General features: G+C 65.3%; 50 protein-coding genes, 1 tRNA gene and 1 pseudogene (1 of these 52 cut by a window edge). 35 read left to right on the top strand and 17 right to left on the bottom strand.

The features are described from left to right. The 10 genes from ACFZCE_RS23170 to ACFZCE_RS23125 form a co-directional block, all read left to right on the top strand. Positions 1 to 677, top strand: the 3' portion of a protein-coding gene (locus tag ACFZCE_RS23170) for a TIM barrel protein (protein WP_390942871.1). It extends 187 nt beyond the left edge of the window; 677 of the gene's 864 nt are visible here — the last part of the coding sequence; its start codon lies beyond the left edge, outside the window; it ends in the stop codon at positions 675 to 677. Between the two features lie 41 nt (positions 678 to 718). After that, the gene (gene iolG / locus ACFZCE_RS23165; protein ID WP_390942870.1) at positions 719 to 1,714 is read left to right on the top strand and encodes an inositol 2-dehydrogenase; all 996 of its coding nucleotides are present in this window, start codon (positions 719 to 721) and stop codon (positions 1,712 to 1,714) included. A gap of 47 nt (positions 1,715 to 1,761) precedes the next feature. Then, complete coding sequence (locus ACFZCE_RS23160; RefSeq protein WP_390942869.1) at positions 1,762 to 2,847, top strand: Gfo/Idh/MocA family oxidoreductase; 1,086 nt, start codon at positions 1,762 to 1,764, stop codon at positions 2,845 to 2,847. Between the two features lie 96 nt (positions 2,848 to 2,943). Next, positions 2,944 to 4,011 carry a multiple monosaccharide ABC transporter substrate-binding protein gene (gene chvE / locus ACFZCE_RS23155; RefSeq protein WP_390942868.1) on the top strand — a complete coding sequence of 356 codons (1,068 nt, stop codon included), beginning with the start codon at positions 2,944 to 2,946 and terminating at the stop codon, positions 4,009 to 4,011. A gap of 69 nt (positions 4,012 to 4,080) precedes the next feature. Next, complete coding sequence (gene mmsA, locus ACFZCE_RS23150; RefSeq protein WP_390942867.1) at positions 4,081 to 5,616, top strand: multiple monosaccharide ABC transporter ATP-binding protein; 1,536 nt, start codon at positions 4,081 to 4,083, stop codon at positions 5,614 to 5,616. Positions 5,617 to 5,651: 35 nt separating this feature from the next. Beyond that, positions 5,652 to 6,803, top strand: a complete 1,152-nt coding sequence (gene mmsB, locus ACFZCE_RS23145) for a multiple monosaccharide ABC transporter permease (RefSeq protein ID WP_390942903.1) — start codon at positions 5,652 to 5,654, stop codon at positions 6,801 to 6,803. Positions 6,804 to 6,972: 169 nt separating this feature from the next. Continuing rightward, positions 6,973 to 7,521, top strand: coding sequence for a cupin domain-containing protein (locus tag ACFZCE_RS23140; RefSeq protein WP_390942866.1), 549 nt, complete (start codon positions 6,973 to 6,975; stop codon positions 7,519 to 7,521). A 74-nt stretch (positions 7,522 to 7,595) separates the two neighbouring features. Then, positions 7,596 to 8,654, top strand: a complete 1,059-nt coding sequence (locus ACFZCE_RS23135; RefSeq protein WP_390942865.1) for an Ldh family oxidoreductase — start codon at positions 7,596 to 7,598, stop codon at positions 8,652 to 8,654. A 118-nt stretch (positions 8,655 to 8,772) separates the two neighbouring features. Then, positions 8,773 to 10,095: an MFS transporter gene (locus ACFZCE_RS23130; protein WP_390942864.1), complete on the top strand. Its 1,323-nt coding sequence runs from the start codon at positions 8,773 to 8,775 to the stop codon at positions 10,093 to 10,095. 2 nt (positions 10,096 to 10,097) lie between these two features. Further along, positions 10,098 to 10,823, top strand: coding sequence for an SDR family oxidoreductase (locus tag ACFZCE_RS23125; RefSeq protein ID WP_390942863.1), 726 nt, complete (start codon positions 10,098 to 10,100; stop codon positions 10,821 to 10,823). A 72-nt stretch (positions 10,824 to 10,895) separates the two neighbouring features. On the opposite strand, the gene dapA is transcribed toward ACFZCE_RS23125, so the two are convergent. Then, entirely contained in the window at positions 10,896 to 11,768 is an 873-nt protein-coding gene (gene dapA, locus ACFZCE_RS23120; RefSeq protein ID WP_390942862.1) for a 4-hydroxy-tetrahydrodipicolinate synthase, read from the bottom strand. Between the two features lie 426 nt (positions 11,769 to 12,194). Here dapA and ACFZCE_RS23115 point away from each other — a divergent pair, with 426 nt between their 5' ends. The 3 genes from ACFZCE_RS23115 to ACFZCE_RS23105 all read left to right on the top strand — a co-directional run bounded on the left by ACFZCE_RS23115 (position 12,195) and on the right by ACFZCE_RS23105 (position 15,951). Then, positions 12,195 to 12,944 carry an SDR family oxidoreductase gene (locus tag ACFZCE_RS23115; RefSeq protein ID WP_390942861.1) on the top strand — a complete coding sequence of 250 codons (750 nt, stop codon included), beginning with the start codon at positions 12,195 to 12,197 and terminating at the stop codon, positions 12,942 to 12,944. Positions 12,945 to 13,035: 91 nt separating this feature from the next. Beyond that, positions 13,036 to 14,595, top strand: a complete 1,560-nt coding sequence (locus ACFZCE_RS23110) for a UxaA family hydrolase (protein ID WP_390942860.1) — start codon at positions 13,036 to 13,038, stop codon at positions 14,593 to 14,595. A gap of 72 nt (positions 14,596 to 14,667) precedes the next feature. Beyond that, positions 14,668 to 15,951, top strand: coding sequence for an MFS transporter (locus ACFZCE_RS23105; RefSeq protein WP_390942859.1), 1,284 nt, complete (start codon positions 14,668 to 14,670; stop codon positions 15,949 to 15,951). Here ACFZCE_RS23105 and ACFZCE_RS23100 read toward each other — a convergent pair. The 5 genes from ACFZCE_RS23100 to ACFZCE_RS23080 form a co-directional block, all read right to left on the bottom strand. Further along, positions 15,948 to 16,775, bottom strand: coding sequence for an IclR family transcriptional regulator C-terminal domain-containing protein (locus ACFZCE_RS23100; protein WP_390942858.1), 828 nt, complete (start codon positions 16,773 to 16,775; stop codon positions 15,948 to 15,950). The two genes, ACFZCE_RS23105 and ACFZCE_RS23100, sit on opposite strands and share 4 nt — an antisense overlap. 135 nt (positions 16,776 to 16,910) lie before the next feature. Further along, the gene (locus ACFZCE_RS23095) at positions 16,911 to 17,918 is read right to left on the bottom strand and encodes a transketolase C-terminal domain-containing protein (RefSeq protein WP_390942857.1); all 1,008 of its coding nucleotides are present in this window, start codon (positions 17,916 to 17,918) and stop codon (positions 16,911 to 16,913) included. Beyond that, on the bottom strand, positions 17,915 to 18,760 hold the full coding sequence (locus tag ACFZCE_RS23090; protein ID WP_390942856.1) for a thiamine pyrophosphate-dependent enzyme: 846 nt from the start codon (positions 18,758 to 18,760) through the stop codon (positions 17,915 to 17,917). Before ACFZCE_RS23090 ends, ACFZCE_RS23095 begins: the two co-directional genes overlap by 4 nt. Before the next feature lie 17 nt (positions 18,761 to 18,777). Beyond that, positions 18,778 to 20,076, bottom strand: a complete 1,299-nt coding sequence (locus tag ACFZCE_RS23085) for an MFS transporter (protein WP_390942855.1) — start codon at positions 20,074 to 20,076, stop codon at positions 18,778 to 18,780. 69 nt (positions 20,077 to 20,145) lie between these two features. Continuing rightward, a complete protein-coding gene (locus ACFZCE_RS23080) occupies positions 20,146 to 20,895 on the bottom strand; it encodes a glucose 1-dehydrogenase (protein ID WP_390942854.1) in 750 nt (249 codons plus the stop codon). Positions 20,896 to 21,080: 185 nt separating this feature from the next. On the opposite strand from ACFZCE_RS23080, the gene ACFZCE_RS23075 reads away from it, so the two are divergent. After that, positions 21,081 to 21,998, top strand: a complete 918-nt coding sequence (locus ACFZCE_RS23075; RefSeq protein ID WP_390942853.1) for a LysR substrate-binding domain-containing protein — start codon at positions 21,081 to 21,083, stop codon at positions 21,996 to 21,998. A 13-nt stretch (positions 21,999 to 22,011) separates the two neighbouring features. Here ACFZCE_RS23075 and ACFZCE_RS23070 read toward each other — a convergent pair whose 3' ends face one another. Next, complete coding sequence (locus ACFZCE_RS23070; RefSeq protein WP_390942852.1) at positions 22,012 to 22,479, bottom strand: hypothetical protein; 468 nt, start codon at positions 22,477 to 22,479, stop codon at positions 22,012 to 22,014. Between the two features lie 337 nt (positions 22,480 to 22,816). On the opposite strand from ACFZCE_RS23070, the gene ACFZCE_RS23065 reads away from it, so the two are divergent. From ACFZCE_RS23065 to ACFZCE_RS23055, 3 genes are all read left to right on the top strand, one after another. After that, positions 22,817 to 22,890 (top strand) — tRNA-Cys (locus ACFZCE_RS23065). Positions 22,891 to 23,108: 218 nt separating this feature from the next. Next, the gene (locus tag ACFZCE_RS23060; RefSeq protein WP_390942851.1) at positions 23,109 to 23,549 is read left to right on the top strand and encodes a type II toxin-antitoxin system antitoxin SocA domain-containing protein; all 441 of its coding nucleotides are present in this window, start codon (positions 23,109 to 23,111) and stop codon (positions 23,547 to 23,549) included. 659 nt (positions 23,550 to 24,208) lie between these two features. Continuing rightward, complete coding sequence (locus ACFZCE_RS23055) at positions 24,209 to 24,436, top strand: hypothetical protein (protein ID WP_390942850.1); 228 nt, start codon at positions 24,209 to 24,211, stop codon at positions 24,434 to 24,436. Positions 24,437 to 24,524: 88 nt separating this feature from the next. On the opposite strand, the gene ACFZCE_RS23050 is transcribed toward ACFZCE_RS23055, so the two are convergent. Next, positions 24,525 to 25,166: a DUF2268 domain-containing putative Zn-dependent protease gene (locus ACFZCE_RS23050; protein WP_390942849.1), complete on the bottom strand. Its 642-nt coding sequence runs from the start codon at positions 25,164 to 25,166 to the stop codon at positions 24,525 to 24,527. Between the two features lie 635 nt (positions 25,167 to 25,801). Between ACFZCE_RS23050 and ACFZCE_RS23045 the strand changes: the two genes are divergently transcribed. Beyond that, complete coding sequence (locus tag ACFZCE_RS23045) at positions 25,802 to 25,936, top strand: hypothetical protein (RefSeq protein ID WP_390942848.1); 135 nt, start codon at positions 25,802 to 25,804, stop codon at positions 25,934 to 25,936. A 261-nt stretch (positions 25,937 to 26,197) separates the two neighbouring features. On the opposite strand, the gene ACFZCE_RS23040 is transcribed toward ACFZCE_RS23045, so the two are convergent. The 3 genes from ACFZCE_RS23040 to ACFZCE_RS23030 form a co-directional block, all read right to left on the bottom strand. Beyond that, entirely contained in the window at positions 26,198 to 26,449 is a 252-nt protein-coding gene (locus ACFZCE_RS23040; protein WP_390942847.1) for a hypothetical protein, read from the bottom strand. 109 nt (positions 26,450 to 26,558) lie between these two features. Next, complete coding sequence (locus ACFZCE_RS23035; RefSeq protein ID WP_390942846.1) at positions 26,559 to 27,320, bottom strand: hypothetical protein; 762 nt, start codon at positions 27,318 to 27,320, stop codon at positions 26,559 to 26,561. Positions 27,321 to 27,423: 103 nt separating this feature from the next. Then, positions 27,424 to 28,095, bottom strand: coding sequence for a response regulator (locus tag ACFZCE_RS23030; protein WP_390942845.1), 672 nt, complete (start codon positions 28,093 to 28,095; stop codon positions 27,424 to 27,426). A 155-nt stretch (positions 28,096 to 28,250) separates the two neighbouring features. On the opposite strand from ACFZCE_RS23030, the gene ACFZCE_RS23025 reads away from it, so the two are divergent. Continuing rightward, positions 28,251 to 28,988 (top strand): FCD domain-containing protein, encoded by a 738-nt coding sequence (locus tag ACFZCE_RS23025; RefSeq protein WP_390942902.1) that lies wholly within the window; start codon positions 28,251 to 28,253, stop codon positions 28,986 to 28,988. 162 nt (positions 28,989 to 29,150) lie between these two features. Then, positions 29,151 to 29,363, top strand: a complete 213-nt coding sequence (locus ACFZCE_RS23020; protein ID WP_390942844.1) for a hypothetical protein — start codon at positions 29,151 to 29,153, stop codon at positions 29,361 to 29,363. On the opposite strand, the gene ACFZCE_RS23015 is transcribed toward ACFZCE_RS23020, so the two are convergent. Next, complete coding sequence (locus ACFZCE_RS23015) at positions 29,360 to 30,991, bottom strand: methyl-accepting chemotaxis protein (protein WP_390942843.1); 1,632 nt, start codon at positions 30,989 to 30,991, stop codon at positions 29,360 to 29,362. The genes ACFZCE_RS23020 and ACFZCE_RS23015 overlap by 4 nt on opposite strands. Before the next feature lie 290 nt (positions 30,992 to 31,281). On the opposite strand from ACFZCE_RS23015, the gene ACFZCE_RS23010 reads away from it, so the two are divergent. Together ACFZCE_RS23010 and ACFZCE_RS23005 are read left to right on the top strand one after the other, a co-directional pair. Further along, complete coding sequence (locus ACFZCE_RS23010) at positions 31,282 to 32,586, top strand: OprD family outer membrane porin (protein WP_390942842.1); 1,305 nt, start codon at positions 31,282 to 31,284, stop codon at positions 32,584 to 32,586. A 68-nt stretch (positions 32,587 to 32,654) separates the two neighbouring features. Beyond that, on the top strand, positions 32,655 to 32,990 hold the full coding sequence (locus ACFZCE_RS23005; RefSeq protein ID WP_390942841.1) for a hypothetical protein: 336 nt from the start codon (positions 32,655 to 32,657) through the stop codon (positions 32,988 to 32,990). Positions 32,991 to 33,108: 118 nt separating this feature from the next. Here the strand turns inward: ACFZCE_RS23005 and ACFZCE_RS23000 are convergent, their stop codons facing one another. Beyond that, the gene (locus tag ACFZCE_RS23000) at positions 33,109 to 33,543 is read right to left on the bottom strand and encodes a CBS domain-containing protein (RefSeq protein WP_390942840.1); all 435 of its coding nucleotides are present in this window, start codon (positions 33,541 to 33,543) and stop codon (positions 33,109 to 33,111) included. A 165-nt stretch (positions 33,544 to 33,708) separates the two neighbouring features. On the opposite strand from ACFZCE_RS23000, the gene ACFZCE_RS22995 reads away from it, so the two are divergent. Next, the gene (locus ACFZCE_RS22995; protein WP_390942839.1) at positions 33,709 to 35,316 is read left to right on the top strand and encodes an EAL domain-containing protein; all 1,608 of its coding nucleotides are present in this window, start codon (positions 33,709 to 33,711) and stop codon (positions 35,314 to 35,316) included. Here the strand turns inward: ACFZCE_RS22995 and ACFZCE_RS22990 are convergent. Beyond that, a complete protein-coding gene (locus ACFZCE_RS22990; RefSeq protein WP_390942838.1) occupies positions 35,280 to 36,548 on the bottom strand; it encodes a gallate dioxygenase in 1,269 nt (422 codons plus the stop codon). The genes ACFZCE_RS22995 and ACFZCE_RS22990 overlap by 37 nt on opposite strands. Before the next feature lie 12 nt (positions 36,549 to 36,560). Continuing rightward, on the bottom strand, positions 36,561 to 37,907 hold the full coding sequence (locus ACFZCE_RS22985; protein WP_390942837.1) for an MFS transporter: 1,347 nt from the start codon (positions 37,905 to 37,907) through the stop codon (positions 36,561 to 36,563). 210 nt (positions 37,908 to 38,117) lie between these two features. Here ACFZCE_RS22985 and ACFZCE_RS22980 point away from each other — a divergent pair, with 210 nt between their 5' ends. Further along, positions 38,118 to 38,642, top strand: a complete 525-nt coding sequence (locus tag ACFZCE_RS22980) for a hypothetical protein (RefSeq protein WP_390942836.1) — start codon at positions 38,118 to 38,120, stop codon at positions 38,640 to 38,642. 10 nt (positions 38,643 to 38,652) lie between these two features. Here ACFZCE_RS22980 and ACFZCE_RS22975 read toward each other — a convergent pair whose 3' ends face one another. Then, complete coding sequence (locus ACFZCE_RS22975; RefSeq protein WP_390942835.1) at positions 38,653 to 40,770, bottom strand: TonB-dependent siderophore receptor; 2,118 nt, start codon at positions 40,768 to 40,770, stop codon at positions 38,653 to 38,655. Between the two features lie 159 nt (positions 40,771 to 40,929). Between ACFZCE_RS22975 and ACFZCE_RS22970 the strand changes: the two genes are divergently transcribed. Together ACFZCE_RS22970 and ACFZCE_RS22965 are read left to right on the top strand one after the other, a co-directional pair. Continuing rightward, on the top strand, positions 40,930 to 41,334 hold the full coding sequence (locus ACFZCE_RS22970; RefSeq protein ID WP_390942834.1) for a hypothetical protein: 405 nt from the start codon (positions 40,930 to 40,932) through the stop codon (positions 41,332 to 41,334). A gap of 109 nt (positions 41,335 to 41,443) precedes the next feature. Then, positions 41,444 to 41,944 carry a DUF417 family protein gene (locus ACFZCE_RS22965; protein ID WP_390942833.1) on the top strand — a complete coding sequence of 167 codons (501 nt, stop codon included), beginning with the start codon at positions 41,444 to 41,446 and terminating at the stop codon, positions 41,942 to 41,944. A gap of 334 nt (positions 41,945 to 42,278) precedes the next feature. Here the strand turns inward: ACFZCE_RS22965 and acnA are convergent, their stop codons facing one another. After that, complete coding sequence (gene acnA / locus ACFZCE_RS22960; protein WP_390942832.1) at positions 42,279 to 45,020, bottom strand: aconitate hydratase AcnA; 2,742 nt, start codon at positions 45,018 to 45,020, stop codon at positions 42,279 to 42,281. Positions 45,021 to 45,150: 130 nt separating this feature from the next. Here acnA and rlmM point away from each other — a divergent pair, with 130 nt between their 5' ends. The 9 genes and pseudogenes from rlmM to ACFZCE_RS22915 form a co-directional block, all read left to right on the top strand. Then, positions 45,151 to 46,206, top strand: coding sequence for a 23S rRNA (cytidine(2498)-2'-O)-methyltransferase RlmM (rlmM, locus tag ACFZCE_RS22955; protein WP_390942831.1), 1,056 nt, complete (start codon positions 45,151 to 45,153; stop codon positions 46,204 to 46,206). A gap of 42 nt (positions 46,207 to 46,248) precedes the next feature. Further along, on the top strand, positions 46,249 to 46,500 hold the full coding sequence (gene tusA, locus ACFZCE_RS22950) for a sulfurtransferase TusA (protein ID WP_390942830.1): 252 nt from the start codon (positions 46,249 to 46,251) through the stop codon (positions 46,498 to 46,500). Between the two features lie 2 nt (positions 46,501 to 46,502). After that, positions 46,503 to 47,636: a 4-phosphoerythronate dehydrogenase PdxB gene (pdxB, locus tag ACFZCE_RS22945; RefSeq protein WP_390942829.1), complete on the top strand. Its 1,134-nt coding sequence runs from the start codon at positions 46,503 to 46,505 to the stop codon at positions 47,634 to 47,636. A gap of 297 nt (positions 47,637 to 47,933) precedes the next feature. Further along, a complete protein-coding gene (locus tag ACFZCE_RS22940) occupies positions 47,934 to 48,647 on the top strand; it encodes a GntR family transcriptional regulator (RefSeq protein ID WP_390942828.1) in 714 nt (237 codons plus the stop codon). Further along, positions 48,644 to 49,660, top strand: a complete 1,017-nt coding sequence (locus ACFZCE_RS22935; protein WP_390942827.1) for an ADP-ribosylglycohydrolase family protein — start codon at positions 48,644 to 48,646, stop codon at positions 49,658 to 49,660. Before ACFZCE_RS22940 ends, ACFZCE_RS22935 begins: the two co-directional genes overlap by 4 nt. 105 nt (positions 49,661 to 49,765) lie before the next feature. After that, positions 49,766 to 51,226 (top strand): cytosine permease, encoded by a 1,461-nt coding sequence (locus ACFZCE_RS22930; RefSeq protein ID WP_390942826.1) that lies wholly within the window; start codon positions 49,766 to 49,768, stop codon positions 51,224 to 51,226. Further along, positions 51,216 to 52,136, top strand: coding sequence for a PfkB family carbohydrate kinase (locus ACFZCE_RS22925; RefSeq protein WP_390942825.1), 921 nt, complete (start codon positions 51,216 to 51,218; stop codon positions 52,134 to 52,136). Before ACFZCE_RS22930 ends, ACFZCE_RS22925 begins: the two co-directional genes overlap by 11 nt. 904 nt (positions 52,137 to 53,040) lie before the next feature. Continuing rightward, on the top strand, positions 53,041 to 53,553 hold the full coding sequence (locus ACFZCE_RS22920) for a DUF3304 domain-containing protein (protein WP_390942824.1): 513 nt from the start codon (positions 53,041 to 53,043) through the stop codon (positions 53,551 to 53,553). Next, a pseudogene (locus ACFZCE_RS22915) lies at positions 53,541 to 54,830 on the top strand (T6SS phospholipase effector Tle1-like catalytic domain-containing protein); the annotation flags it as partial. The gene ACFZCE_RS22920 and the pseudogene ACFZCE_RS22915, both read left to right, overlap by 13 nt. Positions 54,831 to 54,925: the final 95 nt, after the last annotated feature.

Here is a 54,925-nt window from a genome sequence, read left to right as displayed (position 1 = left end):
TCAACACCGTCAGGCAGATATTCCAGGACAACGGCATGCGCCACCTGGAGGTTGAATTCCTGGTTGACTGGCACCTGACCTGCGAGCGCCGCACCGCCTCGGACCGCGTCCGCCAGCAACTGCTGGAAGTGGCCGATGCCGTAGGCGCGACTCGCCTCAAGTGCGCCGCGGGGCTGTTTGAAACCGACCTCGATGTGGGCGTGATGCGCGACGCCTTCGGCGTGCTCTGCGACGAAGCAGCCAAGTACAAGGTCGACGTGGCCATCGAGTTCTTGCCGTTCTCCAGCTGCAACACCATCGACAAGGCCCTGGCCGTGGCCCAGGGCCTGCGCGCCAACGGTGGGCTGATGGTAGACAGTTGGCACATTGCCCGCGGTGGCATGGCCTTCAGCGAAATCGCGAAGATCCCCGCTGAGCTGATCAAGGGTGTGGAAATCGACGACGCCAACCTGGCGCTGGTAGGCGATGTGTTCAATGACTCCACTCACCACCGCAAGTGCTGCGGTGAGGGTGAGCTGGACATTCCCGGCTTTGCCCAGGCGATTCTCGACACCGGTTACACGGGCCCGTGGGGGGTCGAGTTGATTTCCGCCGAGTTGCGCAAGCTGCCTTTGGAGGTGGTCGCCAAGCGCGCCTTCGACAGCACCATGGCGCAGTTCGAAGGCCTGCGCTTCTAAACCTGCTTTTACCTTATTCCAAGAACAACAGGAGTCACACCATGGTCGCAATCGCAGTGCTCGGCGCCGGGCGCATCGGCAAGATCCACGCCGCCAACGTCGCCGCCAACCCCCAGGCCCGGCTGATCGCCGTGGCTGACCCCTACGCCAGCGCCGCGCAGTCGCTGGCCGGTGCCCTGGGCGCCGACGCCATGACCGACTGCGAAGCGGCCATCGACCGCAATGACGTCGACGCCATCGTCATCGGCACCCCCACCAACACCCACATCCAGTTGATGATGCGCGCGGTGCGCCAGGGCAAGGCGGTGCTTTGCGAGAAGCCCATCGACCTCGACCTGTTGAAAAGCCAGGCCGCGGTGGAAGAAATCGAAGCGCTCAACGGCCGGGTGATGCTTGCCTTCAACCGCCGTTTCGAAACCACCTTCGCCGCCATGCGCCAGGCCATCGACGCTGGCGAGATCGGCGAGGTGCGCCAGGTGATCATCTCCAGCCGCGACCCGGGCCTGGCGCCGGAAGACTACATTCGCAGCAGTGGTGGCATCTTCCGCGACATGACCATCCATGACCTCGACATCGGCCGCTGGCTGCTCGGCGAAGAACCGGTAGAGCTGACCGCCATGGGCAGCCGCCTGGTCGACCCGGCATTGATGGAAAAGTACGACGACTACGACACCGCCATGGTGCACATGAAGACCGCTTCCGGTAAGCAGTGCCACATCAACAACTGCCGCCAGGCGGTATACGGCTATGACCAGCGCATCGAAGTGTTCGGCTCCAAGGGCATGCTGTTGCAAGACAACCTGCGCCCCACCACGCTGCGCCGCTGGAACCAGAGCGCCACCGACGCCCGCGAACCGCTGCTGAATTTCTTCCTCGAGCGCTACCAGCAAGCCTACAAGGCTGAGCTCGATGCCTTCGTGGCCGCGGTGGCCGGCGAAAAACCCATGCCGATCACGCCGCGCGACGGCCTCCAGGCCTTGCGCCTGGCCGATGTGGCGGTGGAGTCGGTGCGCAGCGGCCGCGCCATTACGTTGTGAGCCACGGCGGGCGCGGCAGCGCCTGGCCTTATGCAAAGGAGCCTTACATGTCGCAGAACAACACGGTCAAACCCCTGGGCGTCGCCTGCCTGGGCATCACCCACCCGCACACCTCGGGCCGCGTGAAGGCCTTCAAGCGCATTCCCGGTGTGCAGTTCCTGGGGGCCTACGACGACAGCCCGTTGCTCACGCCCTTCGCCGAAGCGATGGAGCTGCAGCCGCGTGGCAAGGACGAAATCCTCGCGGACCCGAACGTCGACATCGTGCTGGTGCACCCGAAAAGCTACCTGATGGCCGACTGGGCCATCGAGGCGCTGCAAGCTGGCAAGGCGGTGTTGTGCGAGAAACCCGCCGGGCGCGGCTCCCACGATACCCAGCGGATCGTCGAGGCGGTCGAGCGCACCGGCGGCTTGTTCCAAGTGGGTTACTGCTGGCGCTTCGCACCGTCGGTTGAAAAAATGCAGCAAGTACTGCGCAGCGGTGAGATCGGCAAGGTACTGCAGGTGCGTGCCCATGCCGGTTGCTCCCACGACGAAGCCGATTCGAACCACATGAAACAACCCGGCGACCGCGGCGGGGCGTTCTACGTGATCGGCTGCCACACCATCGACCGCATCCTGCTGCACTTCGGCATGCCGCAATCGGTGAACGCGCGGATCACCAAGTTCGCCGGGCAGATGAGCGACAGCGCGCGGGAAGACGCCGCCGCGGCGATCCTCAACTACCCCGACAAGGTAGTGACCATCGACTTCATGAGCTGGGACCCGCTGCCCTGGACCGAAGCCTGGGACATCACCGCCTATGGCACCCACGGGATCATGCACTCCACGCCGATGCCGGCCTCGTACAAGCTGTACCACGATGGCAAGAACGGCCACGCCGAGGGCTGGACCCACTGGAACGAAACCAGCTTTCCGGAAATCTGGGCGGTGCGCAAAACCGTGTACTCGCCGGAGGTGGCCGAGATCGGCAACCCGGTGTACTTCGACCGTGAAGCGGCGGCGTTCGTCGGCGCGCTGAGGGGCGGTACGCCGTCGGTGGTGCCGGCCAGCCAGGCACACAACATCAACCTGCTGCTGGAGGCGCTGTTCGCATCGTCCGACCAGGATGGCCGCGAGGTACGCCTGGGCTAAGCGCTTGCGGGTGTGACGGTTTCAACCTGCCCCCGCAAGGGGGGCGGGGCTGCGCTGTAAAACAACAACAAATCTACGAATACAGGTAGAACGACCATGCGTAAGTGGATCAAAGTGGCCGCCGCTGTTCTAGTGGTGGCGGCAGTTGCCGGCTGCTCGAAAGAAGACAAGAACAGCAAGGGCCTGATCGGTATCTCGATGCCGTCGAAGACCGAAGCGCGCTGGGTGAACGATGGCAACAGCATCGTCGACACCCTGCAGAAACTGGGTTACAGCACAGACATCCAGTACGCCCAATACGAAGTACCTACCCAGCTTTCGCAGATCGAAAACCTGCTGGTCAAGGGCGTCAAGGGCCTGATCATCGGCCCCATCGACGGCACCACCATGACCGACGTGCTCAAGCAGGCCAAGGCCAAGGGCATCAAGGTGATCTCCTATGACCGGCTGATCCGCGGCTCGAAAGACTTCGACTACTACGCCACCTTCGACAACTACCAGACCGGTGTACTGCAAGGGCAGTCGATCGTCGAGGCGCTGGGGCTGGCCCAGGGCAAGGGCCCGTTCAACCTGGAGATCTTCGCCGGCTCCACCGACGACAACAACGCCCACGTGGTGTACGCCGGTGTGATGGCCAAGCTGCAACCCTACATCGACAGCGGCAAGCTGGTGGTGCGCAGCGGCCAGGTGAAGCTTGAACAGGTGGCCACGCCCAACTGGGACGGTGCCCTGGCGCAGTCGCGCATGGACAACATTCTCAGCGCCTTCTACGGCAATGCCCACCTCGACGCGGTGCTGGCGATGAACGACCAGATCGCCGGGGGCGTGGTGTCTTCCCTGCGCGGAGTGGGCTATGGCCAGGGCGGCGCGGCGATGCCAGTGGTCACTGGCCAGGATGCCGAGATTCCCAGCGTGAAGGCGATCATGCGTGGCGATCAGTTCTCCACGGTATTCAAGGACACCCGCGCGCTGGCCCAGGCCGCCTCGAACATGATGGACGCGGCCCTGCAGGGCAAGCCGGTGGCGGTCAACGACACCACCTCATACGACAACGGCGCGATGGTGGTGCCCACCCAGCTGCTGACCCCGGTACTGGTGGAGAAGGGCAGCGTGCAGAAGGCCCTGATCGACACCGGCTACTACACCGCAGACCGCCTGCAGTAACGCGCCAGGCCGGCCGCTGGCGTTGCCCTGGGCAGCACCGGCGCGCGGCCGGGCCATGAGGGAAAGAACATGGCGAATACCTTGCTGGACATGCGTGGCATCCAGAAAACCTTCGGCGCGGTCAAGGCGCTGAGCAACGTCAGCCTGCAAGTGGAACGCGGGGAGATCCACGCCATCTGTGGCGAGAACGGCGCGGGCAAATCCACCCTGATGAAGATCCTCAGCGGCGTGTACCCGGCTGGCTCCTACCAGGGCGTGGTGCGCTTCGACGGCAGCGAGCGGCAGTTCCAGGGCCTGAAGGACAGCGAAGCGCTGGGCATCTGCATCATCCACCAGGAGCTGGCGCTGGTGCCGATGCTGTCGATCACCGAAAACCTCTTCCTCGGCCATGAAGTGGCCCGCCACGGGGTGATCGACTGGTCCCTGGCGCACACTCGGGCCAAGGCCCTGCTCGATAAGGTCGGCCTCAACCTGCCGCCGCAGACGCTGGTCAAACAGTTGGGCATTGGCCAGCAGCAACTGGTGGAGATCGCCAAGGCACTGGCCAAGGACGTGCGCTTGCTGATCCTCGACGAGCCGACCGCCAGCCTCAACGAAACCGACAGCGAGCGCCTGCTGCAACTGATGCTCGAACTCAAGGAACGGGGCATTACCTCGATCATCATCTCCCACAAGCTCAACGAGATTGCGCGGGTGGCCGATGGGGTCACGGTGATCCGCGACGGCGCCACGGTGGACGTGATCGACTGCCGCGGCGCCGAACTGAGCGAGAACCGCGTGGTGCAGGCGATGGTCGGGCGCGAGTTGGCCGACCGCTATCCGCCGCGCGCGCCGCAGCTGGGTGAGGTGCTGCTGCGGGTCAGCGGTTGGTCGGTCGAGCACCCGGAGCGGCCGGGGCAGGACTTTATCAAGAACGTGAGTTTTCACGTGCGCCGCGGTGAGGTGGTGGGCATCGCCGGGCTGATGGGTGCTGGCCGCACGGAATTGGCGATGAGCCTGTTCGGCCGCTCGTTCGGCCGCAACCCCCGCGGCAGCGTGACCCTGGCGGGCCAGCCGGTAGACCTCAGCAGCGTGCGCAAGGCCATCGACAACGGCCTGGCCTACGCCACCGAAGACCGTAAAGGCCTGGGGCTGCTGCTGGGCGATGGCATCGGCCGCAACGTCAGCCTGGCCAGCCTCAAGTCGCTGGCGCGGCGCTGGGTGGTCAACGAACAGGAGGAGGGCGAGGTGGGCGACGGCTACCGCAAGGCCCTGCGCATTCGCAGCCCCGACCTGCGCCAACCGGTGGAGCGCCTCAGTGGCGGCAACCAGCAGAAGGTGGTGCTGGCCAAGTGGCTGTTCTCCGCGCCCGAGGTGCTGATCCTCGATGAGCCTACCCGCGGCATCGACGTGGGCGCCAAGTATGAAATCTACGGCGTGGTCAACGACGTGGTGGCCAAGGGTAAGTGCGTGGTGATGATCTCTTCGGAGATGCCCGAACTGCTCGGTACCTGTGACCGGATCTATGTAATGAACGAAGGGCGCTTCGTTGGCGAGTTCAGCGCCGCCGAGGCCTCTCAAGCGCAGATCATGCATGCAATCATGAAAAACGAGGTGATCCAGTGAGTGACGCAATCGCCCCCGTGGCGCCCAAGCACAGCATGCTCCCGGCCTTGAAGCGCAGGGTGCGTGAATACGGCCTGCTCACCTCGCTGCTGGTGATCGTGGTGTTCTTTCAGTTCGCCACCGGCGGCGCCCTGTTGCAGCCGCTGAACCTGACCAACCTGGTGCTGCAGAACAGCTACATCGTGGTGATGGCGCTGGGCATGTTGATGGTGATCGTGTGCGGGCACATCGACTTGTCCGTCGGCTCGATCGTCGGCGTGGTCGGCTCGATCGCCGCGGTGCTGATGGTGCAGTACCGCCTCGACTTCGTTTCGGTATCGTTGATCTGCCTGTTTGCCGGCGGCTTGATCGGCGCTGCCCAGGGGTACTGGGTGGCGTTCTGGGGCATGCCGTCATTCATCGTCACCCTGGGCGGGATGCTGATCTTCCGCGGCGCGACCATCGCGATTTCCCAGGGGCAGTCGATCGGGCCGTTCCCGGATGCCTTCGTGCTGATGAGCGCAGGGTTTTTGCCTGACCCGTTCCAGGGCGCGGGCTTGCGCGTCACCTCGATGCTGCTGGGGGCGGTGGTGGCCGCCAGCTTCGTCTGGATCGAATGGCGCGCCCGCCGGCGGCTGATCAAGGGCGGCGCCGCGGGCATGCCATTGGCGTTGTTCTGGGTGCGCAACGGTGTGCTGGCGGGGCTGATCGTCGGCTTCTGCTACGTGCTGGCGACCTACCGCGGGCTGCCAGCGGTGCTGATCATCATGTCGGTACTGATCGGCCTGTACACCTTCATCATGAACCGCACGGTGGTGGGCCGCTGGGTCTACGCCGTGGGCGGCAACCTCAAGGCGGCGCGGCTGTCGGGCATCAACACTGCGCGGGTGACCTTCTTCACCTTCGTCAACATGGGCGTGCTGGCCGCGGTGGCGGGGCTGATTTTCGCCGCGCGGCTGAACAGCGCCACGCCGCGCGCGGGCATGGGCTTCGAACTGGACGTGATCGCCGCGGTGTTCATCGGTGGCGCCTCGGCGTCCGGTGGCGTGGGCAAGGTGGTGGGGGTGGTGATCGGCGCATTCATCATGGGGGTGCTGAACAACGGCATGTCGATCATGGGCATCGGCGTGGACTACCAACAGATGATCAAGGGCGCGGTGCTGTTGGCGGCGGTGTTCGTCGACGTGTACCAGAAGAACAAGGGCTGACCGTTCACGGGGTGTGCTTGGAACCTTGGCCCGCTTCGGCGGGCTTTTTCATGGGGGCGCTGAGGGCACGTTGCCCACGCTGAACCGGCAATCGGCCTTGACAGCAGCGGCGCAAAGATAAATCATATTGTGGACTGTTAATCCACAATATGGACGGAGAACAACAACCATGTCCACCCACACCCCGCGATCAGCCGCTTACACCCCCGACCAACTCAAGCGCATGCCATTCCAGTACGCCCAGCCCCAAGGCATGCTGCCCGACCTGGTGGTGGCGCCGGTGGTGCCCGAAGACGAACGCATCTGGGTGCCCCAGGCCGAGAACGTATGGTTCCGCCCGTTGTGCCTGAACCGCAGCGCTGGCTATTGGATCAACCTGCTGCGGGTGCGTAAGTCTGGCGTGCTCAGCCGCCACCGCCACCCGGGCCCGGTGCATGCCTACGTGATCAAGGGCCGCTGGCGCTACCTGGAACACGACTGGGAAGCCACCGAAGGCGGCTACGCCTTCGAGCCGCCGGGAGAGACCCACACCCTGGTGGTCGACGAGGGCGTGACCGAGATGATCACCCTGTTCAACGTGCAGGGCTGCATGTACTACGTCGACCCGTGGGGCGAGAACGTGGGCTACGAAGACGTATTCACCAAGATCGACATGTGCCGCCAGCATTACGAGGCCGTGGGCCTGGGCGGCGACTATGTCGAGCAGTTCATCCGCTGAACCCACGCGGCGCCTTGCCAGGGCAGGGCGCCGGCGAACTCTCCAGAACAATCACAACAGAGACGCCGCAAGCCATGAACAACACACGTTTTGCCGTACAACAGCTGTCGGCGCTGGTCGAGGCGCTGTTCACCGAGGCCGGGGCCGATGCGCCGGTGGCACGCAGTGTGGCCACGGTGCTGCTCGAGGGCGAGCTGCTCGGCCACCGCACCCACGGCCTGAACCTGGTCGCGCGTTACCTGCAGGGCGTACTTGACGGCGAGCTACAGGCGCGCGCCGAGGCCCTTGAAGTGGTGAGCAACGGGCCAGCCAGCGGGCTGTTCGATGGCCACTATGTACTCGGGCCCTACGCGGTCAGCGAGGCGTTGAGCTTTGCCGCCCAGGCTGCCGCGCGCGGCGGGGTGGGCATGGCGGTGGTGCGCCGCGCCGGGCACATCGGCTGCCTGGCGGCGTACCTGCTGCCCTATACCGAGCAAGGGCTGTTGCCGATTCTCTATTCCTCTGACCCAGCCGCGCGGCTGGTCAGTGCCCACGGCGGCGCCACCCCGGTGCTGACGCCCAACCCGATCGCCGCCGGCATCCCCACCCCGGGCTTGCCGATCCTGCTCGATGTGAGCATGTCGACCATCACCCTGGGCCTGCTCGCGCAATGCCGCGACCGCGGCGAAGCGTTGCCGCACCCGGTAGTGGTCAGCCACAGCGGTGAGGTAAGCAGCGACCCGGCGGCGTTCTTCAGCGACCCGCCGGGCAGCATCCTGCCGCTGGGTGGGCTGGAGTTCGGCCACAAGGGCTTTGCCCTCGGGCTGTTGGTCGAAGCGCTGACCTCTGCGCTAGCCGGCCACGGCCGCAAGGACCACCCCGAGCACTGGGGCGCCTCAGCCACGGTACTGATGGTCGACCCGCGCGCCTTCGGCGGGCTGGGTGCGTTCATCGAAGAGACCGGCTACCTGGCGCAGTTGGTCAAGGCCAGCACCCCGCGGGACCCAGCCCAGCCAGTGCGCCTGCCTGGCCACGCAGGCCTGGAAAAACGCCAGCACGCTCGCGAGCACGGGCTGTTGTTGCACCCGGCGGTGGTGGCGGCGCTGCAAGGCTGCGCCCAGCGCCTCGGCGTGGCCTTCCCCAGCCCATTGTAATGACCCCGGTGTAGCCCGCCGTCGCTGGCGGGCCCTTGCCCGGCCTTTGCGCTGGCGGCCACGGCTGCCCGGCGGGGGCTGAGCATTCTCGAAAACAATGACAATAGAGAGATGCCCCATGCACACCCTTGCAAACAAATCGCCCCACCTCAGACGCATCCAGTGGCTGGCCATGACGCTGTTGATCATGGCCGGGCTGGTCAACTACATCGACCGCAGCGCGCTGTCGATGGCCAACACCGCCATCCGCGGTGAACTGGGCCTGACCCCTACCGAAATGGGCTGGCTGCTGTCGGCGTTTTCCCTGGCCTATGCGTTTTCCCAACTGCCGGTGGGGCCGTTGCTCGACCGCCTGGGCAACCGCCTGGTGCTGGGCGCGGGCATCTGCGTATGGTCGCTGGTGCAGATGACTTGCGGCATGGTCAACAGCTTCAGCCAGTTCATTCTGGCCCGTACCCTGTTGGGGGTAGGGGAGTCGCCGCTGTTCCCGGCCGGGGCCAAGGTGATCACCGAGTGGTTCGCGGTGCGCGAGCGCGGCGGCCCCACCGGCCTGTTCATTGCCTCCAGTTGCATCGGCCCGTGCATAGCGCCACCGTTGCTCACGGCGATCATGCTCGGCTTCGGCTGGCGCTGGATGTTCATCATCACCGGCGTCGCCGGCTTGCTGATCGGCATTGGCTGGTACGCGATGTACCGCAACCGCAGCGAGCGGGTATTGAGCGCCGAGGATGAAGCCTACCTCTACGACGCCCAGGCCGAGGCCGCCGCCGCCGAGCAACGGCAACGGCCGAGCTGGCGCAGCCTATTCGCCTACCGCTCTACCTGGGGCATGGTGCTGGGCTACGCCTGTGTGGTGTACATGGTCTGGCTGTACCTCACCTGGCTGCCGGCCTACCTGGAGCACGACCGTGGCGTGTCGGTGGCGCGCACCGGCTGGCTAGTGGCGGTGCCCTACCTGTTTGGCGCGCTTGGCATGATCAGCGCTGGGCAGATCGCTGACTTCTTCGCCCGGCGCCGGGCACCGCTGCTGGGCAGCCGCAAGCTGACCGTTGGCATCGGCCTGCTCGGTGCGGCGCTGACCACCATCCCCGCGGCCTACACCCCCGACCTGACCTGGGCGATGGTGCTGATCTGCCTGGCGATGTTCTTCATCAACCTCGCCAGTGCCGCCTGCTGGACCATGGTCGGGGTGATTGCGCCGCGGCAATTGGTGGGCTCAGTGGCGAGCATTCAGAACTTCGGCGGTTATCTCGGTGGCTCGTTCGCGCCGGTGATCACCGGCTGGATCGTGCAAACCTCCGGCCATTATGAACAGGCGCTGGTCGCCAGCGGGGTGATCGCCGTGCTCGGCGCGGCCATCTATGCGCTGATGGTCAAGCAGCCCATCGGCACCGACCAGGCGCCGGGCGCCGCCCCCTTCAACCCTGCAACGGAGCAATGAACATGGCGTTTGAAGCGAACCTGTTTGCCGGGCGCACCGCCTTGGTGACCGGTGCCACCACTGGCATCGGCGCGGCGGTGGCGATTGCCTTGGCGCGCCTGGGCGCCAAAGTGCTGGCCCTGGGGCTGCAGCCGGAGCGGCTGGAGGTACCCCCGGGGCTGGACCTGCAAGCGCGGGAGGTGAACGTGACCGACGCCGCCGCGCTGGAGGCGAGCATCGCCGGGCTTGCGCGGTTGGACATCCTGGTCAACTGCGCCGGGATCATCCGCCGTGGCGACGAGCATGAGATCGACGTGTTCGAGCAGGTCATCGACGTGAACCTCAATGGCACCCTGCGCTGTTGCCGGCTGGCGCGGGAGAAGCTGGCGCGCCAGGGTGGGGTGATCGTCAACACCGCCTCGATGCTGAGCTTCTTCGGCGGCGGCCTGGTGCCGGCCTACAGCGCCAGCAAGGGTGGGGTGATGCAACTGACCAAGTCTCTGGCCATCGCCTATGCCGAGCAGGGCATCCGGGTCAACGCGGTGGCCCCAGGCTGGATCGCCACGCCGCTGACCGCCGCCTTGCAGAGCGACCCGGCGCGGGCCGAACCGATCCTGCAACGCACGCCCCTCAAACGCTGGGGGCAGCCCGAAGACATCGCCCAGGCAGTGGTGTTTCTGTGTAGCCCGGCGGCGGCGTTCATCACCGGGGCGGTGGTGCCGGTGGACGGGGGCTACCTGGTGAGTTGAAGCGCCTCTCGCCCCGGCACAGCCGGGATGCCGGATCACGGCTTGCCATTGGGGGCGAGGGGCCCTGAAGCCCTATAACGCCTCGCGCAACCCCGCCAGCAGCGCGGGCAGCCCGCCCAGGGTTGCCTCGCTGCAGCCCAGCATCGGCAGCCGCAACTCGTGGCCGATCACCCCTTGCACACTCAGCGCCGCCTTCACCACTGCCGGGTTGGGCTCGCGGAAGGCTACCTCGATCCACGGCAGCAGCCGATAGAACGTGCGCCGCGCGGCGGCCAACTCGCCGGCCAGGGTTTGCCGGTACAACTGGTTGAACAGGGGCGCGCCGATGTGGGCGCTGGCGCTGATCGCGCCGCTGCCGCCCAGGCAAAGGGTGTTGAAGATTTGCAGGTCTTCACCGGCCAGCACATCCACCTGGCCGCTGGCGATCAGCGCCAAGGTGGTGCCCAGGTCGCCCGCGCAGTCTTTCACCGCGGCGATGTTCGGGTGGCGGACGATCCGCAGCAGTGTTTCGCGGTCGATCCGCGCGCCGGTGCGGGCAGGGATGTCGTAAAGGATCACTGGCACCCGCGCGGCGCTGGCGACGCTGTCGAAGAAACCTTCCAGCGCGGCCTGCGACGGGCGGATGTAGTAGGGCGCCGGCACCAGCAGCCCGGCCAGCGGCCGCTGTTGTATCGCCTGCAGGAACGCCAGCAGGCCGGGCAGGTGGTTGCCCGCCAAGCCCATCACCACGCGCGCCGGTGGCGCCCACTGCAGCACGGCGTCGAGCACGTGCAGTTGCTCCTCGGCGCTGAGCGCCGCGGCTTCGCCAGTGGTGCCACACACCACCAGCCCCTGCACCTCTTCGGCCAGCAGTTTTTCGACCAGCGCGCGCAGCGCCTGAAAGTCGATTTCACCCCGGCGAAACGGTGTAACCAGCGGTACCCAGATGCCTTTGAACACGGACATACGAACCTTCCTATTGCAGACCGCCTGTAGGGCCGGGCAGAAGGGTCGAGGGTCACGTAGGGAGGGTTTGCCTGGCGCCTGGTGTCCTGTCAGCCCATCTGACCGGACACAGTGCCCCGGTCAAATGAGCGACTGTTTTTTCGATTTCTTGGCAACGGCCACACGTGCCAACGCCGGGGCAGCAAGGCCCGGGGCGGAATTGGCGAGGTGGCGGGATAAGCGCATGGCAAAGGCTTCGTTGCGGTAAGCGTGAGCGCATGGTGCTCAGCCGGGCGCTGGGTTGTCAACCACGATTTTCAGCGCGCGGGGCGCCAAGGCCCCCTTGCGCTTTGGCAGGCGCGGTGACAGAATCAGTCCATATTGTAGTTATGCAGTCCACAATACGGACAAATAAAAATGATAAAACAACCGACCGAGGAGGGCGCAATGCCTACCCAAACATCCCTCAAACCCCTGGGCAGCGCCCATTATGACTTCAACGGGCGCGTTGCGGTGGTCACCGGCGGTGGCCTGGGCATTGGCGCGGCGATCGCCCGCCATTTGGCCGAGCAGGGTGCCACCGTGGTGGTCTGGGACCTTGCGCCGCGAGGCGAGGGCGCCCAATGGCAGGTAGACATCGCCGACGCTGCCAGCGTTGGCCGTGCCCACGCTGAAACCCTGGCCGAATTCGGCCGTATCGACTTCCTGATCAACAACGCCGGTTTCGCCGGCCCCACCGAGCCGGTGGAGCGCTACGAGCCGGCCATGTGGCAGCGGATCATCGACGTGAACCTGGTCGGCACCTTCAACGTGTGCCGCGCGGTGGTGCCGACCATGCGCGCGCAAAACCTTGGGCGCATCGTCAACGTGGGCTCGCTGGCGGGCAAGGAAGGTACGCCCAACGCCTCGGCTTACAGCGCCGCCAAGGCCGGGGTGATCGCCTTGACCAAATCCCTCGGCAAAGAATTGGCCAGCACGGGCATCCGTGTGAACGCGCTGGCGCCCGCGGCGGTACGCACCACGTTGCTCGAGCAGATGGCCCCGGCGCATGTGCAGACGATGATCGACAAAAGCCCGATGGGCCGCCTGGGCGAGCCTGAAGAGGTGGCCGAGCTGGTCGCCTGGCTTTGCTCCGGCTCGTGCAGCTTCAGCACCGGCGCGGTGTTCGACCTCTCCGGTGGCCGCGCCACCTACTGACCTTGCCGCACCGCGATACCCGAAGCCTTTCAATAAAAACCAATATCCCGCCGGTTAGCCTGCCGGCGGGGCGCTTCAGAGGGCCTTGTTGATGGAAACGTTCTTCAGAGCACCCGCGGGCATCGCGCCCGGGCGTGTGATTCGCCTTAACCCCCTTGACGACGTAGTGGTCACGTTGAGCCCACTGGTGGCCGGCAGCGCGGTGGCCAGCGAGGGCGTGAGCGCCCGCGAGGCGATCCCGGCCGGGCACAAGATGGCCGTGCGCGCGGTCGCCCAGGGCGCGGCGGTGCGCCGTTACGGGCAAATCATCGGGTTTGCCAGCCAGGCCATCGAGCCCGGCCAGCACGTGCACACCCACAACCTGGCAATGGGCGATTTCGCTCGCGATTACGCCTTCAGCCAAGACACCCACGCCACCGAACCGGCCACCACCACCGCGACCTTCCAGGGCATCGTGCGTGAAGACGGCCGCGTGGCAACGCGCAACTACATTGGCATCCTCACCTCGGTGAATTGCTCGGCCACCGTGGCCCGAGCGATCGCCGACCACTTTCGGCGTGACATCAACCCGGCGGCGCTGGCGGCGTTTCCCAACGTCGACGGGGTGATCGCCCTGACCCACGGCAGCGGCTGCGCGATGGATGCCGAGGGCGAGGCGCTGGCGCTGTTGCGGCGCACCCTCGGCGGCTACGCCTGCCACCCCAACTTCGCCAGCGTGCTGGTGATCGGCCTGGGCTGTGAAACCAACCAGATCCCGCAGTTCCTCGAAAGCCAGGGGCTGGCCCCCAGTGAACGGCTGCAGGCGTTCACCATCCAGGACACCGGCGGCACCACCCAGACCATCGCCCTGGGCATCGAGCGGGTGCGCGCGCTGCTGCCGGCCGCCAACGCCGTCAAGCGTGAGCCGGTGCCCGCCAGCCACCTGGTGGTCGGCCTGCAATGTGGTGGCTCCGATGGTTACTCAGGGATTTCCGCCAACCCGGTGTTGGGCGCGGCGGTCGACCTGCTGGTCAAGCATGGCGGCACCGCGATCCTCTCGGAAACCCCGGAAATCTATGGCGCCGAGCACCTGCTCACGCGCCGTGCGGTCACCCCTGAAGTGGGCGAAAAATTGGTTGCGCGGATCCGCTGGTGGGAGGGCTATTGCGCCCGCCACGGCGCCCAGTTGAACAACAACCCGTCTTCGGGCAACAAGGCCGGAGGCTTGACCACCGTGCTGGAAAAATCCCTCGGCGGCATTGCCAAGGGGGGCTCGACCGCGCTGGTGGATGTGTACGAGTACGCCCAGCCGGTGCGTGCCCGCGGCCTAGTGTTCATGGATACCCCCGGCTTCGACCCGATCTCGGCCACCGGCCAGGTCGCCGGCGGCGCCAACCTGATCTGCTTCACCACCGGCCGCGGCTCGGCCTACGGCTGCGCGCCGTCGCCGTCGTTGAAACTGGCCACCAACACCGCGCTGTGGCAGCGCCAGGCCGATGACATGGACGTGAACTGCGGGCAGGTGCTCGAAGGCCAGCGCAGCATCGACGAGCTCGGCGCCGAGTTGTTCGAGCGGCTGCTGCGGCTGGCCTCCGGCGAGGCTTCGAAAAGCGAAACCCACGGCTACGGGCAGCATGAGTTCGTGCCATGGCAGCTCGGCGCGCTGGTGTAACGGCGCCCGCGGTACACCGATACACGCGCTTGTGTGCAGCACATACGCCAATAAAAATAACGGAGGCGGCAGATGAAAAAAATGCGTTGGGTGATGGTTTTACTGTGTTTCCTGGCGATCGCGATCAGCTACGTGGATCGCGCCAACCTGGCGGTGGCGGCGCCGGACATTCAACGGGACCTGGGTATTGGGCCCACCCAGATGGGCCTGCTGCTCAGCGGCTTCTTCTGGACCTACGCCTTCATGCAGATGCCGGCCGGTTGGTTGGTCGACAAGCTCGGCTCGCGGGTGGCGCTGCCGTTGGCGGTGGGCTGGTGGTCAGTGGCCACTGCGTTGTCGGCGGCGGTCTCCAGCGTGGCGGCGATGTTCGGTTGCCGCTTGCTGCTGGGCATCGGTGAGGCCGGCGCCTACCCGTCGTGTTCGAAAATCGTCGCGCAGTGGTTTCGCCCCGAACAACGGGCGTTCGCCACCAGCATCTTCGACAGCGGCGCGCGGGTTGGCTCGGCGTTGTCGATCCCGCTGGTGGCGCTGATCGTCAGCACCCTGGGCTGGCGCGCGGCGTTCTTGCTCACGGCGCTGCTGGGGGTGGTCTGGGTGCTCGGCTGGTTCGTGCTGTATCGCAACCCCGAAGACGCCCCGGGCAACGACCTGCCCGTGGCCCCGGCGTTGTCGGCGCAAGACGCCCAGCGCATCACCTGGGGCTCGCTGTTTCGCCACCGTACGCTGTGGGGGATGATGCTCGGGTTCTTCTGCTTCAACCTGGCCAACTACTTCTTCATCACCTGGTTCCCGGCGTACTTGATCCAGGCCCACGGGTTCTCGCTGAAAGACCTCGGCACCCTGGGGATGATCCCGGCGCTCACCGCCATTCCCGCCGGCTGGCTGGGTGGTTATGTGTCCGACTCGCTGTATCGGCGCGGCTGGAGCCTGACCGCGGCACGCAAAACCTGCATGGTCGGCGGTATGTTGATGTCGTCGGTGATCATGGTCTCGGCGTTCACCACCAATATCTACCTGCTGATCGGCTGCCTGGCGTTGTCGTATGGCAGCCTGGCCTTCACCGGCGCGAGCATTTGGTCGCTGCCTGGCGACGTAGCCCCCACTCCGGGGCATGTGGCGTCGATTGGTGGCATCCAGAACTTCGCTTCGAACCTGGCCGGGATCGTCATCACCACCTTCACCGGGTTCATGCTGCAACTGACGCACGGCTCGTTCGCGGTGCCGTTGATGCTGGCCGGCGGCGCCTGTGTGCTCGGCGCGTTCAGCTACCTGTTCGTGGTCGGCACCCTTGAGCCGTTTCCGCTGCCGGGGGCCAAAGCCGGCAAGGCCGCGGTGGCAGAGGGCAAAACCGCTTAGATGGCGAAGGTGTTGAGCGAGGCGGGCGTTTCCATGATCAACCGGGAAATCGCCCGGCAGGCGCTGACCAGGGGCTCGACGTAAGCACGCTGCACATCCGCCTGCTGGCGGAAGCGCAGCGTGCTGACGCTGACCGCGGCGATCGGCTGGCCGTCGCGGCCGGTGATCGCCGCGCCAAAGCAGCAGATCCCCGGTTCACGTTCTTCATCGTCGATCGACCAGCCACGCTGGTGGGTTTCGACCAACTGGGCGCACAGCTCAGCCTTGCTGCCCAGGGTAGTGGGGGTGAAGCGGGTGAATGCCTCGGGCAACCCCGCCAGCAAGCGCGCCTGCTCGGCGCTGCCCAATGCCGCCAGGTAGGCTTTGCCCACCGAAGTGGAATGCAGCGGTACCGCGGTGCCGATGCGCGAGCTCATCTGCACCGCGCTGGCGCTTTCGATTTTGTCGATGTACACCATCTGCTGGCCGCTGAGCACCGCCAGGTGCACGGTTTCGCCGGTGACGTCGCGTAGCCGGCTGAGCTCCGCCGAGGCAATCACCCGCAACTCAGAGCGGCCCCAACTGCGGTTTGCCAAGTGGATCAACCGCGGCCCCAGCGCCAGGCGCCCGCTCACCTGGCCCATCTCGAGCAACCCTTCTGCCACTAACGCCGCGACCGTGCGGTACACCGTGGCGCGCGGATAGCCGCTGAGCTTGCTCAGGTCCGGCACGGTGAGGGGCTCGGCGGTGTCGGCAACGATCTGCAGCAAATGCATGAATTTCGAGAACGCGGCGGTACCGGCAACCTGCGCGCCGGCGCGGGGTTCAGACGAGGATTGGGTCATAAGGTAGGCAAGCCCTGAAGGGTGGCGGTGAACCGCTGCATTATCCATCTCCGGGCCAGTGGTGCCAATCACGCGGGGAGGGTTGCGGGCCTATCGCCCGGCACAGCCGGCTGTGCCAGGCGAAGGATAGCCGCCCTACAACCAGCCCTTGATCCGCGCCGCCACCGCCTGGGTGGAAATCCCGTAGCGGTCGTGCAGCGTGGGCAGGGCCCCGGCGGCGAGGAAGGCATCGGGCAGGGCGATCTGGCGGAAGGTCGGCGCCACGCCGTTGCGCAGCAGCAGCCCGGCCACTGCTTCGCCCAGGCCGCCGATGATCGAGGCGTTCTCGGCGGTGACCACCAGCCGCCCGGGTTTGCGCGCTTCGGCCAGTATCGTGGGTTCGTCCAGCGGCTTGACGGTGGGCACGTGCAGCACCGCCACGTCGACCCCGTCCGCCTGCAGCAGGGCCGCCGCCTCCAGGGCGCGCATGGTCATCAGGCCGGTGGCGATGATCAGCACCTCGTTGCCGGTGCGCAGGGTTTTCGCCTTGCCGATTTCGAACTGGTAGCCGTATTCATCCAGCACCAGCGGCACGTTGCCGCGCAGCAAGCGCATGTACACCGGGCCCGGGTGGGCGGCGATGGCCGGCACCGCCTGTTCGATTTCCAGCGCATCGCAGGGGTCGACGATCATCAGGTTGGGCATCGCCCGGAAGATCGCCAGGTCGTCGGTGGCCTGGTGGCTGGGGCCGTAGCCGGTGGTCAGGCCAGGCAGCCCGCAGACGATCTTCACATTGAGGTTTTCCTCGGCGATGGCCATGCAGATGAAGTCATAGGCGCGCCGCGAGGCGAACACCGCGTAGGTGGTGGCGAACGGGGTAAAGCCCTCGCGGGCCAGGCCCGCCGCCGCGCTCATCAACAACTGCTCGGCCATGCCCATCTGGTAGAAGCGCTCCGGGTGGGCCTTGGCGAAGATGTGCAGGTCGGTGTACTTGGAGAGGTCAGCGCTGAGGCCGACGATGTCCGCGCGCTGCTCGGCCAGGGCCGCCAGCGCATGGCCGAACGGCGCCGGGCGGGTGGCCTGGCCGTCGGCGGCGATCGAGGCGATCATCGCCGAGGTGGTCAGGCGTTTTTTACCGGGCTCTGGGTGTTTAACGGTGGTCATACGTCGCTCCCGCGCTCAAGGGTGGCCAGGGCCAAGGCCCATTCGTGTTCATCCACGCGGATGAAATGGGTTTTTTCCCGGTTTTCGAGAAAGCTCACGCCCTTGCCCATGCGGGTGTCGCAGATGATCACCCGGGGCTGCGCGAGGGGGTGGTTGCGCGCCGCGTCGAAGGCGCCGACCAGCGCCGCCAGGTCATTGCCATCGACCCGCTGGGCGTACCAGCCAAAGGCGCGCCAGCGCTCGACGATGGGCTCGAAGGCCAGCACCTCGCTGGCCTGGCCGTCGGCCTGCTGGTTGTTGACGTCGATGATTGCGATAAGGTTATCCAGCTTGAATTGCGCGGCCGACATCGCCGCCTCCCAGGTCGAGCCTTCGTTCAATTCGCCGTCGGACAGCAGGTTGTAAACGCACGCAGCCGACTGCTTGCGCTTGAGCCCCAGGCAGGCGCCCACGGCGATACCCAGGCCATGGCCGAGCGAGCCGCCGGTGATTTCCATGCCGGGGGTGTAGGCGGCCATGCCCGACATCGGCAGGCGGCTGTCGTCGGCGCCGTAGCTGTCGAGCTCCTCGAGGGGGAGCACCCCGGCCTCGATCAGCGCCGCGTACAGGGCGATGGCGTAGTGGCCGATAGACAAGTAAAAGCGGTCGCGCAATGGCCATTCGGGGTTATCCGGCTGGTAGCGAAGGGCGTGGAAGTACGCCACCGCCAGCAGGTCGGCCGCGCCGAGGGCTTGGCCCACGTAGCCCTGGCCCTGCACCTGGCCCATCAGCAGGGCGTGGCGGCGGATGTTATAGGCGCGCTCGGCAAGGTTGGCCGGCGCGGGTGCGGTGTGAACAGTCATGGTGAACTCCAGAGGGCTTAACGGTTGACCGACGCGGCCGGGATGCGCAGCACCAGGGTGGCACCGGCCACCAGCACGGCGCTGATCAGGTACATGCCGATGGCGCTGGACCCGGTCAGCGTGGTGACCCAGCCGATCAGGTAGGGCGAGCAGAAGCCCGCGAGGTTGGCGAAGCTGTTGATGCCGGCGATGCCCGCCGCGGCGGATACGCCACCCAGCAAGGTGGTGGGCAGCATCCAGAACAGCGACGAGGCCGACAGCACCCCGGCGGCCGCCAGGCACAGGCTGAGCAGCGATAGCACCAGGTTGCCGCCCATCAGCGCGGCCAGGGCCAGGCCCACGGCGCCGGCGAGCATGGGCCCGATCAAGTGCCAGCGGCGCTCTTGGTGTTTGTCGCCGCTGCGGCCCATCAGCAGCATCGCGGCGATGGCGCACAGGTACGGCACGCTGGTCAGCAGGCCGATGTGCAGCGGCTCGCTGACCCCGGCGTTGCGCACCAGGGTGGGCAGCCAGAAGGTGATCGCGTACTGGCCCATCACCACGCAGAAGTAGATCGCCGCCAGCCGCCACAAGCGCCGGTCACGCAGAAAGGCCCTGGCCGAGGCGTGCTGGGTCTTGCGGCTGTCATCCTCGGCCAGTTCGCGCTTGATCAGGGCTTTTTCCTCATCGTTGAGCCAGCCCGCCTGGTCGACGTTGTCTTTGAGAAACACCAGCACCAGGGCGCCGACGATCACCGTCGGGATCGCTTCGATCACGAACATCCACTGCCAACCGGCCCAGCCCTGCAGCCCGGCGAACTTGGCCATGATCAAGCCCGACAGCGGCCCACCGAGCATCCCTGACAACGGGATGGCGACGAACCACAGCACGGTCATCCGCGCGCGCCGGTAAGACGGGAACCAGTAGGTGAGGTACAGCAGCAGGCCTGGGGCCAGGCCGGCCTCGGCGATGCCCAGCAAAAAGCGCAGGCCATAGAACTGCCAGGCGGTTTCGACGAAGGCGAACAGTGCCGAGATGATCCCCCAGCTGATCATGATCCGGGCGATCCAGCGCCGCGCGCCGACCCGGTGCAGGATGATGTTGCTCGGTACTTCGCAGAGAAAGTAGCCAATGAAGAACATGCCGGCACCTAAGCCATACACCGCCTCGCTCAGGGCCAGGTCGTTCATCATCGTCAGCTTGGCGAAGCCGACGTTGACGCGGTCCAGGTAGGCGCAGAGGTAGCACAGCATCAGGAACGGCATCAGCCGCCAGGCGGTTTTACGGTAGGCGTGGGAACGGGTGCTCAGCACCGCGTCGAGCGAGAGGGTGGTCATGGTGGCGGGTCTCTTGTTGTTATCGGCCGCGCGGGGCGGCCGGGGCGATCCGGGCCAGCACGCAGGCCGTCAATGAATCAGCATGCCGCCGTTGACATCCAGGGTGGTGCCGGTCAGGTAGCTGGACAACTCGCTGGCCAGGAACAGCGCCGCGTTGGCCACGTCCTGGGCGGCGCCCAGGCGGCCCAGGGGGATGCCTTCGATGATCGCGTGGCGGCGCTCATCCTGCATCAGGCCGCCGGTGATGTCGGTGTGGATCAGCCCCGGGGCGATGGAATTGACCCGCACGTTGTCTGGGCCCAGCTCGCGCGCCATGGCCTTGGCCAGGCCCAGCACGCCGGCCTTGGCCGCGCTGTAGTGGGGGCCGCCGAAGATGCCGCCGCCGCGCTGGGCCGACACCGAAGACAAGCACACAATGCTGCCACTGCCCTGGGCGCGCAGGGTGGGGATCACCGCCTGCGACATCAACAGCGTGCCGCGCAGGCTGACGTCCAGCACCTTGTCGTAGTCGGCGGGGGTGATCGCCAGGGTTTTCAGTGGCTGGGTGATGCCGGCGTTATTGACCAGCACATCGATGCGGCCATAACGCGCCAGCACCTGCTCCACGGCCTGTTGCACCTCGGCGGGCAGCGCCACGTTGGCGGCCAGGCCGAGGTGGCCTTCGCCGAGGCTGGCGGCGGCGTCGCGGGCGGCCGCGGCGTCGAGGTCAATGATCACCACCTTCGCGCCGTGTTCGGCGAAGGTGGTCGCGGTGGCCCGGCCGATACCGCGGGCCGAGGCGGCGCCGGTGATGATGGCGACTTTACCGTTGAGCAGCATGGGAGGTTCCTCTGATTGTTGTTATGAGGCGATGGCAAGGCATCGATGGGGCCCAGCTTGTGCCGCGGGCGGGCAGGGCAGCAATAAGGCAACGGTCATTGCTAGCTGAAAGAAATTCACGGCTCGCCAAAACCGCCCGGCGCTGCTTGAATGGCACAGGCCCAATAACAAAGACTCCCGCCGCCATGCCCATGCCGCCCAGCGCCACCGGCGCCTTGCCACCGTTGAGATCCATTCAGTGCTTCGAGCAAACCGCCCGCTTCGGCAACGTGGCCCGCGCCGCCGAAGTGCTTGACCTCACCCCGTCGGCGGTCAGCCACCAGTTGGCCAAGCTCGAGGCGTTGCTTGGGCGCCAGTTGTTCATTCGCGAGGCCCGCGGGGTGCGCCTCACGCCGGTGGGCGAGCAGTACCTCAAGGAGGTTTCGGGGCTGTTGCACAGCCTGGCGATCGCCACCGAGCGGGCCGCCAGCGACGCCGGCCTGGATTGCCTACGCCTGCATTCCTCGCCGAGTTTCGGCCTGCTGTGGATCATGCCGCGGCTGGAGTCGTTTCGCCTGAGCCACCCCGGCATCCAGATCAACCTGTCGTGCTCGTACGAATCCTTGCATTTCAGCCGCGACAAGATCGACGTCGACATCCGCCACGGCACGCCCAACTGGCCCAGCTACGAAGTGCGCACCGTGCGCGACGAAGCCTTCACCGTGCTCGCCTCACCAGCGCTGCTGGCCAAGCGCCCGGTCGTGGCGGCGCAAAGCCTGCTCGACTGCGACCTGATCCTCTCCGAGGCGACCTTGCTGAAATGGCCGCAGTGGTTCGCCCAGCACGGCCTGGCGCGCCCGGAAAAGCCCTACGCGCTGAGCTTCGACCGCTCCTACATGACCCTCGAAGCGGCCAGCCACGGCCTGGGCTTCGCCCTCGAAAGCTCGATCCTGGCGCACAAGTACCTGGCCAGCGGGGTGCTGGTGGAAGTCGCCCCGCAGGCGCTGCGGGTGCCGGTGGCGGCGCACCACCTGGTGTTTCCCAAGGCCCACTCCAGCTTCCCGCGGGTGCGGCGGTTTCTGGAGTGGATGGAGGCGGAGATGGGCCACCCGTTTGCCTTTTGAGCGGCGCCCAGGGTTACTGCGCCAGGCCCTCGGCCGGGCACAGGTTGGCCCGGCTGCCATCGACCAGGGCCAGCGCCTGGGCGCCGGTGGCGTAGCGCATCGAGTAGTCCGGCATGGTCGCGCGCACTTCGCGCACCTCGATGCAACCCACGGTGTGGCCCAGGGTGTTGCCCGTGCCCTTGAGCGTGCCACTCTGGGCGCTGACCGCCAGGGCACCGGCGGCGGCCAGCTCCAGGTTGGCGCCACGTACGATCTGGCCGTCGCGATCACGGGCGATAAGCACCACGCTGGCGGCCTTGAGGTCTGTGTTGAAGCCGTTTTTCAGCTTCAGTTGCACGGCGAAGGTTTGGTCGGGGTTGTCGATGCTCGCCACCACCTTGCTGATGGACAGGCGCATGCTGCTGGGCGGCGGGGTGCCGTTGGGGGCGGTGGCGCAGGCGGTGAGGGTGGTCAAGGCGAAAATAGCCAGAAGGTGTTTCATTGCGCTCCCGTGGTGGTCCGTTGATAGCGCCCTGGTGAGGGCTGAGGGCGCGCAAGGAGGATCCAAACCGTACGCCGCCGCTCAGTGATCGGCGCGCCGTGGCGAAACTTGAGGGCCGGGGAGGGCCGCCGGTCGGGGGCGGGGTGCCCAGATGATTGGATAGTAAGAAGTTTTTTCCGTGGATTGGTTGACAAGGCTTCGGAAGCAGTCCAGAATTGCGTCCATTCCTGAAACGGGAAGTAGAAAAAACCCTTGTTAATCAATTGGTTAGTGATGGTGAAGATTACGTTTCAGTGCCAGTTTATTTGTAGTTGGTGAAGTTTGCCGATTACTTTGGGGCCGAGTAGCAAAGTGGTTATGCAGCGGATTGCAAATCCGTCTACGCCGGTTCGATTCCGACCTCGGCCTCCACCCCTTGAAAACCCCGCAGGTTAGCGCCTGCGGGGTTTTTCTTTGGGCGGGCGGAAAGCTCGGCTGGGCAATGAATGCCTGAAGTAACATCCGGTGAAGATTTCCATACTCTGATCCGGCTTTGAGTGTCAATAGGAAATTGACAGCCCTAATGAGCTTCTGCAAACTTCTCCCTCACTTTTGCCTTGGCAAAAAGCTGAAAGCGATAAGGGAGCTCAATGCCTAAATGCATCGATGTCGCCGAATATCTCCTGATGCTGGAGGGAGAGGCCGGTGAAATGTCTAATTTGAAACTCCAGAAGCTTGTGTATTACGCGCAGGGATTCAGCCTTGCGCTGCGCAATGAAGCGCTGTTCGAGGAGCCGATCGAGGCGTGGATGCACGGCCCGGTGGTTCCCAGCCTTTATCGGAACTTCAGGGATTACGGCGCTAATCCTATCCCGCCTTCGCCGAACTTCGACCCTTCGGTATTAAGCCAAGCGCAGCGCCATTTGGTTGAAGAAGTGTTCAGCGTGTATGGTCAATACTCGGCGTGGAAGCTTCGGCAACTCACCCATCAAGAAGACCCGTGGCGTAACCACTATGCCGAGGGTGAATTCAGCCGTGAAATTCCCCAGGCAGACCTGCAGCACTACTTCCGCGATAACTTGGTGAATTAGCCGTGGCGCGTGGCAGGATTAAAACACGAGACGCCAGTGGGCCGCAGATCAAGTCACGCGAAGCGCCGGTTGAGCATGATGATTCCGATGCGAGGCCGCCGGTATTCTCATTCGAATATCTTCAGCCTGGCTGGTGCATTCAGGATTGCCAGCAGGATGAGCGCTCCAAAATGCTGGATAAGTTGCGGCGCTTGAGCGCCTTGGCGTGGAAAGAGATTCGCCATCAGCACCGATACCATTTAGGGTCTGAGGTGATCGATCGGCGCTGTATCAGGGCTGCCATACCGGGTTTTTTGACCGAAGATGCCAGGCTGCTTGCATTCCGGGCGTTCGATAAAGCGGCTATGGTGGGGTACCGGAGTGGCAGGGTGTTTCATGTACTTTGGATTGATCGAACTTTCACCTTATATAACCATGGGTAGTGTGTTCACGGCGTGATTGCGCTGTGTTGAGGGTGAGTGAAGGGGGCTTTGCAGAAGAAGGAATCGGCTCAGCCAAGTTGGCCCAAGGTACCCGTTAAACACGCGCCACCCACGCGCCCCCCACGCGAGAGCCGCCGCCGCCGCCGACGCGGCCGAAGGCTTGTTATCCTGCCAGGCATCCGGAGGGATGCCGCCCCAAGGTGATCATCCCTATCGCCGGCCACAGAGTAGACAAGAATGTTCCAGCGTTACCCAGAGCAAGCGGGAGAGCGGCGGGCGATGGCGTGGGTGGCCGCTATGATCCTTGGGCTCGCGGTGCTGTTCGCGTTTATCCCGGCATGGCCATTGGTGTTGATATTCGCCTCGGCGGCGCTGGCGCTCGGCGTGCCGCCGCTTGTTCTTGGCCAAGCGGGGTTTGCCAGGGGCATGCGGGTGTACGGGTGGCTATGGCTGTTCAGGCCGTAGTTGAAGCGGGTGATGGGCTGGGCGTGAAGGGGTTGCGCGCGCGGCCTGGCTTGCTTCGAGCGTGGCCGCTGGCGCCTCCGGGCGACGGCTAGAGGGTATCGAGCACACCACGAAACACCTGCGCATCAGCGTGCGCCAAAGCCGATGCGCAGCGACCGGGGTGCTGGGCTATGTAGCGGTTCACCAAGGCGAACCCCAACGAATAGCCCAACCATCTGGGCAACTCGCCCGCGCCGAAGAACCAGCGCCCATGCCCGTAGTCGGTACTCGCCCAGCCGCGTTCGGCCTGGGCCACATGCGCCTGTAGGGTTTGCAACGGCAGGCATTCCCAGGGTTCGGGCTGGCCGCCGAGGGCCTCCAGGGCAAAAGCCCCGGCCAGCCCTTCAGACACCAGCGCTTCGCCCAGGGTCGTGCCGTAGCCGGGGCCATCCCAGCGCGCGGCATGGTGCAGTTCATGGGCGAACAGGCGTTCCAGCGAGGCGTGGGGGTTGGCGCTGAACTGGGGGTTGGCGGGGTCTACCGTGAGGTAGATCACGCCCGGTTCCGGCGCATAGCCCAGGTGGCCCTTTTCCGCGATGACCTGCCGGCCGGCCTTGACGATCACGTCCAACGGGCCCAGCGGCAGCAGGGCGCTGGCGGTTTCGTAAGTGCTCAGCAGGCGCGCCTGCAGCCACGCGCGATGTTCAGCGAGGGCGCCGCGGGCGTCGAGGTAGTGGAGGTGTAGGGGCATTGTGGCTTGGGGTGGTCACTTCAGCGGTATACGGGGTGTTTGTGCTGCGTTGGTGGGCCCTTCGCCCAGCATAGCCGGGATGCCGGACCACGGCCTCCCACTAGAAGTGGATGGTCCTTGATTTCCGGGACAATACACAACCCGTGTGGCCGGCTGTGCCGTAATGCTGTTCACTTAAGCGATCAGCGCGCTAAATCGAGGTTAAAAAGCCCTGATTTTTTCTAGGTGGTTTACTGCGCGCATGGCCTGACCGGCCCATCGCCCGGCACAGCCGGCCTCCCACGGGTTGTGTATTTCCTCTTAAATCAAGGATTTACACAAAACTGGTGGGAGGCCGGCTGTGCCGGGCGAAGGGCCCTTAGCGAGGATTGCTGGCCTGGCAGCAACAAGCTGGCCCTTTATAGCCGTCTGAAAGTGGGCAGATCTCTCAGCCTTGACCGGGCCGCAAATGAGAGGGCTGGGAGAAGGGCTATTCCGCTCCACTTGGCTGTTGCGCAGAACCTGCCATGTGGGTGGATTTGTGGCAGTTGCGCTTGCTGGCCGGCCGAAGCTTGCCGCACACTACCGGCAACTGCTCAAAAAGTATCAAGGCCAGTTGGGCTTTGAGGTACACACAGTGCTTGAGGGAGCTGGTTATGCGATCTTCTGAAACCACCGAAAAAACCGCCGTGCAGGCAGCCAAGGCCGAGCGCCTGAATGCTGCGCTCGCAGCTTACAAAACCGCGTTGGCTGAAGGCCGTGTTGTCAAGGCAACGGCTAAGCCGGCCTGACCGCCCGTTCACTTCGGTAGGCGTTGATAAGCCCTGGCAGCAACCTCCGCCAGGGCTTTTTACATCCGCCCCCACTGAACTCCCCCCACCCTTGGCTGCCCAAACACTGACCCGCCAAGGAGCCACGCCCATGAGCGACGAGAAAACCCCACCGCCGGAAGACCCAACCCCCGCGCATTCCACGGAAAAAGAGCGCGAGCGCCTGAAGGATTTCCAGAAAGATGGCATCCCGCCGGGTGCCGAGTAACGAACAAGGGGGCCTTAGGCCCCCGCGGTTTTGGCGACCAGGCGCCATTGCACGCGCCAGGGCCCGTAGTGGGCGTGTTGCTCCCGGGCCGGCAGCGGGGCGCTGCGGGCGCAGGTGACTTCTTCGCCGCAGCCTTCGCAGCGATACACCCCGTGGGCCGGGGCCGCATCGCCTGGCGCGTACAGCGCCTCCCACAAGTCGCCGGCCACCAGGCCCGGCATGGCTTCACCGAGAAAGCCAGCGCTGGCGCCTAAATGCAGTGCCATGGTTTCACTCCTTGAAATGCAACGGGTACTGGCTGAGGAAGCTACAACGGATCCATTCGCCTCGCCACTGGCCACGTATCAATTTCTGATACAAACGACAGCCGGTCGCTTAGCCGCGTTGTTCTACCCGTACCGCCTGTGGCCGCGGTGCCGGTTTGCGCAGTTGCGCCCGCAGCACCAACAGCAGCAATACCCCGCCCAACACCAGGCTCGAGCCTGCGGTGCCGAGCGCCAGGCCGCCCTGTTCGTGGCTTTTGGTCAGCACATCACCGAGGGTGGCGCCGAACGGCCGGGTGAGCACGAACGCGGCCCAGAACAGCAATACCGAGTTGAGCCGGGTGCGGTAGTGCAGCACCGCGAGGAGGGCGATGGCGCTGCCGATCAACGCGGCGCCGCCGGCAAAGCCCAGGCCGGAGTCGTCGGCGAGAAAGTCCCCCAGCGCGGTGCCCAGGGTGTTCGACACCAGGATCGCGAACCAGTAGAACACCTGGCCCTGGAAGGTGCGCACGCGGTCCACCGCCAGCGAGCCTTCGGCCAGGTACCAGGCCGCCAGCACGGCGCCGAGCAGGCCGACCAGGATCAGCGAGCCGGTGGCGTAGCCCAGGCCCAGGCTGCGGTCCATGAAGTCAGACAACGTGGTACCCGCGGTGCTGGTCGAAACGATCACCAGCCAATACAGCAGCGGGTGGTGGCGGCGGGTGGCCAGTTGGCTGGTGAGGGTGACCACGAAGGCGCTGAGCAGGATGATCGAGCTCATCGCATAGCCGACCTGCAGCGTCATCGACAGCAGGTCGCCGGCGGTCTCGCCGAGGGTAGTGGCACAGATCTTCATGACCCAGAAGGCCAGGGTAATGCGCGGAAGATTATTCATCTTGCTTGGGCTCGCGAGTGCAAATGGGCCCGCTCCAAGGCGGGATGCCATCACGATAGGAAGATGAAGGTAACGGCCCGGTGGGCGGTTTGTGAAAGGATGGTCAGAGCACGCTCAGTTTGTAACCCAGGCCGTGCACGGTGTGCAGCAGCGGCAGGTCGAAGGTGCGGTCGAGTGCGCGGCGCAGCATGTGGATGTTGCTTTTGAGGATGTCGCTGCTGGGTACGTCACGGCCCCACACGGCTTCTTCGAGGTCGCGCTTGCGCACCAGCCCCGGGCTTTTGCGCATCAGCACCTCGAGCAGCTTGAGCCCGGTGGGGGTCAGCCGCACCGGTTGGCCGGAGCGGGTCACTTCCAGGGTGTCCAGATCAAAGCGCAGGTCACCCACTTGCAGCACCTGGGAGTTGCTGCCGCGCCGGCGGGCGACGATCGCCTCGAGGCGGGCCAGCACTTCGGCCAGGGCGAAGGGCTTGACCACGTAGTCGTCGGCACCGGCGTCGAAGCCGGTGAGGCGGTCGTGCAGTTCGTCGCGGGCGGTGAGCATCACGATGGCGGTGGTGGAGCGTGCGTGTTGGCGCAGGCTGCGGCAGATGTGATAGCCATCGACGCCCGGCAGCATGATGTCGAGGATGATCGCGTCGTACGCTTTGGACGCGGCCAGGTGCAAGCCGGTCAGGCCATCGAGCGCGCCGTCTACCTCGTGGCCCTTGAGCTTGAGGAAGTCGATGATGTTGTCGTGGATGTCGCGGTTGTCTTCGACGATCAGGATGTTCATGGCGCCTATCAAAACGTCTGCACAAGTATGTGAGCAGTATGGGCAGCCGTTCGTAAAAATTCCGTCGCGACGCGGCACGCGCACAGGTCGTACAAGTGCGCCGCGCTGCTATATGATGCGCCTTCACACCACGGACGAAGACTGCCCCCTTGCCAATCGAACTCCCCCTGACCGGCCAGGCCCCCCGGCGCTCGCGCAGCCTGGCGCAAACGCTGGTCGATGACATGTCGCGGCTGATCGAGCAGGGTACGCTCAAGCCCGGCGACAAACTGCCCAGCGAAGTCGAGCTGATGGAAGTGGGCGGGGTCAGCCGCTCGGTGGTGCGCGATGCGCTGTCGCGGCTGCAGGTGGCGGGGTTGGTCGAAACCCGGCGCGGCATTGGCACCTTCGTGCTCAACACCCCAGGTAGCGAGGTCAGCCGGCTCGACCCGTCGTCGATCGTGACCCTGCAGGATGTGGTCGCGATTCTCGATGTGCGCATGAGCTTCGAGGTCGAAGCCGCCGGGATTGCCGCGCTGCGCCGCACCCCCGAGCAATTGGAGGCGATGGGCCAGGCGCTGGCGCGCTTCGAACTGGCCAGCGACACCGGCGGCTCGATCGTCTCGGACTTCCAGTTCCACCTGCAGATCGCTACCGCCACCAACAACCGCTACTTCATCGAAATCATCACCCACTTCGGCACCAGCATGTTCCCGCGGGCACGCCTGAACAGCGCGGTGATCGCCCGCCTGGACCGCCAGCAAACCCACAGCCGGCTGGTGCGCGAGCATGAACACATCTACAACGCCATCGCCCGCCAGGACTACGACGCCGCCCGCGCGGCGATGCGCGTGCACCTGTCGAACAGCCGCGCGCGGGTGATGAAATCTCACCAGCAGGCCAGCGGCCATTAACGCTGCAAAATGCTGAAACTTTTCTGCTGAACGGCGCGAGCTCCCGGCGGCTGTGGCCTGCACGCTGGCCGCCCGCATGCTAGACGGGCGCGCCGCTGGAACTGCGGCGAACCCTGGCCTACACTGCCACTCAACAATAAAAACAACATAAGGGGTGCATTTATGTTTGATTACAAAACCGAACACCGTTGCCTGCTCTGCGAAGTGGCCGCTGGCCGTGAGCGGGTGTACACCCGGCCCAACCGCACCGTGCAGGCGTTGATCCTCGCCGGCTTCCTGGCCAGCGAAACCACCTACGACAGCGCTGGCCAGCGCTTGACGGTGGTTGAACTCACGCCCGCCGGCCATCGCTACCTTGGCGGCTTGTGGTACTAGGCCAGCCTGAACTTCCCAACGATCGCTTCCATCTCCCGTGCCAATTGCGCCAGTTCATCACTGGCGCTGCGGGTGAGCTCGGCCGTTTCGCCACTGCTCAGGGCCAGCTCGCGCAGGTTGGCCAGGTTGCGGTCGACCTCCCGCGACACCTGCGCCTGCTGCTCGGTGGCGCTGGCGATCACCAGGTTGCGTTCGTTGATCTGGCCGATGGCGTCGAACATCTGGCCGAGCATGCGCTCGCTGGCCAGGGTGTTGTCTAGCGTGCCCTGAGCGCGCTCGGTGCTTTGCGCGATGGTGTGCACCGCGGTGGCGGTGCTGGCGCGGATGGTGCCGATCATCTCTTCGATTTCCAGCGTCGACTGCTGGGTGCGGTGGGCGAGGGTGCGCACTTCGTCGGCGACCACCGCGAAGCCGCGCCCGGCCTCGCCGGCACGGGCGGCCTCGATGGCGGCATTGAGCGCCAGCAGGTTGGTTTGCTCGGACACCGCGCGGATCACGTCGAGCACCTTGCCGATGCCATGGGCCTGCTCGGCCAGGCGCTGGATCACGCTGCCGGTGTCGCGCACATCGCCGTTCATCCGCTCGATGTCTTGCAGCACCCGGTGCACCTGTTCGCGGCTGCCGTTGGCGAGCTCATTGGAGGCCTCGGCGGCGTGGGAGGTGTCGATGGCGTTGCGTGACACTTCCTCCACCGCCGAGGTCATCTCGGTCACGGCCGTTACGGCCATTTCCAGTTCGGCGTGCTGGCGTTGCAGGCCGTCGCTGGCGGCGCGGGTGGTGTGGCTCAGGCGCTCGGCGGCCTGGTCGACCGCGGCGGCGGTGCGCGCCAGGTGCTGCAGCGTGTCGCGCTGGCTGCGTTGCAGGTGGTCGAGGCCGCGCAGCAGCACCCCCAGCTCATTGCCCGAATGCACCGGCACCGGTTGGCTGAGGTCGCCGCCGGCCATGCGCTGAAAGTGCTCGCCGGCGCGGCGCAGCGGCGCCAATACCTGGCGCGACAGGAACAACCAGCAGCCCACCGCCAGCAGCCCGGTGAGCACCAGCAGCGCGCTGGCGGTGAGCTGCGCCTGGGCGATGCGCTGGGCGGAGTCGTCCATGGTCTGGGCGATGCGTTGGTTGATCATCTGGGTAAAGCGTTCGCGCACCTGGGAGTACTCGCCAGAAAGCCGCTTGGCGTCGTCGTTGAGCTTCGAGTACTGGGCCAGGTCCGCGGCGCGGGTGCTGTCGATCTGTTGCTGCACCACCTGGGCGTAAGCGCCAAAGGCGCTGTTGAGCGCGTTGCCAGCGCTGATCAACGCCGGGTCGGTGAGGGTCGGGAGGATCTCGCCCACCAGCTTTTGCGCGGTGGCCAGGCGTTCCTTGGCGCCGGTAATGCCCTGGTCGGCCACCTCGATGCGCCCGGCCAGGCGGTCGAGCAGGGCGCTGTGGCTGCTGGCGCTGGCGCGCACGGCATACACCGCGGCGTTGTTGAGTTTGTCGAGCTGCACGGCGGTGAGCAGGTTCAGTTCGTGGATCTGCCGGTCGCTGCTGCGCGCGCCGAACAGGCCGCCGAGGCTGGCCACCAGCAATGCCAGTACGAAGACGCCGAGCACGCCCAGCAGGCCGCTACGCAAAGAAAGACGGGAAAACATGGCCCGTGTACTCCTGATTATTGTTGTTGGAAGGCGGTGGCGCGGTGGAATTATGTGGGTATTGGGGGTGCGGCACCGTGACGCACCATCATCTGAAAACGACCGTTCGTCAGAATCCCCCAGGTCACAATTTGAAACGTTTGGTTAATTCCTATATCAACGTAGCTGAGCGCAGCACCGGGTGGCAACCCGGGTAGGTCGGGGAGGCCTGCCGAGTGCCATCGGAGGAGCCGATTTCCGGTCGCCGCGCCACACAAAATCCATAAGAAAACACCTGGGACAAAACAATAATGACCGTCAAGCTCATTCGCGTGACCCGTAACACCCTTGCCCTGTCCGTCAGCCTGGCCAGCGTCTGCGGCCTCGCCCATGCCGAAGGTTTCGTCGATGACGCCAAGGTCAACCTGAACCTGCGCAACTTCTACATGAACCGCAACTACGTCGACAACGGCCCGTCCAAGGCGCTGCCCGGCGCAACCAAGCGCGGCCAGGCGGCCGAGTGGACGCAAAGCTTCATTCTCGATGCCAAGTCGGGCTACACCGCTGGCTTCGTCGGTTTCGGCGTCGACGTGCTGGGTTTGATGTCGTACAAGCTCGACGGCGGCCGCGGCACCTTCGGTACCCAACTGCTGCCCACCCACGATGGCAACCACCCCGCCGACAACTTCGGCCGCCTGGGCGTCGCCGCCAAAGCGAAGATCTCCAAGACCGAGCTGAAGGTCGGTGAGTGGATGCCAGTGCTGCCGATCCTGCGTTCGGACGACGGCCGCTCGCTGCCGCAAACCTTCCGCGGCGCGCAGGTCACCTCGCGTGACATCACCAACGTGACCCTCTACGGTGGCCAGTTCCAGGGCAACAGCCAGCGTAACGATGGCAGCATGGAACACATGTCGCTGAACAACGCCGGCACCACGGTGCACGGCAAGCCGTCGATCTACTCCAGCGCATTCAACTACGCCGGCGCCGAGTACACCTTCAACGACAAGCGCACGATGGTCGGTGCCTGGTACTCGCAACTCGAAGACATCTACGACCAGAAGTACTTCCAACTGTTGCACTCGCAGCCGTTTGGCCCGGTGACCCTGGGCGCCAACCTGGGTTACTTCATCGGCGGCTCTGACGGCGACGCCCGTGCCGGCGATCAGGACAACCGCACCTACTCCGGGTTGTTCTCCGCCAAGTACGGCTTCAGCACCTTCTACGTGGGCCTGCAGAAGGTCAGCGGCGATGCTGGCTGGCAGCGTGTGACCGGCACCAGCGGCGGCACCCTGGCCAACGACAGCTACGGCTGGAGCTACGAGCTGAAGGACGAACGCTCCTGGCAGGTGCGGTACGACTACGACTTCGCCGGCCTGGGGATCCCGGGGTTGACCCTGATGAACCGCTTCATCAAGGGCACCAACGTGCACTCCGGCACCGTGACCGACGGCGAAGACCGCGGCCGCGAAACCGAAGTGGCGTACGTGGTGCAAAGCGGTACCTTCAAGGCCCTGACCCTGCGCTGGCGCAACTCGAGCCTGCGCCGCGACTACGGCAACACCAACAGCTTCGACGAAAACCGCCTGATCATTCAGTATCCGCTGTCGATCCTGTAAACCTGCGCCCGCGGTGGTGGTCTGTTTGTTTGCTACATTGAACAACACACCATCACCGAGGGACGGGTATGAAGATCGTGGCAGGGTTGGTCGTAGTGGGATTGCTGGCTGGCTGTTCCAGCAAAGAGGAACAGCCAGACGGCGCCAGTTTCACCGCCAGCAGTGCCAAGGCACCGGAGCAGTATGCCGATTGCCTCCTGCCCAAGTGGCAGGCTTGGCGCCCGCAGGCTGAACAGCGTGCAACCGACACCGGCGTGAAGCTCACCGCGAGCGCCGGGTTTACCCAGGCTTATATGGTCGCCATGGTCGATCGCGACCCGGGCGGCTCGAACGTGAAGTTGTACGTGCCGATCCAGTGGCGCGAGTCCACTGCGTGGTCGGAGATGGCTAAGGCCTGCCTGTAGGCAGGCCTTAGCGGCAAGTTGGAAGCGGCAAGCTAAAAGTAGGAGCAAGTGGCAAGCCGCACTCCGCTTTTGCCTTTACTTGCAGCTTAAAACTTGCCCCTTACCCCTGTGGGGAGTCTCACTCCCCACGAATATACTGCTGCAACTGCTCGATCAGGCTGGCCTGCTCGGCAATCGCCTCCTTGACCAGGTCCCCGATAGACAACAAGCCGATCAACGCTCCGCCATCGACCACTGGCAAGTGGCGCAGGTGGCTGTCGGTCATGATCCCCATGCACGCCTCCACGCTGTGCCCCAGGCCCACGGTGATCACCGGCGCGCTCATGATCGCGCGCACTTCGGTGCCAGCCGAGGAGCGGCCTTGCAGGACCATCTTGCGCGCGTAGTCACGCTCGCTGACCACCCCCACCACCTGGCCGCCGTCGACCACCGGCAGCGCGCCGACGTTCTTTTGCGCCATCAGCCGCAAGGCATCGAGCACTAGCTGGTCGGGGCCAATGGTGTACACCTCGGAGGCATTCTTTTGTTTGAGTAATTGCGCGACGGTTTTCATGGTTGGGCCCTGTGGGGTTGGCGGTGGCGGTTAAAGCTTGGCTTAAGGCCAGCACGGCGGCAAACCCAGTTGCGCCATCGGCCTCGCTGAAAAACGACATCGGTCAACGGCGCGCGGGCGATGAGCGGCTATGCTGTCGGGCATTATTGAACGAGGGCTGGGCCTGTGAGCCGGAACCGGGTGATCGCCCTGTGTGGGGTATTGGCGCTGTTGGCCGCGGTATTGCCGCTGGTGCTTGCCAGTTGGCTGGCCTGGCAGGGCGCGCAAAAGGCCGAGCAAACGCGCCTTCAAGATATCGCCAGCTGGGCCTTGCTGCGCACCGAACGGGCCTTGGGCGGCGCCACCGCGGCGCTGGTCAGCCTGCAAGGGGAGGGCCCGCCAGCGTGCTCGGCCGAACACATTGCGCAGTTGCGCGCGCTGGCCGTGACCACCCCCTACATCGAGGAGGTCGGCTACTTTGCCGGCGGCCGCCTGCAGTGCAGCTCATGGGGCGAGGTGCGCGAAGCGGTGGCGGCCACCGCGACGGACTTCACCACCGCCGACGGCATCGAGGTGACCACCGCGGTGCAGGCGTTGGTCGGCCGCGGCGCCAGCCTGGTGGCGCTGCGCCAGGGCGCCTACAACGTGTTGATCCTGCCGTCGCGCTTGGTCGATGTGCTCACCGAAGGTGACGTGCGCATCGGCCTGCGCGCGCCAAATGGGCAGTGGGTGGCGCACACCGGCGGCGGCGCCGCCGACGCCTTCGGCCAGCCGCCGCAAGCCGGCTGGCAGCAGGCCGAGGTGAGCCGCAACGGCTGGCAGGCGGTGGTGATGCAGCCACGCGAGCGCTTCAATGGCGCGCTGGGCCAGGAGCTACTGTGGTTGCTGCCGATCGGTGCGCTCACCGCCGCGCTGTTGGTGGGGTTGGTGGTGTGGCTGGGGCGCAAGCGTTTGTCGCCGTTGGCGGAGTTGGCGCTGGCGGTGCAGCACGAGGAGTTCGTGGTGCATTACCAGCCGTTGATTCACCTGGCCAGCGGCGCCTGTGTCGGCGCCGAGGCGTTGGTGCGCTGGCAGCGCCCCGACGGCAGCATGGTCCGCCCCGACCTGTTCATCCCGTTGGCCGAGGACAGCGGCCTGGTGCAGCCGATCACCGACCAGGTGGTGCGCGGCGTGCTGCGCGACCTTGGGCCGCTGCTGAACGCCGAGCGCAGCCTGCACGTCGCGGTGAACCTCTGCGCCGAAGACCTGCAAACCGGGCGCATTCTGCCGGTGATCGAGCAAGCGTTGCAGGGCACCGGCGTGCGCCCCGAACAACTCTGGCTGGAAGCCACCGAACGCGGCTTCATCGACGTCGACAGCGCCACCCGCACCATCGAAACCGCCCGCGGCCGTGGCCACGCGGTGGCCATCGACGACTTCGGCACCGGTTATTCGAGCCTGCAATACCTGCAAGGGCTGCCGCTGGACGCGCTGAAAATCGACAAGTCGTTTATCGATACCATCGGCGTGGAGGCGGCCACCAGCGCGGTCACCGAGCACATCATCGGCATGGCCCGCGAGCTGGGCCTGTTCATCGTTGCCGAAGGGGTGGAAACCCAGGCCCAGGCCGATTACCTCAAGGCCCGCCAGGTGGATTTTGGCCAGGGCTGGCTGTTTGCCAAGGCGTTGCCGGCGGCCGAGTTCATTGCGTTTTTCCAGCGCTGCAAGGCCCAGAGCGGCGCCGGGCCCGAGGTGGTTCAGGCCCGCCGCGAGGGGGTTCAGTTGCCTTTGGGCTCGTTGCCGGCCACCGAGTAAAGCACTTGCTGGTTGCGGGTGGCCTGGAAGGCTTCCAGGCTTTGCCCGCGCATGGCGGCATAAATATGCAGGTTGCTCACCCCCAGCACCGCGCCGAGTTTTTCCAGCAGGAAGAAAATCGCCCCGTAGCGGATCAACCCCTGCCAGTTCACCTCACGCAGCAAGTTGCGCTCTTCGTCGCTGAGGCCGTGCTCGGTGTACAGTGCCTCCGCCTCGCTGCGGTAGCGGGCGCGAAACGCCGGGGCGACCAATTGATGCAGGAAGCGGTTGAGCCGGTAGCCCTTGGCGCTGCGCGCGAGGTCGAACGGGTAGGTGCCTTCGAGCTGCTCGATCCCGGCCAACTGCTGCCCGGCGCGTTCGCGCTGGCGCGCGCCGAGGTCCACGGGCAGCGGCCGGCTCTGGTTCTCCAGCAGCAGGGTGGCGATGCCGGTCATCGACGGCAGGTAATAGCTGTGGTGCAGCAGCTTCACGTTGCCCGACAACGCCCCGCGCATGATCAGCCAGGTGATCACCTCCGAGCCTTCCATGCCGCCGAGGGTGGCGTATTCGGCGAGGGTCATCTCGGTCAGCGGCAGCGGGTCGTTCACCAGGGCGTCGATGAACTGCGCGTCCCACTCCGGGTTGTTGTAGCCGCAGCGCTCGCCGTGCACCTGGTGCGACACCCCGCCGGTGGCGACGATGCCGACCTTGAGGTCTTCAGGGAAGCTTTCGATCGCCCGCCGCAGCGCCTGGCCGAGTTTCCAGCAGCGCGCCGCGCTGGGGATCGGGAATTGCAGCACGCCCACCTGCAGCGGCACCACCTGCACCGGCCAGCCGCCTTCGTGGGGCAGCAGCGCCGACATCGGCGAAAACAAACCGTGGTCCACCGGTTTGTCGCGGAAAAACGCCAGGTCGAACTCTTCGCTCATCAGGCTTTGGCCGATGTGCCGGGCCAGCGCCGCGTGGCCCTGGATCGGCGGCAGGTCGCGGGCGCCGCCGCCTTCGTCGGCCACCGCGTAGTGCTCGTCGACGCCCAGGGCGAAGCTTGAGTAGTGGTCGAAGAAAAACGAAGTGATGTGGTCGTTGTAGATGTAGAACAGCACGTCTGGCGCCTGCGCCTGCAGCCACTGCCGTACCGGCTCGAAGTCCCGGAAGATCGGCGCCCAGGCCGGCTCCAGTTGCTTGTCGTGGTCCACCGCGAAGCCGATGGTGGGGGTGTGGGAGACGGCGAGGCCACCGATGATGCGTGCCATGGTGCAGGTTCCTTAAACAGTGGTAACTGGGCCGTGCGCACTCAGGCGGCGCGCGGCGCGGGCGTTGACGAGGATCGCCAGCGAGGCGATCACGGCCGGCAAGGCCAGGGTGATGAACAGCAGGTCCATGCCCATGCCGAGGCCGAGCACTACGCCGCCGATGATCGAACCGAAGATCGCCCCGAAGCGGCCGATGCCGAGCATCCAGCTCACCCCGGTGGCGCGCGCTTCGGTCGGGTAATAGCCTGGGGCATAGGCGTTCAGGCCGGTTTGCGCGCCGCTCATGCAGAAGCCGGCGAGCATCACCACCAGGGTCAGCGCGCTGGAGCCCAGGCCGATCAAACCGAGCACGGCGATAAACAGCGCGCCGCCCAGGTAGGCCAGGGAAATCACCCGGTTGGCCTGGTGGCGGTCCATCAGCCAGCCGACCAACAGCGCGCCCACGGCGCCGCCGATCTGGAACAGGCCGGTGGTACGCGCGGCTTCGTCCACGGCGATGCCGGCGTCGCGCATCAGCGTGGGCAACCAGCCCATCAGCAGGTAGATCACCATCAGGCCCATGAAGTAGGTCGCCCACAGCGCCCAGGTGCCGAGGCGGTAGCGCTCATTGAACAGCGTGGCCAGCGGCAGGCGGCGGGCGATGGCGGGTTCCTCGGAGGTAAACCGGGTGCCGGCCGGAAACACCCCGCCCAGCGGCCGCATCAGTTTGGCCACCTGCTCATCCGGGGCGCGCCGCACCACCAAAAAGCGCGCCGATTCCGGCAGCCACAGCCACAGCGCCGGCAGCAACGCCAGCGGCAACAGGCCGCCCACCAGCAACACCGCGTGCCAGTCGTAATGCTTGAGCAGCCAGGCGGCGACGAAGCCGCCGGCGCCTGAGCCGAGGTTGAAGCCGGTGAACATCACCGTGATCAACACCGAGCGCAGCCGCTGCGGCAAATATTCGCTCAGCAGCGTGGTGGTATTGGGCATCGCCGCGCCCAGGCCGATGCCAGTGAAAAAGCGCAGAATCGCCAACTCATAAGGGTTGCGGGCAAAGGCACAGGCCAGGCTGAGCACGGCGAATAGCGTGACCGCCAGCAGCAGTACTTTTTTCCGCCCGATACGGTCGGCGAACGGCCCGGCGAGCAGCGCGCCGGCAGCCAGGCCGAACATCGCCGCGCTCATCACCGGGCCGAACGCGGCCTTGGACAACGCCCAGTCCTGCATCACCGCCGGGGCAATGAAGCCCATCACCGCCACGTCGACGCCGTCGAACAACACGATAAAAAAGCACAGGCCGAGGATCAGCCATTGATAACGGCCGACCGGGCGCTGGTCGATCCAGGCCTTGATGTCGACGGAGTTGGAAGTTGCCATTGCGCGCCACCTTGATTGTCATTGTTATTCGATGCCGGCCTACCCACGGCATGCCACGAACGTTAAGCCGGGCGCGCACAGTTGTCGCCTGCGAAGCGTTTGGGAAGGTATCGGTTTTTTTTATCGGGGCCTGCCAGGCTGTGCGCCGAGTGAACCCCACGGCGGCACTGTGGCCTGAACCTAGGCAGGGCAATTGGGCAGGAGAAGCAGATGCAGCGAATCATCGTCGACGCGCCGCTGTCGACAGGGCAGGCGGAGGAGGGGGCGGGGGTGTTCGACTCGCCCCGGGCGCGCCTGGAATTTTATCGGCGGGAGATACATTTCGAGTCGAGTTTGCTCTCCAACCGCACCAACGCGTACCTCTCGGCGCAATCGTTTCTGGTGATCGCCTATGCCTCGTCGATGGCCAACGTGAACCACAGCTGGGGCTTGCTGTTCACCCTGGTGGTGCCGATGCTGTTGGCGTTATTGGGGTTGGTGACGTCGATGCATGCCTGGCCCGGCATTCGCGCGTCGTATGAAATCATCGGCCACTGGCACTTCAAGCAGCGCCAGTTGCTCGCCAGCGACCCGGCCATGGGCCGCGCCTATGACGAGTCGCCGCTGTTCAGCGATTGGGAGAACAACAAGCAGGGCTACCGCGCCTCCTTGTTGTTCAGTTTGCGCACCCCGTGGATTTTCATCTCGTTCTGGGTGCTGCTGGGCAGCTTTTCGCTGTGGGCCCAGTTGCACTAGGCCCGGCGGGTCAGTACTTCCAGCTCACCGAGGCGGTGACGTTGCGTGGGGCGCCGTAGTTGCTGGCGGTGCTGCTGTACATCGACAACAAATACTTGCGGTCGAAGATGTTGTTGAAGTTAAGCCCGGTGCTCCAGTGCTCGTCGATGTCGTAGTTCGCCATCAGGTCGACCAGGGCATAGGCGTTCTGCCCCACGTAGCTGTAGCTGTCGCTTTCGATACGGCTCTGCCAGCTCACGCGGGTGCCGACGGTGGCCTTCGGCAGGCCCGGCAGGCGGTAGGTGGCCATGCCGCGCAGGGCGTGGGTGGGCACGTACTTGCGGGCGTGGTCGCCGTTGTCGTCTTCGATGTGGGTCCAAGTGTAGCCGGCCAGCAGGTTCAGGCCAGGGAGTACTTCGCCGGAGGCTTGCAGTTCGATGCCGTGGCTTTTGTAGTTAACGGTTTCATAGAGGTACTGGGTGCCTTCCTGGGTGTACGAACCTGGCGCATTGCGCTGTTCAGCCTTGTACACTGCGGCGGTCACGTCGAGCCGGTTGTTCATCAGGCTGGCTTTTACGCCGGCTTCCAGGCTTTTGCCTTCGAGTGGGTCGAGCGGGCGGCCGTCGGTGCCGATGTAGTTGTATTGCGGGCTGTAGATCTGCGTCCAGCTGGTGTACAGGCTCCACTGTTTGTTCAGGTCATAGACCAGCCCGGTGTACGGGGTGACCTTGCCATGCTCGCGCATGGAGTGGTCGGCGCCGTAGTTATCGCCCGAGCCGTCGAGGCTGATCATCCGCGCCCCGGCGATCCAGTGCAGGTCGTCCATCAGGCTGAAGCGCGCGCCGGCGAACAGGCTTTTTTGCGTGTCGGAGAAGTTCTGGTAATCCGCCGGGCTCTGGTACTGGAAGGTCGGGTAGGTGGCGTTGCCGGCCAGTACGTCTTGCCAGTTCTGGTCGTAATAGCCGTAGGTGACATCGCTGTTGCTGTCGCCTTCGTCGTGTTCGGTGGCCTTCTGGTGGGTGCGGCCATAGGCGGCGCCGAAGGTGATTTCATGCTCGCGGCCAAACAGGCTGAACGGCCCTGAAACCTTAGCCTCGCCGAGCAACTGGTGGTTCTTGCTGGTGGTGTGGGCGCCGTAGGCAGAGGCGGTGTCGTCGGTCACCGAGCTGATATAGAACATGTTGGTGTCTTGGTATTCGGTGATACCGGTCGCCGTTACCGTCGCGTTCCAGCCATTGCCAAAGTCATGCTTGAGCTCGGCAAAGGCCTTTTGCGTGTGCATGTTCCAGTAGCTCCACGGCTGGCCGACGCTGGAGCTGCGGCTGCTGTAGTGGATCGGGTTGCCGGCGCTGTCGATCAGCGGCAGGTTGCCCCAGGTGCTGCCGTTGGAGTCGCTGTTGTGCTGGGAGAAGCCCACCGTCAGGGTGTCGGCGTCGCTCAGGTCAAAGGCCAGCAGGCCGGCGGCGACGTTTTTCTCATGGCTGTAGCGGTCGAGCCAGGAGTTGCCTTTGTCGTGGGCATAGATGAAGCGCCCGCGCACGTTGCCGGTCGGGGTCAGCGGGCCGGAAACGTCTACATCGACACGGCGGTTGTCCCACGAGCCGACGCTGGTGTTGATCCGGGCCTGGAAGGTATCGGTCGGGCGCTTGCGCACGAAGTTGACCGTCGCCGACGGGTTGCCGGTGCCGCTCATCAAGCCGTTGGCACCGTGCAGCACGTCGATCTGCTCGTACTCGGCCATGTCGAGGTCGCCGATCAGCGTGGCCTGGGCGAAGGGCATGCCCATGCCGTCGGTTTCGAAGGTGCCGATCTCGAAGCCGCGCGAGGTGAACTCGGTGCGGTCGGTTTCAGACTGCTCGACGGTCACCGACGGTGCCGAACGCAGGGCGTCCTTGATGCCGTTGATCTTGAAGTCGTCCATCTGCTGGCGAGTGATGGTGGTGACCGCCTGCGGGGTTTCCTTGTCGGTCAGGCCCAGCTTGGTGGTGCTGCTCTGTACCCGGCCCTGGTAGCCCTCGCTGGGGGCGTCGACCTGGGTGGAAGTGTCCTGAATCTGCGTGGTCGGCAGGGTCAGTTCATCAGCGTGGGCGAGGGGCAGCGCGGCGCAGGCGCCGGCCAGCAGGAAGCTGGCGGGGAGACGAGGGTTCAAGATCGCGGTTCCTGGTGGTGAATGATAATGAGACTCTGACTCAAATGATAAATGAGAACCAGAAACAAACAGTAACGTTTTTTCGACAATTTTTTCACAAGCCGCGGCGATAGCCGGTGATGTGCACGCCGGGCCCGGCTTCGCTATGATCCCCGCACCATGACCAGCGCCCAGCCCATCGTTCGCCAGCCCTGCCCACCCGGTGCCTGCATCTGCGAGCGCGAACAACTGTTGGCCACGCCCGGCGCCGACCTGCGCATCCTGCGGCTGACCCGCGCCGAGGAAAAACGCCTGCTCGAACGCCTCGAGGCGCTGGTCAGCCTCGACGACCTGCGCCACATGCAGGGGCGCATACAGCTGCAGTTGGGGTTGACCGTGGAGGTGGCACCCGGGCCGAACGAAGTGCGCAGCATGCGTGGCTTTCGCATCGAGGTGCTGGCGTGCCCGGGGCTGTGCCGGAAAACCCGCCAGGCGATCCCGGCGGCGATCCGCCGGGCGCTGGAGGCGCGCCCGGAGATTGCCTACGCCCTGCTCGACGCCCATGACCTGTTCGGCCAGGGCTAGGCGGTAACACCTGCTAACGGCTTGCCTGGCCCGCGCCGGCGCGCCGCGTGGGATACTCCGCGGCCCCGGCTGCCAGGGATGGCAGCCCTTCAGCCGCAGGAGCACTGCCATGGAACAGACGCCACACACCCCTTGCCCTCGCCAGCAGGCGCTCGACGCCTGGGTCGGCCGCCACAGCGGCGCCCGCGCCATGCGCGCGGTGCTGGTGCTGATCTTTCTCGGTTTTGGCTATACCAAGTGGTTCGATTACGAGGTGCAGGCGCTGGTGCCGTTGATCGCCAACAGCCCGCTGCTGAGCTGGATGTACGCCCTCTGGGGCCATGCCGGTGGCAGCTATGCGCTGGGCGTGGCCGAATGGGGCATTGCCGCGCTGCTGCTGTTGGGGCTGGTATGGCCAGTGGTGGGCGTGGTGGGGGCGGCGGGGTCGATGCTCACCTACAGCGTTACCCTCAGCTTGATCCTCACCACCCCAGGGGGCTGGGAGGCATCCGCCGGCGGCTTCCCGGCGATGGGCGACAGCACCGGGTTCCTGCTCAAGGACGCCGTGTTACTGGTGGGCAGCTGGGTGGTGTTGCGGGCTGACTGGTTGCGCTGGCGGGCCAGGGCTTGAGAGGTGGCCCTTCGGCCGGCTACGCCGTAATGCTGTTCACTTAAGCACTCGGAGCGCTGAATTGAGGGTGAAAAGCCCAGAATTCTCCAAATGGTTTTACTGAGCGCATGAGCTGACTGGCCTATCGCCCGGCACAGCCGGCCTCCCACCAGATTTGTGTAAGCCATTGATTTACGAGGCAACACAGAACCCGTGGGAGGCCGGCTGTGCCGGGCGATAGGCCCTGAAGCTCATGCACAAAATTAGCAGAGCTCACAGATTGATCCCTTCCATAAAGGCGTGAAATTGCTTAAGTGAACAGCATTAAGGCTACGCCGGGCGAAGGGCCCTCACATCAGGCCGCAATCAACTGCCGCAACACGTAATGCAAAATCCCCCCCGCCTTGAAGTACTCCACCTCGTTCAGGGTGTCGATCCGGCACAGCACTTCCACTTCGTCGCGCTGCCCGTTGCCACGGGTGATCCCCAGCTTCAGGTGCAGCCGCGGCTTCAGCGCAACCCCCTCCAGCCCAGTGATGTCGAAGGTTTCGCGCCCGGTCAGCTCCAGGCTCTTGCGGTTCTGCTCACCCAGAAACTGCAGCGGCAGCACGCCCATGCCGACCAGGTTGGAGCGGTGGATGCGCTCGAAGCTTTCGGCGATCACCGCCTTCACCCCGAGCAGGTTGGTGCCCTTGGCCGCCCAGTCGCGGCTGGAGCCGGTGCCGTATTCCTGGCCGGCGATCACCACCAGTGGGGTGCCTTTTTGCTGGTAGGCCATGGCGGCGTCGTAGATGGCCATTTTCTCGCCGTTGGGCACGTAAATGGTGTTGCCGCCTTCCTCGCCGCCGAGCATTTCGTTACGGATGCGGATGTTGGCGAAGGTGCCACGCATCATCACCTCATGGTTGCCGCGCCGTGAGCCGTAGGAGTTGAAGTCCCGGGGCTCCACGCCTTTTTCCCGCAGGTAACGGCCGGCCGGGCTGTCGGCCTTGATGTTGCCAGCCGGGGAAATATGGTCGGTGGTCACCGAGTCGCCCAGCAGCGCCAGGGCGTAGGCGCCTTTTACGTCGGTGATCGCCGGCAGCGGCCCAGCGATGTCTTCGAAGAACGGCGGGTGCTGGATGTAAGTCGAGCCAGCCTGCCACTCGTAGGTGGCCGCCTGTGGCACGGCGATGGCCTGCCATTGCGCGTCGCCCTTGAACACCTCGGCGTATTCCTTGTGGAACATCGCGGTGCTCACCTGCGCCACGGCCTCGGCGATGGCCTTCTGGCTGGGCCAGATGTCGCGCAGGTACACCGGCTTGCCATCGCTGCCGGTACCCAGCGGCTCGCGGCTGATGTCGATGTTCACATTGCCCGCCAGCGCATAGGCCACCACCAGCGGCGGCGAGGCCAGCCAGTTGGTTTTCACCAGCGGGTGCACCCGGCCTTCGAAGTTGCGGTTGCCCGACAGCACCGAGGCCACGGTAAGGTCGGCCTGCTGGATGGCTTTTTCGATGGGCGCATCGAGTGGGCCGGAGTTGCCGATGCAGGTGGTGCAGCCATAGCCGACCAGGTCAAAGCCCAACTGGTCGAGATAGGGCGTGAGCCCGGCGGCCTGGAAGTAATCGGTGACCACCTTGGAACCCGGCGCCAGTGAGCTTTTCACCCAGGGTTGGCGTTGCAGGCCCTTTTCAACGGCGTTTTTTGCCAGCAAGCCGGCGGCCATCATCACGCTGGGGTTGGAGGTGTTGGTGCACGAGGTGATCGCCGCGATCACCACGGCGCCGTTGCGCAGGCGGTGGGTGGCGCCTTCATGGGTGTAGTCGGCCTCGCCGGCCTGGGCCGCGTTGCCCACCGCCACGCCACCGCCGCCCTCGCTTTCAAGGCGGCCTTCGTCTTTGCTCGCCGGTTTGAGTTGCAGGCCAACGAAATCATTGAACGCCTGCGCCACGTTGCCCAGTGGCACGCGGTCTTGCGGGCGTTTCGGCCCGGCCAGGCTGGATTCGACCGTGCCCATGTCCAGCGCCAGGGTGGCGCTGAACACTGGCTCCTCGCCGGGCAGGCGCCACAGGCCCTGGGCCTTGCAGTAGGCCTCGACCAGTTGCACGGTGGCGTCTGGGCGGCCCGACAGCCGCAGGTAATCCAGGGTCACCTCATCGACCGGGAAGAACCCACAAGTGGCGCCGTATTCCGGGGCCATGTTGCCGATGGTCGCGCGGTCGGCCAGGGGCAGCTCGGCCAGGCCGTCGCCGTAGAACTCCACGAACTTACCCACCACGCCTTTTTTGCGCAGCATCTGCGTCACGGTCAGCACCAGGTCGGTGGCGGTGATGCCTTCCTTCAGCTTGCCAGTTAGCTTGAAGCCGACCACTTCCGGGATCAGCATCGACACCGGCTGGCCGAGCATGGCGGCCTCCGCCTCGATGCCGCCCACGCCCCAGCCGAGCACGCCCAGGCCGTTGATCATGGTGGTGTGCGAGTCGGTGCCGACCAGGGTGTCGGGGAAGGCGTAGGTGCGGCCGTCTTCGTCTTTGCTCCACACCGTGCGGCCGAGGTATTCGAGGTTCACTTGGTGGCAGATGCCGGTGCCCGGCGGCACCACGCTGAAGTTGTCGAAGGCGTTCTGGCCCCAGCGCAAAAAGGCATAGCGCTCGCCGTTGCGCTCCATCTCGATGTCGACGTTTTCGCCAAAGGCGGCGGTGTTGCCGTACTTGTCGACCATCACCGAGTGGTCGATCACCAAATCCACCGGCGACAGCGGGTTGATCTTCTGCGGGTCGGCGCCGGCCTTGGCCACCGCCGCGCGCATGGCGGCGAGGTCGACCACTGCGGGCACGCCGGTAAAGTCCTGCATCAGCACCCGCGCCGGGCGATACTGGATCTCCCGGTCCGAGCGGCGCTCTTGCAGCCAGGCGGCGAGGGCGTCGAGGTCGGGGCGGGTCACGGTGCTGCCGTCTTCCCAGCGCAGCAGGTTTTCCAGCAGCACCTTGAGCGACATCGGCAGCTTTTGCAGGTCACCCAGGGTTTTGGCGGCCGCCGGCAGGCTGAAGTAATGGTATTGCTTGCCGGCCACATCGAGGGTGGCGAGGGTGTTCAGGCTATCTTGCGAGGGCATGTGAGGCGTCTCCTGCGCGGCCCGCACGGCACGGGCCAAATGGCTATGGTCTTTATTACTGGACTGGGCCAGCGCGCCGGCAGTTCCGAATTCCTTTATCATCCGCACCTTTAGTACCGCAGGGTTTTCCATGAATACGCTGTTCATGCACTGCCGGCCGGGCTTCGAAGGCGAAGCCTGTGCCGAAATCAGTGAACACGCCGCCGCGCTCGGCGTGGCCGGTTACGCTAAGGGCAAGGCCGGCAGTGCCTGCGCCGAGTTCGTGTGCTTCGACGCCGAGGGCCCGGCCACGCTGATGGCGCGGCTGCGCTTCATGCAGTTGATTTTCCCCCGCCAGTGGGCCCGTGGCGGTTACCTGGCGCTGCCGGAAACCGACCGCATCAGCGTGCTGCTCGAGGCACTGGCGGCGTACCCGGTGTGCGGCAGCCTGTGGCTGGAGGTGATGGACACCAACGACGGCAAAGAGCTCTCGACCTTTTGCCGCAAGTTCGAAGCGCCGCTGCGCAAGGCGCTGATCAATGCCGGGCGGCTGGAGGAGGGCGGCAACGGCCCGCGCCTGCTGCTGACCTTCGTCAGCGGCCGCGAAGTGTTCGCCGGCATCGCCCCGGCGAACAACTCGGCGATGTGGCCGATGGGCATCCCGCGCTTGAAGTTCCCGCGCGAGGCGCCGAGCCGCTCGACGCTCAAGCTCGAGGAAGCCTGGCACCACTTCATCCCCCGCGAGCAGTGGGACGAGCGCCTCAACAGCGACATGACCGGGGTCGACCTCGGCGCCTCGCCCGGCGGCTGGACCTACCAACTGGTGCGGCGCGGCATGCTGGTCACCGCCATCGACAACGGGCCGATGGCGCAAAGCCTGATGGACACCGGCCTGGTCCGGCACCTGATGGCCGACGGCTTTACCTATGTGCCCAAGCCGCCGGTCGACTGGATGGTCTGCGACATCGTCGAAAAGCCCGCGCGCAATGCCGCCTTGCTCGAAACCTGGCTGGGCGAGGGCTACTGCCGCGAGGCGGTGGTCAACCTCAAGCTGCCGATGAAACAGCGCTACGCCGAAGTGCGGCGCCTGCTCGAGCGCATCGAGGAAGGTTTCAAGGCGCGCAAGGTGAAGGTGCAGATTGGCTGCAAGCAGCTGTACTTCGACCGCGAAGAGGTCACCTGCCATCTGCGCCGGCTCGACAAGTGAACGTTTTGCGTGACAATAACGCCCTGACCCTGGAGTGCGTGCATGCCTGATACTTTTGATGACCTGAGCGTTGACGCGGTGCTCGACGCCAGCGGGCTGAACTGCCCGGAACCGGTGATGATGCTGCACCAGCAGGTGCGCGACCTGGCCGCCGGCGGCCTGCTCAAGGTGATCGCCACCGACCCGTCGACCCAGCGCGACATCCCCAAGTTCTGTGTGTTTCTCGACCACGAACTGCTCGGCCAGCGCGAAAGCGCCGGCACTTACCTGTACTGGATTCGCAAGAAAGCCTGACCATGCTGATCGTCGCTGATGAAAACATCCCCCTGATCGATGAGTTTTTTTGCTCATTCGGCGAAATTCGCCGGGTGCCAGGCCGGCAGATCGGCCCTGAGCACCTGCGCGATGCCGATGCCTTGATCGTGCGGTCGATCACCCGCGTCGACGCCGCGCTGCTGGCCGGCAGCCCGGTGCGCTTCGTGGGCACCTGCACCATCGGCACCGACCACCTGGCCCTGGAGCATTTCGCCGAGGCCGGCATCCACTGGGCCAGCGCGCCCGGCTGCAACGCCCGTGGCGTGGTGGAATACGTGATCGGCAGCCTGCTGCTGATGGCCGAGCGCGAGGGTGTGGCGCTGGCCTCGCGCACCTATGGCGTGGTCGGTGCTGGCGAGGTCGGCGGGCGCCTGATCGAAGCCCTGCGCGGCTTGGGTTGGCGCGTGCTGGTGTGTGACCCGTTCCGCGAAGGCGAGGGCCATGTGAGCCTCGACACGCTGTTGGCGCAGTGCGATGCCATCAGCCTGCACACCCCGCTCACCCGTGAGGGCGAGCACGCCACCTGGCATTTGCTCGATGAACAGCGCCTGCGCGCATTGCGCCCGGGCACCTGGCTGATCAACGCCGCGCGCGGCCCGGTGATCGACAACCACGCCCTGCGCACGGTACTGGCCGAGCGCCCCGACCTTACTGCGGTGCTCGACGTGTGGGAGCACGAACCCAGCGTTGACCGCGCCCTGGCCAGCCAATGCCTGATTGCCACCCCGCACATCGCCGGGCACAGCCTGGACGGCAAGCAGCGCGGCACCGCGCAAATCTACCAGGCGTTCTGCCGCTGGCAGGGCGTGGCACCGAGTGTGCAACTGGCCGATTTGCTGCCGCCGCCGTGGCTGGCCCAGCTCAGCCTGCACGCCAGCACCGAACCGGACTGGGCGCTGGCGGCCATCTGCCGCGCCGTGTACGACCCACGCCGGGACGACGCGGATTTTCGCCGCAGCCTGCACCGCGACGAGGCCGCTCAGCGCCAAGCCTTCGACCAACTGCGCAAGCAGTACCCGTACCGCCGCGAGGTCGAAGGGCTGGCGGTGCGCATCGAAGGCGAATCCGCCGAGCTGGCGCGGGTGGTTGAAGCCTTGCGTGCGCGGTTGATCTGACGGGTCCATCGCCCGGCACAGCCGGAACGCCGGACCACGGTCTCCCACCAGATTTGTGTAAGTACCTGATTTAACAGAAAGCACAGAGCCCGTGGGAGGCCGGCTGTGCCGGGCGATAGGCCAGCTAGGTCATGCGCTCGGTAAAACCACCGGGATACATCAGAGCTGTTCACCGTCAACTTAGCGTTCTGATCGCTTAAGTGAACCGCATCACGGCGCGGCCGGGCAAAGGGCCTTCACGCCACCCTCTGAAAAAAACCTTGCCAACCCACCCCCACTCACGGTATCAATTTGTACATGATTAGACAGGTTCGATTTGACAAGAAAACCCGCGTGGTCGATGCCCTCGTGCAGCGTATCGAACGCGGTGAACTGGGCACCGGCGAGCGTTTGCCCGGCGAGCACGAGTTGGCGGCGGAATTCGACGTCAGCCGCGGCACGCTGCGCGAGGCGCTGTCGGAGCTGAAGCGGCGCAACTACATCGCCACCCAGACCGGCGTTGGCTCGATCGTCACCTACGACGGCGTGCCGCTGCACCAGAGCGCCGGTTGGGCGCGGGCGCTGGCGGCGGGGGCGACCCAGGTGGCCACCGAGCTGCTGGAGATCACCGCCGTCGAACGCCCGGAGCTGGCCGTGCGGCTGGGTACCGCGCGGTTCATCTGCATTCGCCGCCGGCGCCGCGCCGCCGATGGCAGCCTGGTGTCGCTGGAATGCGCGCTGGTGCCGGCCACCGATGGCCTGGAGCAGTTGCCGGCGCTGGGGCTGGTCGAAGGTTCGCTCACCGCCACGCTGGTCTCCCATGGTTTTACCGGGGCCCGCGGCCGCCAGTGGATCGGCGCCGAGCCGCTGGATGAAGCCAGCGCCGAGTGGCTGCAGCGCCCCCAGGGCACGGTGTTCCTGAAAACCCTGCGGGAAACCTACGACACCCGCGGGCGCTTTATGGAGCAGGTCGAAAGCCTGCTCGACCCCAGCCACTTTCAGCTCAGCCTGAGCTTCGGAAACGAACCATGACCGGCGCCTTACCTCTCCGCCAGCGTGCCTTGGGCGCGTTCTACGGCCTGGCCCTGGGCGATGCCCTGGGCATGCCCACCCAGTCGCTGTCACGCGAGCAGGTTCGCCAGCGCTACGGGCGCATCAGCGGCCTGCTGGCCTCCGGCAGCGACCAGCCGATCGCCCCGAACATGCCCGCCGGCGCCATCACCGACGACACCGAACAGGCTGTGCTGGTGGCTGAGTTGTTGGTCGCCGGGCGCGGTGAAATCGCCCCTGGGGACCTCGCCCAGCACCTGATCGACTGGGAAGCCGCGATGCGCGCCAAGGGCTCGCAAGACCTGCTCGGGCCTTCGACCAAGCGCGCCATCGAGATGATCCTCGCCGGCGCCAGCCCCGACGACGCCGGGCGCTATGGCACCACCAACGGCGCCGCCATGCGCATCACCCCGGTGGGCATCGCCAGCGACGTGAACCAACCGCAGCGCTTCATGGAGCAAGTGCAGCAGGCCTGCCAGGTCACCCATAACACTGGCCTGGGCATCGCCAGCGCGGCGGCGGTGGCGGCGGTGGTCTCGGCCGGGATCAACGGCGCCGACCTGAAAACCGCCCTGGAGCAGGGCATCGAAGCCGCCCAATGGGGCGAAACCCGTGGCCACTGGGTCGCCGGCGGCTCGGTGGCGGCGCGCATTGGCTGGTCGCGGCTGCTCTGTGAAGGTTGCGACAGCGCGCGCCTGCCCGACCTGATCTACGACGTGATCGGTACCTCGGTGGCCTCCCAGGAATCCGTGGTAGCCGCCTTTGCCCTGGCCCGCGCGGTGGCCAACGCCACCCTGCAGCCCTATCCGGCGCTGTGCATGGCCGCCAGCCTGGGCGGCGACACCGACACCATCGCCGCCATGCTCGGCGCCATGCTTGGCGCCACCCATGGGCTGAGCGCCTGGCCGCTGGAGGCGATCGAGCAGGTGAAGGCCGTGAACCGGCTGGACCTGGACCTGCTGACCGAACAACTGCTGGCGTTGCGCATGGCCTGAGGGCCTATCGCCCCCCTTACACAACAACCCCATAACAAGACACTGCCCACACGCTCTACACCCAACCCTGCCGCCACAACAACCATTCTTCGCGGGAGCTGTTCAATGAGTACGCGCAACAGTGCGGGACAACTGGAAACACGTGGTATCGAACCGGTGCCGGAACACGACTGCCAGGGCCACCCCCTGCAGCTGTTCTGGGTGTGGTTCGCCGCCAACATCAGCATCCTCGGGCTGCCCCTGGGCGCCACCCTGGTGGCCTTCCAGGGCCTGTCGATCGGCCAGGCGCTGGTGGTGGCGATCCTCGGCGCCGGCGGTTCGTTTGCCGTGGTCGGCCTGCTCTCGATCGCCGGCCGCCGCGGCCGCGCGCCCAGCCTGACGCTCTCGCGGGCAGTGTTCGGGATGCGCGGCAACATCGGCCCGACGCTGGTCTCGCTCGGTTCGCGGCTGGGCTGGGAAACCGTCAACACCACCACCGCGGCCTTCGTGCTGCTGTCGCTGGTGTCGATCATCCAGGGCACCCCGGTCGAGGCCAAAAGCGCGCCGCTGCTCACCCTGGTGTTCATCGGCCTGTTCGTGCTGCTCACCCTCTGCGTGTCGGGCCTGGGCCATGCCACCTTGCTGGTGATCCAGAAGTGGGCGACCTGGGTGTTCGGCGCGCTCAACCTCTGGGTGGGGGCGTTCCTCGCCTTGCACATCGACTGGAGCGCCGTCTGGGCCGCGCAGCCCGCGCCGATGGCGGCGGTGCTGATCGGCATCGGCACCATGGCCGCCGGCACTGGGATTGGTTGGGCCAATGCCGGGGCAGACATGTCGCGCTACCAGCACAAAAGCGTGCGCGCCGGCAGCCTGGTGGCCTCGGCGGCGTTTGGCGCGGGCATCCCGCTGGTGCTGTTGATTACCCTCGGCGGGCTGATTTCGGTGGGCAACGACCACCTGGCGTCGGCCAACGACCCGATCGTGGCGATCCGTGAACTGCTGCCGGCGTGGATGGCCGTGCCGTACCTGCTCACTGCCTTTGGCGGCTTGCTGCTGTCGAACAACCTCTCGGTGTATTCGGCCGGGCTGACCACCCTGACCCTTGGGCTGAAGGTCAAACGCGTGTACGCGGTGGTGGTCGACATCGTCGCGATCTTCGCCGGCTCGATTTACTTCATGCTGATCGCCGACAGCTTCTACGGCCCGTTCATCACCTTCATCGCCCTGTTGGCGGTGCCGATCACCGCCTGGGTGGGGATTTTCCTGGTCGACATGCTGCACCGCCAGCACTATGCCGCCGCTGACCTGATGGACGTTAGCCCGCGCAGCGCCTACTGGTACCGCGGCGGGGTGCAATGGCACGCCTTCGGCGCCTGGGCGCTGGCCATCGTGCTGGGCTTCAGCTTCACCACGGTGAAGGTCGGCGCCGGCCACGTGCTGTTCCACGGCTGGCTGGCCGACTCCTGGTTCGGCCACAACGGCCTGGGCTGGATCGTCACCTTCGTGGTCGCCGGCGGCCTGTACGCACTGTTGGGCGGTTGCCGCGACCGCCAGGGGTTCAGCCAAGAGGATGCCCATGCCCGCTAGATTGCTCTACACCGGCCAGGTCGTGATCGACCTGGTGATGGCCGTGGCAGAACTGCCCCGCGCCGGCCAAGACGTGCTCGCGCAAAGCGCCAGCTTCGAGGCCGGTGGCGGCTTCAACGTCATGGCCGCCGCCGCCCGCCATGGCCTGGCCACCGTTTACCTGGGCCGCCACGGTGATGGCCGCTTCGGCGAACTGGCCCGCGCGGCGCTGGCCGCCGAGGGCATCCAGGCCTGGTTGGCGCCCACCGCCGGGGCGGATACCGGGCTGTCGGTGGCGTTGACCGACGCCAGCGCCGAGCGCTCGTTTATCTCCTATGTGGGCGCCGAAGGCGGCCTGGCCGCTGAGGAGCTGGCCAACCTCGCGCCCAACGCCGAGGACTGGCTGATGGTCAGTGGCTACAGCCTGCTGCACCCCGGCAAGGCCGACGGCCTGCTGGCCTGGCTGCGCCGCCACGCCGGGCGCTGCCCGCTGGCGTTCGACCCGGGGCCGTTGGTGAGCACGCCGAACAGCCCGGCGATGGCCGAGTTGCTCGGGCAGGTGAGCCTGTGGAGCAGCAACCGCGACGAAGCCCTGCGCTTTACCGCCAGTGAAACGGTGGAGGCGGCGCTCACCCGGCTGGTCGAGCGCCTGCCCCGCGGCGCCTGGGTGGTGCTGCGCGACGGCCCGGCCGGGTGCTGGCTGGCCCAAGGCAGTGAACGTTGGCAGGTACCGGGCTTCAGCGTGCGCGCCGTGGACAGCAACGGCGCCGGCGATGCCCACACCGGCGTGTTACTGGCCGGCCTCGCCCAGGGCCTGGCGCCGCTGGCCGCCGCGCGCCGGGCGAACGCCGCCGCGGCCTTGGCGGTGACCCGGCGCGGGCCGGCGACCTGCCCGGGGGTGGAGGCGTTGGAGCTGTTTTTGGCGGGGTAGGGGTTGAGGGCCTATCGCCCGGCACAGCCGGAGTGCCGGGCCACGGCCTCCCACGGGTGTATTGCCACTTAAATCAATGGCTTACACAAATCTGGTGGGAGGCCGGCTGTGCCGGGCGATAGGCCCTGAAGCTCATGCACAAAATCAGCAGAGCTCACATGTTCATCCCCTCCACGAGGCCGTGAAGTTGCTTAAGTGAAGAGCACTCCGGTTGCGCCGGGCGATAGGCCCTGAAACCCTGCTCGCAGTAGCACGCCGGAGATCCATGCTCTGGCTGGGCCTGCCCCAGCTTACGCTCAGCTCATGGTTGCCCACCCTTGATGCTGAGCATGCAGTGTTCCGCTTCCTAATCTTCCCCCCCTAGCAGCGCAGCGATCTGTAGCCCCTCGATCCAGTACGCGCACTGATGCTGCTCACCGGCCGCCCGTTCAGCCTTGCTCCCGAGGCAAGCGGCGAGGCTGGCTGTGCGGCCATTCTTAGCAGTGCATAGTGCTGCCCCGCCTGTGGGGGCGGGCGTGCCGGGGTGTTCGAGTAGGGCGGATTCCTACAGCAATTTACCTGTTTTCCGAGCCACCTTTGGGAATTGTCTGGCAGACGCCGGCCGGCGGGTTGGAAACAATTCCGGTGACCCAATTCACACGGAGGGTTCACCCATGGCGGATCGCTGCTTGCCCATCCCTTTCTTTATTCCCTGGTGCCGATGGCGAGGCCGGGCCGCCCGTGAAGCCTCAGAAGCGAGCGCCTTCGGTGGTTTCGCCACGGCGCAGCGATTTACCTGTTTTCTCGGCGCCTTTTGCGATTTGTCTGGCAGGCCCGGCAGGGCGAAGGGCGAAACAATGGCGAGCTTAGGCGGCTACGCCATGGGGCGTGCCCAAGACTCGGAAGATGCAGAGGAGCCAGCAGTATGTCCGCGTTAACTAGATTTGGCCTTGGTGGTGCAGTGTTGGCCTGGCTGTTAGTAGGTTGTTCATCGCCAGATGATGGTTGGGCTGCCGGAGACTTGAAGTCGGTTAATCATGTGAAGGGGACGGCGATTAACTGGTTTTCTGTGAACGGCTACAGAGCTTCAGGAGGCGGCGGTAATATCTGTTGTATTGCGCTACCGAATAAGTGGCGACCGGGGATGATTGCGGACATAAAGTGGGAGGTTGATCTTGATCCTTATGCCTATGTGAATTGGCCTCCGTTAACTTCTGAAGGCTATATGGTCGAGCAACGAAAGCATGCGAAAAACTACAAGCACTATGAGGCAAGAGTGGAAATTCCAGAATATGACCATGACCGTTGCGGCATGACGGTCCATTTTCTTACCTGTCAGCAAGTGAAAGTCACGACTTCATGTTGGGCAACGTCGATGCCTCAGTACCCAATCCAAGATCCTGAAGATGTAGAGGAACCAGCAGTATGTCCGAAATGAATGTTGATAAGGCCAACGTTTGGGGGGCGCCTGAGTTTCCTGGATGCGGCCGTTTGCCGAGGGATCAGGAGACGTTCGAACACAATTACCGATCCCAAGTGATGGAGGAGCAACTCTATAGACGCACCAAGGATGCCAATGGCCGGCGGCGTTATTTTGCCTGTTGCCAGGCGCTGCATGTGAGCCTGTTTTTTGATGGCACCAACAATAATGAGCCTAATGATGTGAAAAAAGGCCACCCCAGTAATATCGCGAGGCTATTTCATGCGTCTATTCAGGGAAACAAGGCCAGGGATAGGGGGTATTTTTCGTACTACATACCCGGCGTAGGCACACCATTCCCGGAAATAGGTGAGTTTGATTATGACGCAGATGGATTGAAATACGCCGTCGGCGGCGAGAACAGAATCAACTGGGCGCTGATGCGCATCGTCAGTGCATTGTCCCATGCGGTCACCAAGCAGGAAGTCAAGGATGAACCGGCCAGGGCCAGCGTGTTGGCCATGGCAACCGCAATGGTCCCGGCGATGCCCAGCTTCGTTGGCCGCACCCGCCGCCGCGACGAGATCGAGAAGTGGCTGGCGCCTTTGCGTTTGAAGATGCAGCAAAGCCCCCCGCAACCCCAACCGCTCTCCCTCAAGCTCTACGTTTATGGCTTTTCTCGCGGCGCCGCAGAAGCGCGCACCTTCGTGACTTGGCTCAGCGAGCTGTTCGAAACCCCCGAAGGCGCCGACAAACCCGAACAAACGTCGCTGGGGCTGCCGGTCAGCGTGGAGTTTCTGGGCGTACTCGACACCGTCGCCTCGGTGGGCATCGCCCACGCAGTGCCCTTTTTCGCCGGGCATATGGATTGGGCCGACGACACCCAACTGTTGCCGGACCCGACGCGTTTTCCGGGTTTGATAAAACAGTGCCGGCACTTTGTCGCGGCGTTTGAGCAGCGCTCCTGTTTTCCACTGGATTCGGTCCGCAACGAGCAGGGGCTGTACCCGCCCAATACGGTCGAGGTGGTATACCCCGGCGTGCACTCGGACGTGGGCGGTGGTTATGCCGCTAACGATCAGGGCAAGGCGCGGGGCGGCACCCATGAGTTGATGTCGCAAATCGTCTTGCACGACCTTTACGCCGCTGCGCTTCAAGCCGGTGCTCCGCTTCAGATTCCCGGAGACTTACTGCCTTTCAATTTAAAAAGCGCGGAGCCATGGAGAGCGATGTCTGAAACCTCCAACACGGAATTCACAATCCCCGAAACCACCATCCACCGCTTCAACGCCTGGTGGCCTGGTCAAGTTTCTCCGGACACCTCAATAAGTGGTGTCTAGGCAGCTAGCCGCTCGTACTCGTTCGGTGCTCTGTAGCCCAAGGTCGAGTG

The sequence above is a fragment of the Pseudomonas sp. NPDC007930 genome, assembly GCF_042958985.1.
In the GTDB taxonomy this organism is placed as follows: domain Bacteria; phylum Pseudomonadota; class Gammaproteobacteria; order Pseudomonadales; family Pseudomonadaceae; genus Aquipseudomonas.
Note: the sequence above shows the minus strand (reverse complement) of the source record. Positions and strands in the feature narration are given on the sequence as shown.

What these genes read in the sequence shown, in the direction of transcription:
- ACFZCE_RS23085 (WP_390942855.1), bottom strand. Translation starts at nt 20,076, where the DNA reads ATGACCACCCTCTCGCTCGACGCGGTGCTGAGCACCCGTTCCCACGCC.
- iolG (WP_390942870.1), top strand. Translation starts at nt 719, where the DNA reads ATGGTCGCAATCGCAGTGCTCGGCGCCGGGCGCATCGGCAAGATCCAC.
- ACFZCE_RS22920 (WP_390942824.1), top strand. Translation starts at nt 53,041, where the DNA reads ATGTCCGCGTTAACTAGATTTGGCCTTGGTGGTGCAGTGTTGGCCTGG.
- ACFZCE_RS23095 (WP_390942857.1), bottom strand. Translation starts at nt 17,918, where the DNA reads ATGACCACCGTTAAACACCCAGAGCCCGGTAAAAAACGCCTGACCACC.
- acnA (WP_390942832.1), bottom strand. Translation starts at nt 45,020, where the DNA reads ATGCCCTCGCAAGATAGCCTGAACACCCTCGCCACCCTCGATGTGGCC.
- chvE (WP_390942868.1), top strand. Translation starts at nt 2,944, where the DNA reads ATGCGTAAGTGGATCAAAGTGGCCGCCGCTGTTCTAGTGGTGGCGGCA.
- ACFZCE_RS22965 (WP_390942833.1), top strand. Translation starts at nt 41,444, where the DNA reads ATGGAACAGACGCCACACACCCCTTGCCCTCGCCAGCAGGCGCTCGAC.
- ACFZCE_RS23000 (WP_390942840.1), bottom strand. Translation starts at nt 33,543, where the DNA reads ATGAAAACCGTCGCGCAATTACTCAAACAAAAGAATGCCTCCGAGGTG.
- ACFZCE_RS23105 (WP_390942859.1), top strand. Translation starts at nt 14,668, where the DNA reads ATGAAAAAAATGCGTTGGGTGATGGTTTTACTGTGTTTCCTGGCGATC.
- dapA (WP_390942862.1), bottom strand. Translation starts at nt 11,768, where the DNA reads ATGTCCGTGTTCAAAGGCATCTGGGTACCGCTGGTTACACCGTTTCGC.
- ACFZCE_RS23020 (WP_390942844.1), top strand. Translation starts at nt 29,151, where the DNA reads ATGTTTGATTACAAAACCGAACACCGTTGCCTGCTCTGCGAAGTGGCC.
- ACFZCE_RS23135 (WP_390942865.1), top strand. Translation starts at nt 7,596, where the DNA reads ATGAACAACACACGTTTTGCCGTACAACAGCTGTCGGCGCTGGTCGAG.
- mmsA (WP_390942867.1), top strand. Translation starts at nt 4,081, where the DNA reads ATGGCGAATACCTTGCTGGACATGCGTGGCATCCAGAAAACCTTCGGC.
- ACFZCE_RS22940 (WP_390942828.1), top strand. Translation starts at nt 47,934, where the DNA reads ATGATTAGACAGGTTCGATTTGACAAGAAAACCCGCGTGGTCGATGCC.
- ACFZCE_RS23100 (WP_390942858.1), bottom strand. Translation starts at nt 16,775, where the DNA reads ATGACCCAATCCTCGTCTGAACCCCGCGCCGGCGCGCAGGTTGCCGGT.
- ACFZCE_RS23110 (WP_390942860.1), top strand. Translation starts at nt 13,036, where the DNA reads ATGGAAACGTTCTTCAGAGCACCCGCGGGCATCGCGCCCGGGCGTGTG.
- ACFZCE_RS23050 (WP_390942849.1), bottom strand. Translation starts at nt 25,166, where the DNA reads ATGCCCCTACACCTCCACTACCTCGACGCCCGCGGCGCCCTCGCTGAA.
- ACFZCE_RS23005 (WP_390942841.1), top strand. Translation starts at nt 32,655, where the DNA reads ATGAAGATCGTGGCAGGGTTGGTCGTAGTGGGATTGCTGGCTGGCTGT.
- ACFZCE_RS23040 (WP_390942847.1), bottom strand. Translation starts at nt 26,449, where the DNA reads ATGGCACTGCATTTAGGCGCCAGCGCTGGCTTTCTCGGTGAAGCCATG.
- ACFZCE_RS23080 (WP_390942854.1), bottom strand. Translation starts at nt 20,895, where the DNA reads ATGCTGCTCAACGGTAAAGTCGCCATCATCACCGGCGCCGCCTCGGCC.
- rlmM (WP_390942831.1), top strand. Translation starts at nt 45,151, where the DNA reads ATGAATACGCTGTTCATGCACTGCCGGCCGGGCTTCGAAGGCGAAGCC.
- mmsB (WP_390942903.1), top strand. Translation starts at nt 5,652, where the DNA reads ATGCTCCCGGCCTTGAAGCGCAGGGTGCGTGAATACGGCCTGCTCACC.
- ACFZCE_RS23125 (WP_390942863.1), top strand. Translation starts at nt 10,098, where the DNA reads ATGGCGTTTGAAGCGAACCTGTTTGCCGGGCGCACCGCCTTGGTGACC.
- ACFZCE_RS23015 (WP_390942843.1), bottom strand. Translation starts at nt 30,991, where the DNA reads ATGTTTTCCCGTCTTTCTTTGCGTAGCGGCCTGCTGGGCGTGCTCGGC.
- ACFZCE_RS23045 (WP_390942848.1), top strand. Translation starts at nt 25,802, where the DNA reads ATGCGATCTTCTGAAACCACCGAAAAAACCGCCGTGCAGGCAGCCAAG.
- ACFZCE_RS23140 (WP_390942866.1), top strand. Translation starts at nt 6,973, where the DNA reads ATGTCCACCCACACCCCGCGATCAGCCGCTTACACCCCCGACCAACTC.
- ACFZCE_RS23060 (WP_390942851.1), top strand. Translation starts at nt 23,109, where the DNA reads ATGCCTAAATGCATCGATGTCGCCGAATATCTCCTGATGCTGGAGGGA.
- ACFZCE_RS22930 (WP_390942826.1), top strand. Translation starts at nt 49,766, where the DNA reads ATGAGTACGCGCAACAGTGCGGGACAACTGGAAACACGTGGTATCGAA.
- ACFZCE_RS23055 (WP_390942850.1), top strand. Translation starts at nt 24,209, where the DNA reads ATGTTCCAGCGTTACCCAGAGCAAGCGGGAGAGCGGCGGGCGATGGCG.
- ACFZCE_RS23130 (WP_390942864.1), top strand. Translation starts at nt 8,773, where the DNA reads ATGCACACCCTTGCAAACAAATCGCCCCACCTCAGACGCATCCAGTGG.
- ACFZCE_RS22985 (WP_390942837.1), bottom strand. Translation starts at nt 37,907, where the DNA reads ATGGCAACTTCCAACTCCGTCGACATCAAGGCCTGGATCGACCAGCGC.
- ACFZCE_RS23030 (WP_390942845.1), bottom strand. Translation starts at nt 28,095, where the DNA reads ATGAACATCCTGATCGTCGAAGACAACCGCGACATCCACGACAACATC.
- ACFZCE_RS22925 (WP_390942825.1), top strand. Translation starts at nt 51,216, where the DNA reads ATGCCCGCTAGATTGCTCTACACCGGCCAGGTCGTGATCGACCTGGTG.
- ACFZCE_RS23115 (WP_390942861.1), top strand. Translation starts at nt 12,195, where the DNA reads ATGCCTACCCAAACATCCCTCAAACCCCTGGGCAGCGCCCATTATGAC.
- ACFZCE_RS22990 (WP_390942838.1), bottom strand. Translation starts at nt 36,548, where the DNA reads ATGGCACGCATCATCGGTGGCCTCGCCGTCTCCCACACCCCCACCATC.
- ACFZCE_RS23035 (WP_390942846.1), bottom strand. Translation starts at nt 27,320, where the DNA reads ATGAATAATCTTCCGCGCATTACCCTGGCCTTCTGGGTCATGAAGATC.
- ACFZCE_RS23010 (WP_390942842.1), top strand. Translation starts at nt 31,282, where the DNA reads ATGACCGTCAAGCTCATTCGCGTGACCCGTAACACCCTTGCCCTGTCC.
- ACFZCE_RS22970 (WP_390942834.1), top strand. Translation starts at nt 40,930, where the DNA reads ATGACCAGCGCCCAGCCCATCGTTCGCCAGCCCTGCCCACCCGGTGCC.
- pdxB (WP_390942829.1), top strand. Translation starts at nt 46,503, where the DNA reads ATGCTGATCGTCGCTGATGAAAACATCCCCCTGATCGATGAGTTTTTT.
- tusA (WP_390942830.1), top strand. Translation starts at nt 46,249, where the DNA reads ATGCCTGATACTTTTGATGACCTGAGCGTTGACGCGGTGCTCGACGCC.
- ACFZCE_RS22980 (WP_390942836.1), top strand. Translation starts at nt 38,118, where the DNA reads ATGCAGCGAATCATCGTCGACGCGCCGCTGTCGACAGGGCAGGCGGAG.
- ACFZCE_RS23075 (WP_390942853.1), top strand. Translation starts at nt 21,081, where the DNA reads ATGCCCATGCCGCCCAGCGCCACCGGCGCCTTGCCACCGTTGAGATCC.
- ACFZCE_RS23090 (WP_390942856.1), bottom strand. Translation starts at nt 18,760, where the DNA reads ATGACTGTTCACACCGCACCCGCGCCGGCCAACCTTGCCGAGCGCGCC.
- ACFZCE_RS23160 (WP_390942869.1), top strand. Translation starts at nt 1,762, where the DNA reads ATGTCGCAGAACAACACGGTCAAACCCCTGGGCGTCGCCTGCCTGGGC.
- ACFZCE_RS22935 (WP_390942827.1), top strand. Translation starts at nt 48,644, where the DNA reads ATGACCGGCGCCTTACCTCTCCGCCAGCGTGCCTTGGGCGCGTTCTAC.
- ACFZCE_RS23070 (WP_390942852.1), bottom strand. Translation starts at nt 22,479, where the DNA reads ATGAAACACCTTCTGGCTATTTTCGCCTTGACCACCCTCACCGCCTGC.